This window comes from Pannonibacter carbonis (assembly GCF_003012935.1).
Classification (GTDB): Bacteria; Pseudomonadota; Alphaproteobacteria; order Rhizobiales; family Stappiaceae; genus Pannonibacter; species Pannonibacter carbonis.
In genome coordinates this window covers 1-57,671 of record NZ_PUDR01000016.1, presented here as the reverse complement: position 1 = coordinate 57,671, position 57,671 = coordinate 1, and the positions used below count along the sequence as shown (strand labels likewise).

Below are 57,671 nucleotides of genomic sequence, written 5' to 3'. Positions count from 1 at the left end.
GGAGGGGCCGGGGCCGCATTGGGTCAGGGGGCGGATCCCTTGGTTGGGGTTGTCGGTCAGGGTGCTTTGGCCGGGCTGGCGGAGGGGGCCAATGCCTGCCGGATCTGTGTTGACGCACCGCTGGGCAAAAGCCTGCCGCATGCGCCAAGACCCGTCGCCCGTCTGTCCGATACGGCGCGTCTGCTGATTGCCGGGCAGGCGCCGGGAACGCGGGTTCATGCCTCCGGTCTGCCCTTCACTGATCCCTCCGGCGACCGGTTGCGCGACTGGATGGGGATTGACGCTGCCACTTTTTACGACCCGTCCCGGGTTGCCATCCTGCCGATGGGCCTGTGCTTTCCGGGGCTTGATGCCAAGGGCAGCGACCTGCCGCCGCGACGGGAGTGCCGGATGACCTGGCATGACCGGATCATGGCGGCGATGCCGCAGGTCGAACTTGTGCTGGCGATTGGCCAGTATGCGCAAGTCTATCATCTGGGGCCGTTGCGGCGATCCGGACTGACGCAGACGGTTGCGGACTGGCGGGAGATCGTGGCAGAGACGGCGGCCCGGGGTGGGCCTGCCGTGCTGCCCCTGCCGCATCCCTCCTGGCGCAACAATGCCTGGCTGAAGCGGCATCCCTGGTTCGAGGCCGAGCTGCTGCCGTTCCTCAAGGCGCAGGTGTCCGCCCGGCTGGGCAGCTAGTGCGCAAAGTGGTTCTGTTCGCCGGGGCGTTTATTCGCTGACGCAGAAGGCGTTGGCGTGGATCGGGTCTTGCGGGAAACAGAATTCTAAGGCTTCTGTGGTGTCCTGATTGCAGACCCATCCAAAGCAGACCCGCGAAGAGACCCATCATGATTGACCGTATCGACCGGCGCATCCTGTCCATCCTGCAGGAAGATTGCACCATCCCTGTGGCCGAGATCGGCCGCCGCGTCGGGCTGTCGACGACGCCCTGCTGGCGCCGCATCCAGAAGATGGAAGAGGACGGCGTCATCACCGGACGGGTGGCCTTGCTCGATCCGGTGAAGGTCAATGTCAATGTGACGGCCTTCGTTGCCATCACCACCAATCAGCACACGGAAGACTGGTTGCGGAAATTTGCCGACGTGATCCGCGAATTTCCCGAGGTGGTGGAATTCTACCGCATGGCTGGCCAAGTGGATTATCTGCTGCGCGTTACCGTGCCGGATATTGCCGCCTATGACGCCTTCTACAAGCGGCTGATTGCAAAGATCGACATCACCGACGTGTCGACGACCTTCGCCATGGAGCAGATCAAGTACACGACCGAACTGCCGCTGGGGTATATTCCGGTGGAGAAGCCGCGGGCGGAGTGAGGGTGGAGAATGAGGAGGCAAGTCTGGCCTCCTCGTCGCTCCTGCGCAGGCAGGAGCCCAGTAAACGGGGCGATAGTTGGCTGGGTAGCCTCCGGAGCAACCAAGCAGTTCAGGTGGTTACTAGGCTCCTGCCTCCGCAGGAGCGACGAGGGGCGCTGGGGGCGCCGCCGCCCCCCAACCCTATCCTCAGTCCTTCTTCACGCCGTCGAGCCGCGCGATGAGGCTGGAGGTGTCCCAGCGGTTGCCGCCCATGGCCTGGACGTCGCCGTAGAACTGGTCGACGAGGGCGGTCAGCGGCAGGCGGGCGCCGGTGGACTTGGCGGTGCCGAGCACGATGCCGAGGTCCTTGCGCATCCAGTCGACGGCAAAGCCGAACTCGAACTTGCCCGCTGCCATGGTCTCCCAGCGGTTTTCCATCTGCCAGGACTGGGCCGCACCGCCGCGGATGGCCGAGATGACATTGGGAACATCAAGACCGGCCTGCTTGGCGAAGTGAATGGCTTCGGCCAGCCCCTGGACCACACCGGCGATGCAGATCTGGTTGACCATCTTGGTCAGCTGGCCAGCGCCGACCGGACCCATCAGGCCGACGAACTTGGCAAAGCACTCGATGACCGGCTTCGCACGTTCGAACACGTCCGGTTCACCGCCGCACATGACGGTGAGAATGCCCTTCTCGGCACCCGCTTGTCCGCCCGACACCGGTGCGTCGATGAAATGGCAGCCACGTGCGGCAGCCGCAGCGCCGAGTTCCCTTGCGACTTCGGCCGAGGCCGTGGTGTGGTCGATGAACACCGCGCCGGCCTTCAGGCCGTGGAAGGCGCCATCCGGGCCGGTGGTGACCGCGCGCAGGTCGTCATCATTGCCGACACAGGCGAAAACAAAGTCGCAGCCCTCGGCAGCCTCACGCGGGGTCGCAGCCGCCTTGCCGCCATGGTCAGTGACCCATTTGTCCGCCTTGGCGCGGGTGCGGTTGTAGACCGTTACCTCGTGGCTGCCGCGCGAGGCGAGATAGCCGGCCATGGGATAGCCCATGACGCCCAAGCCGATGAATGCCACCTTGGCCATGTTCAACTCCACATGTCTTGAGAGCCGGGCTCGCGTCCCGGCGATCCGAGGTTATTCGCTGCGCACCAGATGACGGGTCAGCCGCTGTTCCAGCTTTTCCCAGACCTGGCGCAGGGTTTCCACCATCATGAGATAGATCACGGCGGCCCAGATGTAAGCCTGGAAGTCGAAACTGCGCGAATAGGCGCGCCGCGTCTCGCCCATCAGGTCGAAGATGGTGACGATGGCCGCAATCGCGGAGCCCTTCAGCATCAGGATGATCTCGTTGCCATAGGGCCGGAGTGCGGTGATCAGCGCCTGTGGCAGGATGATCTTGAAGAAGATGACATTGCGCGTGAGGCCGAGCGCCTGGCCGCCTTCCCACTGGCCGCGCGCCACATTGAGCACCGCGCCTCGCAGGATCTCGGCCTGGTAGGCGGCGGTGTTGAGGGCGAAGGCCAGCAGCACGCAGTACCAGGCCTCACGGAAGAACCACCAGAGGCCAACCGTTTCAAAGGCTTCGCGGAAGGTGCCGACGCCGTAGTAGAACAGGAAGGTCTGGGCCAGCAGCGGGGTGCCGCGGAAGAAATAGACATAGCCATAGGCAATGCCCGACAGGATCCGGTTCTTCGAATTGCGCGCAAGGGCCACCGGCACCGACAGCAGGGCACCGGCAACGACCGACGTCACCACGAGCTGCAGGGTGATGACCAGCCCGCTGAGGTACTTTGGCGCATAGTTGGCGACGAAATCGCTGCCGATGTTGTTGAACAGATACAAGAGCAGGAAGGCGAAGGAGACGATCCACAGCGCCATCAGCACATGGCCGGTGATGCGGGCTGCCGTCCACGGGCGCGGCGGTACGGGCGGGCGGATCGCGGTCGACAGCTCTGTCATCGCACGGCCTCCCCACGCTTGGACCAGCGTTCGATGCGGGCGATGCCGGAGGAGGAGATCATGGCGAGGACCAGATAAATCAGGCAGGCCAGACCATAGAACAGGAACGGTTCCTTGGTGATGCGTGCGGCAACGCCGGTCTGGCGCACCACATCGGCAAGCCCGATGGTGGAGACCAGCGAGGTTTCCTTCAGGAGAATTAGCCACAGGTTGGCCAATGCGGGGAGCGCCAGCCGGATCAACTGCGGCAGGACCACGTGACGCATGGTCAGGAACTTGTTGAGACCAAGCGCCTGGCTGCCTTCATACTGGCCGCGCGGGATGCCGCGAAACGCCGACAGGAAGGCCTCGCTGGCATAGGATGAGAACACCAGTGTCAGCGCGATCATGCCGGCCACGAAACTGTTGACCTCAATGGTGAAGCCCAGTCCCATCGCTTCAGCGAGACTTTTCACCGCGATCTGCACCCCGAAATAGACCAGGAACAGGGTCAGAAGCTCGGGCAGGCCACGGAAAATGGTGGTGTAGATGCCCGCCGCCAGCCGCAGCGAGGGTTCGCGCGAGTTCTTGGCAAGGGCGAGCAGGAAACCGGCGACGAGCCCGAAGGGCAGGGTCGCAAGGCCGAGGGACACGGTGACGAGAATACCGGATGCGATTTCGTCGCCCCAGCCGTCGGGTCCGAAGGAAAGAAGTGTCAGGACCTCGGTCATTGTATGAGCTGGAAGCCGTGATCTGGCTGGCGGAGCGGATCCGCACAGCGCCGGAACTGCAACAACCGGTCCTGCCCGTGTTCAAACGGGAGAAACGCCGGCGGGTTGCCCCGCCGGCACCGGTCAGGCGTCAGGATTATTCGCCGCCGTAGACGTCGAAGGCGAAGTACTTGTCCTGCACTTCCTTGTACTTGCCATTGGCGCGGATCGCGGCGATGGCCGTGTTGAACATGTCCTTGAGGTCCTGGTCTTCCTTGCGGATGGCGATGCCGGCGCCTTCGCCGTTGATCACCGGATCGGACGTCAGGGTGCCGAGCAGCTTGCAGCAGGAGCCGTCAGCGGTGGCGAGCCAGTCGGACAGGACAACGACGTCATCGATCACGCCGTCGATGCGGCCGTTGGCGACGTCGAGCTTGTACTCGTCCGGGGTCGGATAGAGCTTCAGCTCGGCCGACTTCAGCTTGGCCTCGGCGTAGTTCGAGTGGGTGGTCGAGGACTGCGCGCCAAGGGTCATGCCCTTGAGGGCAGCGTCGGTCGCCTCGGTGATCTTGCTGTCCTTCGGAACGGCAATCGCCGGCGGCGTGTTGTAGTACTTGTTGGTGAAGTCGACCTTCTGCTTGCGCTCTTCGGTGATCGACATGGACGCAATGATGGCGTCGAACTTGCCGGCCTGCAGCGCCGGGATGATGCCATCCCAGTCAGAGGTGACGAATTCGCACTCGACCTTCATCTCTTCGCAAAGGGCCTTGGCGATGTCGATGTCGAAGCCGGTCAGCGAGCCATCGGAGCCAAGCACGTTGAACGGAGGATAGGCGCCTTCGGTGCCGATGCGGACCTTGGACCAGTCCTTGGCTTCAGCACCGCCAAAGGCGGCCAGGGTCATGGCCGCGGCGGCGACCAGAGTGGCGATACGCATGAAGTACTCCCCTCATCAAGGGCAAGGCGGCCGCAGGTTCCTGCTGTCCCTGGCCTTGCCCGGTTCGGTTTCATTTTTCTGGAACGGCGGTTCCGTCATCGGGACCCACCGGAAAGCCGCGCAGACGGGCTGCAGGACTTTCAGGTCAATGCCGGCAGCCCCTGTCGGGACTACAGGCTTGGTGACCATATTCCCAACATATCTTGCCGGATTTCAACCACTCATATGAAGAAACAGCATTGTTTGAAGCAATTATCCGGGTGGATTTTCCTCAGGGGCTGTGCATGTGGAATGCCGGGCTATCCGGATGACTGTATGAAATGGCTCCGACCCTGCGTCATCTGCAGTCCTTGGCAGCTCTGCTGATGGACATGGCAATCAGATCCTTGCGGGCGGCGGCCTCCGGACTGCCACCCGCGAGGATCAGATGTCGGACAAGGTCAGCCGAGCCAGATGCCGTTTTCGATGGCGGCGCCGACGAGGGCCTTGTTTTCCGCGCTTTCGGAGAAGCCGAAGAGAACATCTGGACGTGACCAGGACCCATCGGCGAGGCGTTGCTGCCAGCCGGCAAGGCCGGCAGAATCAGGGCCGCGGCCAAGGACGTTCTGATAAAGGGCGGTGATGAATGTCGTGTTGGTGGTGTTCTGGCCGTAGCGGGCGATGAACTCGGCAGAGCCGATGAAGGCGGCGGACATGTCCTTGATCGTCAGCCCGTTGTCAACGAGGCGGGTGTTGTGGCCAAGGCCGGCGGTGTCTGGCGTTCGGGCAAAGGCGGCCTGGTAGAGGCGATAGGTCTGGCCGGCGTTGCCATCAAGGTCAAAGGCGAGGGTGCCGTTGCTGAATGCGAGGCGCTCGATGTTGGTGAAGGTGTCGGTGCCGAGCCCGGTGCCGGTCACGGTCAGGACAGCGCCGGATTTGGCGATGGTCGCGGTGGCCCGGGTGGCGGCGATGGTCACCGTGTCGAGGCCGGCGAGGCCGTCGAACACGTCATTGCCTGCGGTGGCGGTGAAGGTGTCATTTCCTGCGGTCGCAGCGCTCCCCCCTGCGACGTCTTGCTTGAATCCGTCGACCTTGACGTTCTTTCCGGCGACAGTGACGGTCCTCGTAATTGTGCCGCCGAGACTGCCGCCAGAGAAGGTGACCGAGTAGGTGCCGTCAGCGACTTGGAGGGCATAGGCGCCAGAGTCCCAGCTTGTGGTCGTATAGGTGCGTCCGCCGCCCGTTGCCTTGACGACAATGGAGCTCAGGCCTTCGCCAATATCATAGAAGCGGTCGCCATCCGTGTCGTTGATCACGACCCCGGTGATGAAGGTTCGGCCTCCATCGGCAAAGTTTTGCGTGACCATTGAGGAATGCGTATAGGTCACCCCGTTGCTGACATAGGCACCAAGGCCCTGGGAAATGCCGATTTCCGTAAAGGCATCTTGCAGGATGTTGGTGCGATGGCCTGCGGATTTGAAAAGGCCTTCGTGGTGGCCGTCGATGGTCGGGGAATTTGTCCCGACGGTCGGGCTTGTGCTGCCGCGCCAGGAGATGTTCTCGCCTGTGCGCCAACTGCCGTCAGACGACGTCCAACCAGCCGCGAAGATGCGCTGTGTGGCACTGGAGCCGTCACTTCCCGTGTGCGAAAAATAATTGTCTGCAAGCATCGACGCGGTGTGGCGATCGGCGGATGCGTTCAGGAAAAAGCTGAAGGCGAGTGGCTGCTTGGCGCTGGACGAGATTGTACCCGATGCCAGATTATCGTTCAGGCCAATACCATAGCGGCTGGCTTCACTCAGCGGCTGCGCCCTTGCCCGGTTGATCAGTTCCAGAAAATAGGTTTCAGCGGCAGTCGGTGCACTCATCTGTATATCCCCACGACATCGGCATAATGCAAGGCAATGCATTATAGTCGCCGCGGCTTGCAGCTGAGACAAGCCGCAGCGTTACATTTTCTAGCATTCTTGTCTGCCGAGAGGTCAGATCACGCCGAGGGCGGCGAAGGACAGGAAGGGGACCGGCGTGCCGGGGGCGACGCCGGTGACATCCTCGGCCAGTTCGACAAGGCCATCGGCCGCGCGCAGGCTGGAGATGAGACCTGAGCCGGAGCGGGCATAGAGATCGGCGGTCAGCGTTCCGTCAGGGCCGGCAACCAGCCGGGCCCGGTGGAACTCGCGCCGGCCAGTCTTGCGCGAGGGCAGGGAGAACCCGGCTGCCACCATCAACCGGTGCGGCGGCGTGACCGTCGCCCCGGCCCGGCGCAGCAGCAGCGGCCGGGCATAGAGCAGGAACGAGATCATCGCCGCGACCGGGTTGCCGGGAAGGCCGATGATCTCGCAGGTGCCGATGCGCCCCAGGATCAGCCGGCGGCCGGGCTTGATGGCGAGATCCAGGATCTCGACTTGGCCGAGTGCCGAGAGCACCGAGACAAGATGATCCTCCTCGCCATGGCTGGCCCCGCCCGAGGTCAGGATGATGTTCTGGCCGGTCGCAGCCTCCGCCAGCGCCAGATGCAGGGCTTCTCGCCGGTCGCCGCAGATGCCGAGATCGGTCACGGTGGCCGGACAGGTCTCGAGCAGGCTGGCCAACAGATAGTGGTTGGCGTCAAATAGCGCGCCGGGCCGCATCGGGGCGCCGTCGAGGTTCTCCTTCGGGCGCAGCAACTCATCGCCCGTCGACAGCAGGCCGACGCGGATGCGGCTATGGGCCAACAGCTTGCTGCGGCCAATGGAGGCGAGGGCGGCAATGTCCTGCGGTCTCAGCCGGTCGCCGGGCGCAAGCAGGAGATCGCCTTGTTTCAGGTCCTCTCCGGCCCGGCGGCGGTTGGCGCCGCGTGCGAGCGACAGGGGAACCCGGACGAAGCGCTTGCCGTCTTTTGTTGCCAGTTCGCAATCCTCCTGCATGGCAACGGTGTCGGCGCCATCGGGCATGACGGCTCCGGTAAAAATGCGTGCGGCGGCCCAGGGCGACAGTGGCTGCGTGCCCGGATGGCCGGCGGCGATGCGCGCCTCGAGATGGAAAAACCCGCCCGCTGGATCGAGATCGGTATGGCGAAAGGCGTAGCCGTCGACGGCGGCGGTGTCGGCAAGCGGCACATCGCGCGGCGCAGTCACAGTCTCGGCCAGGATCCGGCCTCGGGCGACCGCAAGGCCGATGTCTTCTGTTCCGGGAGCGGGTAGGGGGCGCCGGATAAGATGCGCAAGGGCATCCTCATGACTGAGCCGCTGCGGCCCGGGGCGAAGGCAGTCGTCCACCCCGGGGCTGAAAAAGCCCTGCGCCGTGGCAAGGTCGGCTGGTGTGTTGATGTTGAAGAACGGGTCCGACGCCGCAGGGGTGACTGGAAAAGCCACCGTGCGGGCATTTTTGCCGGAAAGGAAGGCCCGCACGCGGCGATTGCCGGGATCGGCCAGGAACGTCGCCAGGTCTGGCAGAAGATGCAAGGGCCAGAAAGCCACGGCCGGATGCAGGCTGCCGGCACTTTCCGCCATCACCGGAACCTCGCCACCGTCCGAGGCTGCAAACAGCCGGGCGGCAAGGTCAGTCGGAATGAAGGGGGTATCGGCCGGAACCGTGAGGAGGCCGGGAGCCGCCGGATGCAGGGTGGCGGCATGGGTCAGACCAGCCAGGACACCGGCCAGCGGTCCGGCATATCCCGGCTGCATGTCGGCAAGGACCGGCAGGCCGAGGGAGGCAAAACGGGCCGGATCGCCATTGGCGCTCAGAATGACATGATCGACCTGCGGCACAAGGCGATCCAGGAGATGCGCCACGACCGGGCGTCCTGCAAGATCGGCAAGGCTCTTGTCGCCGCCGCCGAAGCGCGTGCCAAGGCCGCCGGCGAGAATACACCCGATCAGTCCGTTCAAGGTCCTGGTCTCCCCATTGCGCCGTCCAAACGTCTCCGATAACCGCAGACGGCACATGGAAGAGAGAACTATCCTGCTCCGGCGACAGACGCCAGTCGTGTATCCGCTCGGCTTGGCTCAACTCAGCTCAGCTGGCCAGCAAGGCATCCACGTGCCGGTCTTCCTGGGTCAGGACAGCCAGCAGGGTGGTCATCTCGCGCGGATGCAGGTGCTTTGACGGATTGTCAAAAGCGGCGCGGATTTCCTCGATGGCATCGGCGCTGAGCGGCGACGACACGCCGGCGGTCGCAAACATGTCCGAGAAGGCGCGCTCAAGGATCGGCCCTTCGCTAAGGACACGGACATCCGTGTGGCGTGTGTCTCGCGAAATGCGGCCGAATGTCTCAAGGACGTCGACTTCACTGCCTTCAAGGACCTGGAGAAAAACCTCGCCAGTAAAGAGAAGGCAGCCAGTCAGACCAGACTGGGCGTTGTTGCGGCGCGAGTTCTGGATCAGTTGCTCGAGACCAGTTGCGATCCCTTGCGAAAACTCCGAGCGCTGCATCATGCTCATGTAGCAGATATGATAGAGGTCCGACATAGATACAGTCCTCCTGTTACGGTACTCTGCTATCATATCAGATAAAATACATAGCTTCCCTGAAGCTGTTTCCGAAAATTCGACTGAATTCTGCAGGCCTTCAGTAAGGGGGAGTGTTTCACTCTCAGAACTCACGCTCCTCGCCGGTCCAGCGGAAAAAGCGTCCGGTACGGGTCAGGTCCAGGTTTTCGGCCAGGTCAACGATGCCGTTGGCCACTTCGCTGGCGGGCAGGTCAGCACCGTCACCGCCCATGTCCGTGCGCACCCAGCCAGGATCGACGATGCCGACGGCAATGCCTTCCGGTTCCAGGTCGGTCGCCAGGCACTGCATCACCTTGTTGACCGCAGCTTTCGAGGCCCGATAGGCGAGGCGGTCCGACTTGGCATAGCCCATCCAGGCCATCTGGCTGGAGATGGTCAGGATCCGCCCGTTTTCGGCCCGGCGCAGCCGCGGCAGGAAGGCTTGGGCGACGGCGAGGGGGGCCAGCGTGTTGACTTCCAGTGTCTGCCGGAAGCCGGCAAAATCCATCGAAAGCGCGTTCTGATTCTCTGGGTCCGGGCCGATGATACCGGCATTGTTGATCAGGATATCGAGCGGGCCTGTCCGGCTTGCGGCAATCTCGGCGAGCTGGGCGTGATCGGTGACGTCGAAGACATGAGCCTCAAAGCCATGCCCCAGTATCAAGGACACCGCATCAGCCTGGGCCTGGCTGCGGCAGCTTCCCTCGACGGTCCAGCCACGGGCAAGTGCGGCTTCGGCGATGGCAAGGCCAATGCCGCGATTGACACCGGTGATGAGGATTGTGGGCATGAGGATATTCCAATCGGCTGGCCATTCGGCTGGGACGTTCAATGAGATGTATGGCGGTCGGACGCTGCAGCATAGCGGCTAAAACTCCCCTCGGGCGAGATCGAAGTGGCAAAAAGATCGGGAGCCGACCCAGCCTGCGGCAGTTTGCGGCAAGGCGTGGGGCCTTGCATGTTGATGTGGATGACCTGATTGACGGATGGGCGCGGCAGACTAGGTTAGGCGTGTCGACCGGCGGCAAGACCGGGCACCCAACATCAAGGACTGGTAGACGGATGAGTGATGCAATCAAGGCAGCGGTGCTGGAGCGCCTGGGACGCATAGCCGGACCGGAAGGCGGAGGCGACATCGTATCGCTTGGCCTGGTGTCAGATGTCTTTGTCTCCGACGGCCGCGTGGCCTTTTCCATTACGGTTCCGGCGGACCAGGCCCGCGAGATGGAACCGCTGCGTCAGGCTGCCGAGAGCGCAGTCAAGTCCGTTCCCGGTGTCGAGAAGGCGATGGTCGCCCTGACGGCCGAGCGCAAGCCGGGCAGTCCGGCGCCGCAACCCGCGCCCGCAGCCGCTCCACAGCGCCACAGCCACGCCCCGGCTGCGCCGCAAGGCCAGCGTCAGGGTGGTCCGGCCAAGGCGGGCGTGCCGGGTGTCGCGCATATCATCGCGGTTGCCTCGGGCAAGGGCGGCGTCGGCAAGTCGACCACCACGGCCAATATCGCGCTGGGCATGAAGGCCAATGGCCTCCGGGTCGGCGTGCTGGATGCCGACATCTATGGTCCCTCGGTGCCGCGTCTCTTTGGTGTGTCGGGCCGTCCGGAACAGGTCGAAGGCCGCATCCTGAAGCCGCTGGAAGCCCATGGCATCAAGGTCATGTCCATCGGCTTCATGGTCGAGGAAGACACGCCGATGATCTGGCGTGGCCCGATGGTCATGTCGGCGCTGACCCAGATGCTGCGTGAAGTGGCCTGGGGCGAGCTGGATGCACTGGTCGTCGACATGCCTCCGGGCACGGGTGACGCGCAGCTGACCATGGCGCAGCAGGTGCCGCTGTCGGGGGCCGTGATCGTCTCGACGCCGCAGGATCTGGCCCTGATCGACGCCCGCAAGGGCCTCAACATGTTCCGCCGTGTCGACGTGCCGGTGCTCGGCATCGTCGAGAACATGAGCTATTTCGTCGCCCCTGACACGGGCAAGCGCTACGACATCTTCGGTCATGGCGGCGCCAGGGCCGAAGCGGAGCGGCTGGAGATCCCGTTCCTGGGCGAGGTGCCGCTCGACATGGACATCCGCATCAATTCCGACAACGGCACGCCCATCGTCGTGGCTGATCCGGCGGGGCCGCATGCCGCTGTCTACCGCGACATCGCGGCAAAGGTCTGGTCGGAAGTGTCGCGGCCGCTGGGCGAAGTGCGCCGGGCGGCGCCGGCCATCGTGTTCGACTGAGACCGTTCGACTGAAACCGATTGCGGAAAAAGCGCCCGGACCAGCCGGTCCGGGCGCAGAACCCGCCTAAATCCATTGAAGAAACCGCGCCGATCGGGTTCAGCCCGGTTGACGGACGCCGCGAAAACGCGGAAAAGCGAGGGGTTCCTGCCGCCATTTGCCCTGTCCCCAGGCGGCTTTCTCCCTTTTCAGGATCCGACCGTGGACCTCAAGGAAAATGGCAAGGCCATTTTGGCGATGCTGGTGGCGATGGCTGCTTTCATCGGCAACGACGCATTGGTCAAGATCGTCTACGAGACGGTCCAGCTCGGCCAGATCATCGTGGTGCGCGGCCTGATCGCAATCATCATGATCATCATCCTGTCCTATGCGACCGGCGTGCACCGCGAATTCCGCCATTTGGCGAACTGGATGGTGTTCCTGCGCGCGCTGGGCGAGGTGGGGGCAACGCTGTGCTATCTCATCGCGTTGATGCATATGCCCATCGCCAACATTACCGCGATCCTGCAGGTGTTGCCGCTGATGGTGACGGGTGCCGCCGCGATCTTCCTCGGCGCGCCTGTCGGCTGGCGGCGCTGGACCGCCATCGGCGTTGGGTTTGCCGGCGTCCTCATCATCGTGCGCCCCGGTGTCGAAGGCTTTGACCAGTGGTCGATCCTGGCCCTCGTCGGCATCCTCTTCATGGTGCTGCGCGACCTGACGACCCGGATGATGCCTGTTGAAGTGCCGACCTTCGGCGTTACGCTGGTCACCTGTGCCGGCGTGCTGCTGCTCGGTTTTGGTGTGGTCGGCGTCGAGGGCTGGGAGCCGATGACCCTGGTTGATCTGGCCTATCTGGCCGCGGCCGCCGCCTGCCTGCTCGCCGGATATGTCCTGCTGATCGTTGCCATGCGCATCGGTGACATCTCTCTGGTCTCGCCGTTCCGCTATTCGATCATCGTCTGGGCGATCATGATCGGCTACTTTGTCTGGGGTGATGTTCCCGATGCCCTGACGCTGCTGGGCACCGCCATCGTGGTCGCGACCGGCATCTACACGGTGCTGCGCGAACGGCGTGTGGCTCAGCTTGCCCGATCAGAACAACCGCGCTGAGCCGGGCGTGCCGAACAAGGACGGGCGGCCCATGTGGCGCCCCGCAGTCAGGTCATTCGCATGAACCAGCAGATGCAGAAATCCGGAGAGCCTGCTGACCAGCCGCTGCCGCGGCCGTCAATGGCGATCCTGGTCGCCATTTCGACCGTCAATCCGCTGGCGCTGAACATCTATCTGCCGTCGCTGGCAGGGATGATCGCGGCCTTCAACACGACTTCGGCGCAGGTGCAGCTGACCATGTCGCTGTACATGGCCGCCGTGGGCGTCACGCAGATTTTCCTCGGGCCTTTGTCTGACCGTTATGGCCGCCGTCCGGTGGTCATCGGCGGGATGGCCGTGTTCGTGGTCGGGACGCTCATCTGCCTTGCAGCGCCCGACATCAACACCCTGATCGCCGGCCGCATCATCCAGGCCATGGGCGGCTGCGCCGGGCTGGTGCTCGGCAGGGCCATCGTGCGCGATCTGTTTGAACGGGAACGTGCCGCCAGCATGATCGGCTACGTCACCATGGGCATGGCCGTCGGGCCGATGTTTGCCCCCGCCATCGGCGGTGCTCTCGACGGGCACTTCGGCTGGCAGGGCGGGTTCTATCTGATGCTGGCCATTGGCGTGATCATTCTGGTGGCGGCCTGGTTCGACCTGCACGAGACGCACCACAACCGCACGCGCGGGCAGGGCTTTGGCGGGCTCGTCGCCAGCTACCGGGCGCTGGGCTCCGAGCGGCTGTTCTGGGCCTATGCCGCGACCTCGATGTTCACGTCCTCGGTCTATTTCGCCTTCCTGGGCGGCGCTCCCTTCATCGCGGCCTCGGTTCTGGGCATGTCGCCCGTCGTCATGGGGCTCTACTTCATGCTGGTCGCGGCCGGTTACATCGTCGGCAACGGCCTGTCCGGCCGTTACGCGCAGCGCATCGGCGTGATCCGGATGATCACCGCCGGATCGCTGATGCCGCTCATTGCCGTCGTGCTGGTTGCAGCGCTGTTTGGCGCTGGCGTGGTGCATCCGCTGTCGCTGTTCCTGCCCATGCTGCTGGTGGGACTTGGCAACGGGCTGTGCCTGCCGAGCGCGATTGCCGGGGCTGTCAGCGTGCGTCCGGATCTGGCAGGCGCGGCCTCGGGCCTCGTCGGCAGCATGCAGATCGGGCTGGGCGCTGTCTCGTCGGCGCTGGTTGCGTTCCTGCTGTCCGACGGCATGTATCCGGCAACCACCTGGCCGCTTGCAGCGGTCATGGGGGTTTGCGTCGTGATGACGCTGGTGGCCGTGGTGGCGGCCGCGATGCTGGAACGGCGCAGCGACTGATCAGCCGCCGGTGACGCTCATGTGGCGGGCGACGGCCGGTCTTTTTGTCCGCCGGTCGATGATGAAATCATGCCCCTTGGGCTTGCGGCCGATGGCCTCGTCGATGGCCCGTGCGATCAGCTCATCGCCCTCCGAAGCGCGCAAGGCCGCGCGCAGGTCGGCGCTGTCGTCCTGGCCAAGGCACATATAGAGCATGCCGGTGCAGGTGACGCGCACCCGGTTGCAGCTTTCGCAGAAGTTATGCGTCATCGGCGTGATGAAGCCGATGCGGCCGCCGGTTTCTTCGACCTGCATGTAGCGGGCCGGGCCGCTGGTCTTGTACGGGATATCCGTCAGGGTGAAGCGTTCGGCCAGACGGGCCCGAACCAGGCTCAGCGGCAGGTACTGGTCCGTGCGGTCGCCGTCGATGTCGCCCATGGGCATGGTTTCGATCAGCGTGAGATCGTGACCCTCGGCATGGGCCCACTCGAGCATCGGGACGATCTCGTCCTCGTTGACGCCCTTCAGCGCCACCATGTTGAGCTTGACCGCAATACCGGCCTCCTGCGCGGCGCGGATGCCGTCCATGACCTTGCCGAAATCGCCCCAGCGGGTGATGGCGCGGAAGCGGTCTGGATCGAGCGTATCGAGAGAGACGTTGATGCGCCGAACGCCAGCCTCCGCCAGCTCGCCGGCATAGCGGGCGAGCTGCGAGCCGTTGGTGGTCAACGTCAGCTCCTCGAGAGCGCCGGATTTCAGATGCCGCGAGAGGGAACGGATCAGGTCAAGGATGCCCTTGCGCACCAGCGGCTCGCCGCCGGTCAGGCGAAGCTTGCCGACGCCCTTGGCAATAAAGGCAGCGCAGAGCCGGTCCAGTTCCTCAAGCGTCAGGATCTCGCGCTTGGGCAGGAAGGTCATGTCTTCCGCCATGCAGTAGACGCAGCGGAAATCGCAGCGGTCGGTGACCGAAACGCGCAAATAGGACACGGTGCGGCCGAAGGGGTCGATCATCCGGGGACGGACAGCCGGCTGGGGCGTCGCAAAGGACGGCACGGCTCGTGGCAGGATGATCTCCTCCATGCGTCTCTCCCTCATGCCGGGGGCGTCGATCCCGGGGTCACGTCGTTCTATTCCACCAAACATATTGCATTTTTGCCGCCGGGCAAGGGCTGTGCTGGCAGGTGATCCTGAACTGTCGCACAAGCGTATCACGCGCACGTCTAACCGACCTGCAGCAATCAGAGCCCCCCATGACCACCATCGTCTGGTTCCGCCAGGACCTGCGCCTTGCCGACAACCCCGCACTTGCCGAAGCGTTTGCCAATGGCCCGGTGCTGCCTGTCTACATTGTCGAAACGCCGGAGCAGGCCGCAGACAGCCATCCCATGACCGGGGCGAGCCACTGGTGGCTGCACCACAGCCTCAAGGCCCTGGATGCGACCCTTGGTGCCCTCGGCGGACGCCTCGTGGTGATGGAAGGGCCAGCCGAAACGGCGCTGGAACGGGCGGTGGCGCAAAGCGGCGCAACGGCGATCCACTGGAACCGCTGCTACGAGCCGCATGCGATTGCCCGCGACAAGCACCTGAAGACCCGGTTCAGCGCCGATGGCCTCAGCGCGCGCAGCTTCAACGCCAGCCTGTTGCATGAACCCTGGGACGTGGAAACCAAGACCGGCGGCCCGTTCAAGGTCTATTCGCCCTTCTGGCGGGCGGCCCTGACCCGGCCAGTCGCGGCGCCCCTGCCGCGCCCCAGTGGCCGTCTTGTCAGCCCGGACGGGCTGGGCCGGCCCCTGGACAGCTTTGGCCTGACGCCGAGCAAGCCCGATTGGGCGGCTGGATGGCTGGACCTGTGGCAGCCGGGCGAGGCCGGGGCCAGTGCGCTGCTTGGCACGTTCCTCGAGGAGGGGCTGAAAGGCTATGGCGAGCTCCGCAATCGCCCGGACCTTCCCAATGTCTCTCGCCTGTCACCGCATCTGCATTTCGGCGAGATCTCGCCGCGCCAGGTCTGGGCCGCAACCCGGCTCTACACCGACATGCATCCCGCGCTTGCCAAGGACGGCGAGAAATTCCTGTCCGAGATCGGCTGGCGCGAGTTTGCCTATCACTTGCTCTATCACTTCCCGACCTTGCCTGCGAAGAACTGGAAGCCTGCCTTCGATGCCTATCCCTGGCGCGAAAGCGAGGCCGACCTGAAGGCCTGGCAGCGCGGCATGACCGGCTATCCCATGGTGGATGCGGGCATGCGGGAACTCTGGGCCACCGGCTACATGCACAACCGGGTGCGCATGCTGGTCGCCTCCTTCCTGATCAAGCATCTCAGGCTCGACTGGCGGCACGGCGAGGCCTGGTTCCGCGACACGCTGCTGGATGCGGACCTTGCCAACAATTCGGCCAGCTGGCAGTGGGTGGCCGGCAGCGGCGCTGATGCCGCGCCTTACTTCCGCATCTTTGCACCCGTCGGGCAGGGGCAGAAGTTCGATCCGGACGGGGTCTATGTCCGGCGCTGGTGCCCGGAACTGGCGCGGCTGCCGAACGAGTTCCTGCACGCCCCTTTCGAGGCACCGGACCGGGTGCTGAAGGCGGCTGGTGTCGTGCTGGGCAAGACCTATCCCCGCCCGATCGTCGATCACGCCGCCGCCCGCGCGGCAGCGCTCGCCGGCTATGAAGCCGTTAAAGAGGCAGGTGGCGTCGCGGCCGAATAGACTTACCCGCGCGTAGCCACCGGATGGGTCTATTCCGCCGCCTGTGTGCGGGCGATGTCCGCCGGAATGCGGAAATCCAGCAGCGCGGCGAGGTCCCGCGCCTCCTGGCCGATGACGTCGAATTCGGCCGAGGTGGCGAAAGTGCGCGCAAGGCTCCAGAAGTCGGGCTGGGCAAAATGCGGTTGCATCGCTGCAAGGCTCTCGGGTTCGCGCCCGAGCACAAGCCGGTAGGCCGCGCGGATCTCCGCTTCGCTGCGTGGTGCCCCCGCCGGTGCCGACCCTTCCGGCAGCTGGCCGGTCAGCACCATCTGCGCCAGCGTGGCAAGGCCAGTGGCGCGGGCGGCCAGGCGCGACAGGGCCACGCTGGCACCACCGCCGTACCAGATGAAATCGTCGAACACATTGGCACCAAGGCCAAACCGGTCGGCCAGCTCGCGGCGGGTCTGATGCAGGTAGAAGCGGTTGAGCCCGTCAAACTGCATCGCTGTGTAGCCAAGATCCTGCAGCTGCCGGTCCACCTCGTTTTCGGCGACAGACCCCTCGCTGTGGACGGTTGTCTCGATGGCCACGACCCACGGGCGCACGGGCGAGGTGCCCCAGCTCGCCAGCACGTCCTGTTCCATGCCCTCCACGTCGATCTTCAGCCAGTGCACCTCGCCGGGGGCGGCATTCAGCACCTCGGCCAGGGACAGCGCCGGAACGGTCAGCGCAACCGCACTGTGACCGGCTGCGGCATGCGCTGCGGCGACATCCGCCCGGCCTGTCGAGAGCCCGCTGGTGCCATCAATGCGGTGGAAGGTGACGCTGCCCGGGCTGGTGGACAGGGCCACTTCGAACACCCGGTCACCGGGACGCGCGGCGCGGAGCGCTGCGGCCATTTCCGGCAGCGGCTCGACATGGAAGCCGCGCCAGCCCTTGCGATAGAAGCCGAGGGAAACGGAATCCTGCACCGGATGGGAAGCCCCCACGTCAATGTAAAAACCGGCCTCGACATCGCGCAGCACGCGCCAGAGAAGGACATCCTCAAGGTTCTGGGAAAAAGATTCAAAGCGCATCTGGCAGGTCCGAGCATAAATCTGGTGCGCAACTAATGATATCGCGTCGCATGTCTGGCAAGCGATATCGCGGCTGTGCTTGACCTGTGCACGCAAGACATTAGGTTCTGAGACGATTTTGCATCGCTGCACTCCCGCCCCTTGCCTCCGGATTTTCTCCATGATCACGCCCTGGCCCATCGAACTTCGCCTCTCCAAGGACAAGAAGACCCTGACGGTCGCCTTTGATACCGGCGAGAAGCATGACTACAGCGCGGAATATCTCAGGGTCTGCTCGCCTTCGGCCGAGGTGCAGGGGCATAATCCGTCGCAGAAGATCACGGTTCCGGGCAAGCGCGACGTGATGATCCTGAGCGTCGAGCCCGTGGGCAATTACGCCGTCCGCCTGCATTTCGACGACCTGCACCAGACGGGCATCTACACTTGGCCCTATTTCCTCGACCTCGCCCGCAATCCGGACAAGCACTGGGGCGTCTATCTGACGGAACTCGAGGCCAAGGGCCTGTCGCGGGATCGGTGAGGCCGGGAAATTTTACCCGTTGCTCCTGCGCAGGCAGGAGCCTAGTAATCGGGGCAGGGATTGTTTGGCCCCGGCATCAAAAAATAGTCAATTCAGCGGGTTACTAGGCTCCTGCCTGCGCAGGAGCGACGAAGTGCGGATCCGGTTTGATGCGTCAATGGCCCCGGCTCTGGCGATGCACAGCCGGGGCCAGTCAAGGGAGGCAGGGGCTCTAGCCCCTGGAAGCCATCAGCGCTTGACGACCACCTTCGCGCCGATGCCGACGTTGTCGTACAGATGCTCGACGTCCTCGTTGGCAAGGCGGATGCAGCCGGAGGAGACCGCCGATCCGATGGTCCAGGGCTGGTTTGTGCCGTGGATGCGGTAGATCGTCGAGCCGATGTAGAGCGCGCGGGCGCCGAGTGGATTGTTGATGCCGCCGACCATATGCGCGGGCAGGATCCGGCCTTGCTTGCGCTCGCGGGCGCGCATGGCCGGCGGCGGGGTCCAGCCCGGCCACTCGGCCTTGCGCGTTACCTGGTGCACGCCCGACCACTGCATGCCTTCCTTGCCGACGCCAACGCCGTATTTCATTGCCCGGCCGCCCTCGCGCACGTGGTAGAGACGGCGCTCCTTGGTGTCGACGACGATGGTGCCCGGTGCATGGGGACCGGAATAGTTCACCATCTCGCGCGCGATCGGCGAGCGGCCAGAGCCTGTGCCCGGTCCAAAACTCTCCCACTGCCGGGTCACCGGATCATAGAAGCGGCCCGCCTGGGCGCTGGCGGCCGCTGTGCCGGCCAGAAGAATACAGGTGGCCAGAAGGCCGATCATCTTGCGCATCAGAAAGTGCTCCCCACACATAGCGCCACCCGGCGCGTCTCTCCAAATCCTGCCGCAGACTAGAGCATGCGTCTTTCTGCCAACTTAACGCAAGGGGATTGGGTTTTACGTTGGGTTTGACCGGCCTTGCTCGTGCTCTGAACTTTTTGCGGGTCAGCCTGCCGGGCGGAGCTGGAGCGTCGCCGATGGATTTGCAAAACGACGAAGGGCCTCGGCGGGGCCCTTGGTGTTGATCGTCAACCTCGGCCCTACCTGCGTCATCCCGGCCAAGCGAAGCGCCGAGCCGGGACCGGAGAGCCGAGGTGTCTATAGTTCAAGGAGTTACACTGGCGAGGCTCAGGCTCTCCGGTCCCGGGTCTTCGCTGCGCTCAGCCCGGGACGACGATGGCGAGGTTGTTGGAAGTGGCGAAGGGCCCCGGCGGGGCCCTTCGATATCAGCTGATCAGTTCAGGACAACACCTCACCCCAGGTTTAGTTCCTTGAAGAAGTCGTTGCCCTTGTCGTCGACGACGATGAAGGCCGGGAAGTCTTCGACTTCGATCTTCCAGATCGCTTCCATGCCGAGTTCCGGATAGGCGACGACCTCCACCTTCTTGATGCAGTCCTGGGCAAGACGGGCGGCCGGGCCGCCAATGGAGCCGAGGTAGAAGCCGCCATGGGCCTGACAGGCGCGGCGGACGGCCGGGGAACGGTTGCCCTTGGCCAGCATCACCATGGAGCCGCCGGCGGCCTGGAACTGGTCGACATAGGCATCCATGCGCCCGGCCGTGGTCGGACCGAAGGAGCCGGAGGGCATGCCTTCCGGGGTCTTGGCGGGGCCGGCGTAATAGATCGGGTGGTTCTTGAAGTAGTCCGGCAGCGGCTCGCCGGCCTCCAGCCGCTCGCGGAGTTTCGCGTGGGCCAGATCGCGGGCGACGATCAGCGGGCCGGTCAGCGACAGGCGGGTCTTGATCGGGTGGCGCGACAGTTCGGCGAGAATTTCCGGCATCGGCCGGGTCAGGTCGATCTTGACGACGGCGTCAGAGAGATGGTCGTCGGTGATCTCCGGCATGTATTTCTCCGGATGCATCTCCAGCTGCTCGAGGTAGATGCCATCCTTGGTGATCTTGCCGAGGGCCTGACGGTCCGCCGAGCAGGAGACGCCGATGCCGATCGGCAGCGACGCGCCGTGGCGCGGCAGGCGGATGACGCGCACGTCGTGGCAGAAATACTTGCCGCCGAACTGCGCGCCGACGCCGGTCGCCTGGGTCAGCTTGTGGATCTCGGCTTCCATTTCCAGATCGCGGAAGGCGTGGCCAAGTTCCGAGCCCTGCGTCGGCAGGGTGTCGAGATAGCGGGCGGAGGCGAGCTTCACCGCCTTCAGGCACATTTCGGCAGAGGTGCCGCCGATGACGATAGCAAGGTGATACGGCGGGCAGGCGGCCGTGCCGAGCGTCAGGATCTTTTCCTTCAGGAAATCGATCATGCGGTCGTGGGTCAGCAGCGACGGCGTGCCCTGGAACAGGAAGGTCTTGTTGGCCGAGCCGCCGCCCTTGGCCATGAACAGGAACTTGTAGGCGTTCTCGCCCTCGGAATAGAGCTCGATCTGCGCCGGCATGTTGTTGGAGGTGTTCTTCTCCTCGAACATGGAAATCGGTGCCAGCTGCGAGTAGCGCAGGTTGCGCTTGAAATAGGCATCGCGCGCGCCTTCGCCGAGCGCTTCCTCGTCGCTGCCCTCGGTCCAGACGCAGCGGCCCTTCTTGCCCATGACGATGGCGGTGCCGGTGTCCTGGCACATGGGCAGGACGCCGCCGGCCGAGATGCTGGCGTTCTTCAGGAGGTCGAAGGCCACGAACTTGTCGTTGTCGGTCGCCTCCGGGTCATCGAGGATGGCCTTGAGCTGGGCGAGATGCCCGGGGCGCAGGTAGTGGTTGATGTCGATGAAGGCCTGCTCGGCCAGAAGCCGCAGCCCCTCGCGCTCGACGACCAGCATTTCCTTGCCGTTGAAGGTGGCCGTCGAGACGTGGTCGGACGTGAGCTTGCGATAGGTCGTCTTGTCCTCGCCAAGCGGGAACATGGCGCTGTGACGATAGTCCGGAGCGGTGACAGGAGCGTTCATCGGGGTCTCTTTCCTGGCGGCCGTGCTTCGTGATTGGAACGGCTCAAAACGGGATGGCCTTCTTTACGGCAAAAAGGCCGGTCCCGCCAAGCGGGTCCGGCCTCGGGCTGCTGACAAACCTTGTTTCTTGCCGGCAGCTTGCTCCGTGTCACCCCGGCCGAGCATCGCGAGAGCCGGGGCCAACTCGCTTCCAGAGCGATGCGATACTTGCAGCAGCGCTGCGGCAGGCATTGCGCGCCCTCTCCGCAGCCTGTGGTGCGACCCTGCCAGTCTCTGCTGCTCTGCGAACGAGTGGGCCCCGAGTCTCCGCTGCGCTCCGCCCGGGGTGACATCGGCGGGCGCATAAACGAAGCGACGGCCGGTCCGCCAAACGGGTCCGGCCTTCGCAATTCGTCGCGGGGAAACGGCGTGTTGTCAGCGGCTGGCTGTCAGGTCCAGCTTGATGGTGACATCGTCGCCAACGGTGGCCGGCGGGAAGCTGGCGCCGACGCCAAAGGCGGAGCGCTTGGCAGTGGCTGTGCCAACCGCGCGGGCGCTGTCGCCGGTAATGTCGAGGGTGAAGTCGAGCGTCACCGGCTGGGACTGGCCGCGCAGGGTGAGCGTGCCGTCCATCTGGTACGCATTGCCGCCCTTCGAGGTGACAGCACCCGAGGTGAAGGTCGCGGTCGGGAAGCTGGCCGCAGCAAGCCAGTCGGCCCCCGGGATCATCTCGACGAACTGCGGGTTGGCCGTGGCAATGCCGCCGGTCTCGATGGTGGCCTCGATCTTGGCATCGGCCGGATTGGCCGGATCAAAGCGGATGGCCGCCGTCCAGGTCTTGAAGGTTGCCTCGACGGGCTGGCCTCCCTGGTCGACGGCGAAGCCCAGGGTGCTCTTGGCGGGATCAACTTTCCAGTCGGAGGCGAGGGCCGGCGTGGCGGCGAGCGATGCGGCAATTGCGGTCAGTTGCAGGAACTTGCGCATGGAATGGTCCTTTCGGAAAGAGGCGGTCAGCCAGCAGTGCGGCCGGGACGCAGCATCCGGAGGAGGACGCCGTCGCGCGCCAGGAAATGATGCTTCAGGGCAGCCCCGATATGGGCGACCAGCAGCAGGATCAGCAGCCAGGCAAACAGCTCGTGCAGATCCTTGAACAGGGTCTCGGCCTCCGCCTTCGTGCCGAGCGCCTCGGGGATGGTCAGATGCGGCATGTGCACGGCGCCGAAGAGAATGGTCGGAATGTTCCAGGGGGACGCCGAAACCATCAGCCAGCCAGTCAGCGGAATGGCAAAGAGCAGGCCATAGAGCCCGAGATGGCCCAGATGCGCCGCTGCCTTTTCCCAGGCCGGCATTGCCGCCGGCAGGGCCGGGCTCGGGTTGGCAAGGCGCCAGACGAGGCGCAGCACGGTCAAGGCAAGCACCACGAAGCCGATCGACTTGTGCAACTGGAACAGGGCAAAGGTCGCCGGATCGGTGAGGGGCAGCCTGTGCATGTACATTCCAAGACCGATCATCCCGATGATCATCAGGGCCATGGACCAGTGAAAGGCAATGGCGATCCAGCCGTAACCATTGGAACTGTTGCGCAGCATGCAGGCTCTCCTGATAGGTGGGCCGGACGTGATGGGGACCGTCCGGCCCGGACCGCGCTGACCTTACTTGGCCGCGGCGAGGGTTTCAGCATGCAAGGTGATGGTGACCTCGTCGCTGACATAAGGGACGAACATGTTCATGCCGTAGTCGGACCGCTTGATCGTGGTGGTGCCGGCAAAACCGACCGCCGGCATCTTGGCCATCGGATGTTCGCCCATGGCTGTTACCTTGACGGCGAGGGTGGCCGGCTTGGTGACGCCCTTGATCGTGAGGTCGCCAACGATCTCCAGTTCCTTGTCACCAGTCTTGGTCACCTTGGTGCTCTTGAATGTCGCCTGCGGGAACTGTGCGACGTCAAAGAAGTCGGCGCTCTTCAGGTGCGTGTCGCGATCGGCGAAGAAGGTGTCGAGCGACGTAGTGTCGATGGTGAACTCGATCGACGAGGCTTCCGGCTTGTCGGCATCAATGAGGAGCGTCGCATCCCAGTTGCCGAAGCGGCCATCGGTGGTCGAGTAGCCGAGGTGGTCATAGGTGAAGGAGAGATTCGAGTGGCTCTTGTCGAAGGAATAGGCCACCGGCTCGGCGAGCGCCGGAGTGGCGAACAGGGCGAGGGCGAGGGCAGAAGCTGCAAAGCGGGTCATGCGACGTCTCCGGAAGGGATAAACAGAAAGGCATCAGTGATGCCGGCGCTGTTACATGTAGCTGATTTTGCGCAAGGCACAATTTGACGCGCCGTTCACTAGGAGTGAACGATGACCAAGAGTTACCCGGTGAACTGACCACGAATAAAGACTGATCTCTGCGGAAAACTGCGGAGAAATACGCAGTCTTCGGGTCTTGCGGCTCCATGCGGCAAGGCCTGATCACGGGCTTTTGCCGCAGATGTGAGCGAAGGTGGTGGTGCAATGCACAATGGAATGTCGGGGGGCAAGGGCCGTTTTGTCATCAATCCATCAACGGACTGGTGCAGGAAGGAAGCAGTCAAGTCCGCATCCATAACAAGATTTTTCCATCTGCTGCAATCATTGGTGGTGGAAGCCGAAGGGATTCGTTGTGAAGAAAGCCGTGCTCATCTGCCATCGTGGCCTGTCGCGCAAGGCGCCGGAGAACACGCTGGCAGCGCTGGAGGCAGCGATTGCCGCAGGAGCCGATGTAGTTGAGTTCGACATCCACACAAGCCGCGACGGCGTGCTTTATGTCATCCACGACGAGACCGTGGACCGTACAAGTAACGGACACGGCCGCGTGGCGGACATGACCTCGGCCGAACTGGATCGACTGGATGCCGGCAGCTGGTTCTCGCCAGCCTTTGCGGGCCAGCGGCTTCCGCGTCTGTCGGTGTTCCTGGATGCCTGCAAGGGGCGCGTCGGCACCTATGCCGAGATCAAGGCGGCGGACCCGGCGCGGGTGCGCGACATGCTGGCCGCGCGCGGCATGCTGGGTCGGGCCTGGTCCTTCTCCTTTGACCAGGACATCCGGGCGCAGATGCGCGCAAGGGTGCCGGACCTGCGCCGTATGGTGCTGTTCCAGCATATGGGCTCGGTCGAACGGGCCGTTGCGGCCGAGGCGCATATTCTCGAATTCCACGAGGGCAATGTCACGCCCGAGCGCGTCGCCCAGGCGCGGGACGCCGGGCTGGTGACGCAGATGTTCTACGCCGGGTCTGATGTGGGTGTGTTCGAACGGGCGATCCGCTGCGGCATTGAACAGATGAATATCGACGAGGCGGAATTGTTTCGAGCTGTGGAGGCCAGGATGCTGGCAGAGACGATCTGATATATTGATGCGTCTGGCGTTGATATTGCAATAAAACTGCCAAAACCCAGGTGTTTCAGGGGGCTGATTCAGCGGAAGTTAAGGCTAGTGTGTTTCGTTTGGTCCGATCTGATACAGGGACGGACAGGACACGATGCAAATGCGGACACCGCGGGCCGGCCTTCTCGGGCACAGATCAATTGGTCATCCGGCAACACGCCTGGCTCCGACCAGACGGGGATCTGCTGCTGCGGCGGCGGCGTCTCTTGCGGGCACGATCCTTGCCTTGTTCTTGCTGTCCTCGCCGGTTCTGGCTGCCGACTGGGTGATCCAGCGCAGCAGCGGCAAGGTATACCTGCTTTCACCGGGCGTTGAGCCCGTCGCCGCGCGAAGCGGCATGGTCCTGCCGAAAGGCGTAACCCTTGCAACGAGAAGCGGGGCGAAGGCGCTGCTGGTTCGTGGCCGGGAGACCATTCTGGTCTCGCCGAATTCGACGGTCGCTATCTCGCGCCTGAAAAGCACGGGCGAGACCACGACCCTCCTGCAGCGCGACGGCCAGGTGACGGTGGATGTGCAGAAGCGTGCCCGGCCGCATTTTGTTGTCGAGACCCCGTTCCTGGCCGCCGTGGTCAAGGGCACGCGCTTTGGTGTCCAGATCCGCAAAGGGCAGGCAAAGGTCGAGGTTGAGCGCGGCCTGGTCCAGGTGATCGATCTCGATACCGGCGAGCGGTCTGATATCGGGGCCGGGCAACAAGCCAGCACGCAGGACGGTGTCGGCCTAAGCGTAACCGGATCCGGCACCCTTCCCTCCGTCGAGAGTGGACTGGCTCCTGCCTCGTCCACCTTCACAGCGCCGCTGTCTCCTGCGGCAAGCCTGGCAACTGACGCAAGCCCGGCCGGCAGTACCCGTAGTACCGGCACAGTGGTGAATGACAGCTCTCCGCATGACAGCGGTCCCGCCGGCAACGCCGGCGGCAATGGCAACAGCAACGCTGGCGGCAATGGCAACGGCAATGCTGGCGGCAACGGCAACGGCAATGCTGGCGGCAACGGCAACGGCAATGCTGGCGGCAATGGCAACGGCAACGCTGGCGGCAATGGCAATGGCAACGCCGGCGGTAACGGCAATGGCAACGCTGGCGGCGATGGCAACGGCAACGCTGGCGGCAATGGCAACGGCAATGCTGGCGGTAACGGCAATGGCAATGCTGGCGGCAATGGCAACGGCAATGCTGGCGGCAATGGCAATGGCAATGCCGGCGGTAACGGCAATGGCAACGCTGGCGGCAATGGCAATGGCAACGCTGGCGGCAACGGCAATGGCAACGCTGGCGGCAATGGCAATGGCAATGCTGGCGGCAACGGCAATGGCAATGCTGGCGGCAACGGCAATGGACGCCAGTGATGGCATTCGGTCCAACTGACAGGTCGCCAAGATGATGCGTGGAGGTCGCTTGCAGTCGCTGGCTCAACTGGCCCGTCAGTTGGTTCGACTGGCTTCGGTCAGCTGCGCTCTGGCGGCCGTGATTGCCGCGTTGCTAGCCGTCGGCCTGCACACGAAGGGCTGGCTGCAGCCGATTTAACGGGCCATCCAGGAGGTCAGGTATTCGCTGCTGGAGCGCCAGGCGTCAGGCGAGATTGTATTCGTTGATATTGACGCAAGCAGCCTTCGCAAGGTCGGAGTATGGCCCTGGGCCCGCGGATTGCACGGCGAACTTGTTGACCGCCTCCGGGCAGCCGGTGCCGCAGAAATCTATTTCGATATCGACTTCAGCGCCTACTCTGGTCCAGTCGAAGACAGCAAATTTGCGGCGGCGCTGCAACGGGCAGAGGGCTCGGTTTACCTTGCAGTCTTTCGGCAACCGTCTGACCCGGCGCTCCCTGCAGAAAAACGCCTCACGAACATTCCGATTTCGCCCCTTCTGGACCATGCCTGGCCAGTGACAGTCAGCCTGCCGGTTGACAGCGACGGAAGGATCCGGTCGTCGCTTTTTGCCGACAGCATTCATGGCGAAGCTGTGCTGTCTCTGTCTGCCATGGCAGCAGGAGCGGATGGCGGCATATTGCAGACGTTTGGTATCGATTTCAGTATTGATCCGGGCAGTATCCCGCGCATCTCAGCGGGGGATGTTCTGGCAGGCAGGGTTGATTCCGGCGCGCTTGAGGGGCGCAAGGTCGTGATCGGAGCCAGTGCACAGGAGCTGCGGGATTACTTCAATGTCCCGGTGCATGGCATTCTGCCCGGAGCGCTGCTGCAGATCCTGGCAGCCGAAAGCCTGCTGGCCGACAGGGCGATGAGCAGCGGTTTCGGCTACCCGTTGCTGGCACTTGTGCTCGCGATCGGGGCCATTGCAACGCTTTCGGGCATGACGACCTGGCGGCCGCGGCTCGTCCTGTTCTTTATCCTTTCTGTCGGGCTGGAGATCGTCGCGCTCGCTGTACAGGCCATCGCACCGCTGAGCCTCGACACGGTGCCTGCCCAGATCGCCCTGATCGTCTTGGCCCTTGCGGCCCTGCTACGGGAAATCGGGGTTCGCCAGCTGCAGATCCGCGCGATCCACCGGGAGCAGGAAAACGACCGCCGGATCCTCGATCAGGTGTTCAAGGATAACTTCGATGGCGTGATCGTTGTCGACAGCAAGGGCATCGTCCGCGCTGCCAGCGGCAGCGCGGAAGCAATCTGGCGTGCCCCCATTCGCAGTGGGACCTGTGCTCCAGACGTGCTGCCGTCCGAAGTCGTGGTGACGCTTCAGAACGCAATTACAGATCCGGAATCGCAGGATGAAGGTGTCAGACTGCACGAAATTGCAATCAAGCTTGGCGACCAGCCGGACAATGCCCGATTGATCGAATACGCGGTTACAGCCTCCGTGCTTGCCGGGATCGAGGGAGATCGGCCGGATGTGGTGACCTGCCTGACCTGTCGTGACATCACCGACAAGCGGCGTGCGGAAGATGCCTTTGCCTATCTTGCCCGTCACGACCCGATAACCGACCTGCTGGACCGGCGCGCCTTCGAAGAAGCTTTGCAGATCCGCCTACAGGACGGGGCGCGGCGCGCGGGTGACTATCACCTGCTCGTCGCCGGCCTTGAGCGCATCGATATCATCGCCGCGTCCCTCGGGCTTAGCTGGGCTGACAAGGTTCGTGCGGCGATCGCCCACGAATTGCGACAGCTCGGATGCGAGTTTGTCGCCAGTGTCGGTGACCGGCAGCTTGCGTTGGCCGGATTTCCGGACGGCGTTGTGCCTGAAGAATTTTGTCAGGAGGTGTTGCAGCGAATATCGCGGGAACTCGTTCTTGGTGGCCACCGTCTGCACATCAGCGCCTGCTTTGGTCTGGCGACGCTTGCTCCTGAGGATGTACCTGACGCCGCGGCCATGCTGCGCCAGGCCGGCACGGCTCTGTCGTGGGCCCGGAAGTCAGGTCCACGTACGATACGCCGGTTCGACCAGGCCATGCTGCATGCCGTGACCCGTCGCCGGCTCCTCGAGATTGATCTTGAGGAGGGCATCCAGAAGGGCCAGTTCCACGTCGTCTACCAGCCTCAGGTCGAGCTGCAGGGTGGCAAGATGATCGGCGTCGAGGCACTGCTGCGCTGGCAGCATCCTGAGCTCGGCAATGTGTCGCCCGTCGAGTTCATTCCCATTGCAGAGGAGAGTGGTCTGATCGAGCCGCTCGGAGCCTTTGTTCTGCGTGAGGCTTGTCAAACCGTGCAGGGATGGAACCTGCCATTGCGCCTTGCGGTCAATGTCTCCCCGATCCAGGTCGAGCGCGGGTCGGTCACCACAGCCGTCGAAGCGGCGCTCGCATCGTCGGGGCTGTCGCCGTCTCAACTGGATCTGGAACTCGTCGAATCCCTGTTCCTCGGGCAGGCTGATCAGGTTGCCGCCAGCATCTCGCGTCTGCGGAGCCTCGGCTGTGGCCTCGCCCTCGATGACTTCGGGTCTGGCTACTCATCGCTCGGTTACATTCCGCGCTTCCCATTCTCGAAGATCAAGATCGATCGGTCGTTTGTGGAACGGGTCGCCGTCGACAAGGGCAGCGTTGCCATCGTCCGCAGCGTTGTCGAACTGGCGCGCGGCTTCGATATCACGGTCATCGCGGAGGGCATTGAAACGCGGGCCCAGGAAGACGTGTTGCGCCGGCTCGGTTGTCACATCGGGCAGGGCTATCTTTACGGCCGTCCGATGAGTGCCGAGGACCTCCTTGCCTTGCAGCACGCCGCAGCCTGAGCTGCGGCGCGCCATGGAATGGCTCAGAGCCCCAGACCGCCGATGCAGGCGTATTTGATGCTGAGGTAGTCGTCGACGCCGTATTTCGAGCCTTCGCGGCCCATGCCGCTGTCCTTGACGCCGCCGAAGGGGGCGACTTCCGTGGTGATCAGGCCTTCGTTGATGCCGACAAGGCCGTATTCCAGCGCTTCCATGACCCGGAACACCCGGCCAAGGTTCTGGGCATAGAAGTAGCAGGCCAGGCCATACTCGGTGTCATTGGCAAGCCGAATGACTTCCTCTTCGGTCTCGAAGTGGAACAGCGGGGCAAGCGGGCCGAAGGTCTCCTCGCGCGCCACCTTCATCTCGGCGGTGGCTCCCGCAACGATGGTCGGCTGGAAGAAGCTGCCCTCGTTGCCGATGCGTGCGCCGCCGGTCAGGATAGTGCCTCCCTTGGCGACCGCGTCGGCGATGTGTTCCTCGACCTTGGCAATGGCACCGGTGTCGATCAGCGGACCCTGGGTGATGCCGTCCTTGCGCCCGTCGCCGACCTTTAGCTGTGCCTCGACGGCCGCCTTCAGCTTGGCAGCAAAGGCGTCATAGACGCCGGCCTGGACATAGAGCCGGTTGGCGCAGACGCAGGTCTGGCCGGAGTTGCGGAACTTGGAAATCATTGCGCCGGCGACAGCCGCATCGAGATCTGCATCGTCGAAGACGATGAAGGGTGCGTTGCCGCCCAGTTCCATCGAAATCTTCTTCATGTGCTTGCCTGCCTCGCTGGCAAGCAGCTTGCCGACTTCGGTCGAGCCGGTGAAGGTGATCTTGCGCAGGAGGGGATGCTCGCACATCTCCGCCGCGATTTCGGCTGCCGAACCGGTGACCACGTTGATGACGCCGGCCGGAATGCCCGCTGCCTCCGCCATCGCGCCGAAAGCGAGGGCAGAGTAGGGCGTCTGGCTGGCCGGCTTGATGACGATGGTGCAGCCGGCCCCGAGCGCGGCGCCGAGCTTGCGCGCGATCATGGAGTTCGGGAAGTTCCAGGGCGTGATGGCCCCGACGACGCCGACCGGCTCCTTGGTGACAAGGATGCGCTTGCCGGCCCAGGGGGCGGGAATGACGTCGCCGTAGATGCGCTTGCCCTCTTCGGCGAAGAAGCGGATGTACTTCACGCCAAGCGCAATTTCGCCCTTGGCCTCGGCCAGCGGCTTGCCCATTTCGGTGGTGAGCAACTCGGCCAGCGCATCATGGTTCGCCATGATCGCATCGCACAGCTTGTGCATGCGGCCCGCGCGATCCTCTGCCGTCAGGGCCTTCCAGCCGGCCAGCGCCTTGTGCGCGGCCTCGATGGCGCGGCGCGTTTCGGCGCGCCCGGCTTTCGGAACGGTGCCGATGGTCTCAAGCGTTGCCGGATTGTCGACGCGGATGGTCTGGCCGCTGTCCGCCGGAACCCAGGCTCCATCGATGTACAGCTGCTGCTTCACCAGATTTGCATCAAGGCCCATGTCGGTCTCCCCCGATTTGTCTTGCCCGTCGTGTCGGACGTGTGTGGCATGTATCAGGCGAGACGTCACGTCAGCGCCTATTATTTAACATGTTAAACAGTTTCGAGGCGCGCGGTAAAGGGCCTTTGCACATCGTGTGCAGGCAGGGGTGCGACCTGCACGCTGAGGCAGATCAATATTCCTTTTCGAAATAGATGCCGGCCTTCGACGACCCGGTCGCCCCCACTTCGCCACGGGCTTTCAGATTGCGCGACAGGTCGATGTCGACCTTGACCTTGGAGGAGTCGCGGCCGGTGCCCTGTTCGACGCCCAGATAGATGTTGTCATTGATGTACTTGCCCACCGACAGGGACGGTCCGCCTGGACCTGCGACATTGAGATCGACCGCGTCCAGCCCGAGCGACTTGCGCAGCTGGGCAAGGGGACCCTGGTCGCTGCCACCGGTCAGCGTTGCCACGGCGGCGGCCAACTGGGCGATCTGCGTCGGCGACAGGCTGGTCATGCTGCGGTCGAACAGCAGCTGGGCGAGGATTTCGTCCTGAGGCAGCGAGGGCGACGACGACAGGGCGATCACCGGATCCGCGGCGCTGCCGCTGATGGTCACATTGATGGTGGTCGAACTGGCGGTGGTGGTGGCCACGAAATTCAGCGTCGGCGTCAGCGAGCCCGTGAAGGTGACCGAGCCTTGCGAGAAGGCAAGCCGCCGGGTGAGCACATCCAGCTGGCCACGGCGCAGCGTGATGCCGCCAATGGCTTGCGGCTGAGCCGTCGTGCCAACGATGCGCAGCGAACCGCCCAGCTCCGCATCAAGACCACGGCCGCGCACGAAGATGCGGGCCGGCGCGTTGACGGTGACGTCGAGCGACAGTCCGCCGCTGCCCGAGCCGCCGCCTGTCTCGCCCATGTCCTGCTTCAACTCTGCCACCTGCTCGCGCACGGGCTTGGGCGCATTGACGTGTCGCACCGCCAGCGGCGACAGGCTGCCGGGCAGGGACTGGGGAATGGCGATGTTGGCATCTTGCACATTCACCGTGCCGGACAAAACGCCGCCGCCTGCCAGCGGGCCGCTGACCTTGAGGGCAGCACCAATATCGGCCGAGACGATGCGGCCATCGCTGTAGCGGCCATTGTCGACCGTGATGGACAGATCCGCCGGCATGCCTTGCGACAGCCCGACCGAGCCGCTGGCCTTCACGGTGCCTCCGGCAGCAATGGCAGCGGTGATGCCGTTGACAACGATCCGGTCGCGGGTGACGTCGATGGTGCCGGTCACATCGCGCAGGGTGAAGCCGGAGGAAAGCTCGGTGAAGCTGACGCCTTGCGGACGCGCCGTCAGGGCGTAATCGGGCGCGGCGAACGTTCCGCCGATCCGCCCGGACACGGCCAGCGCGCCTTCGCCCCGGAACCCGGACCGCGTCAGGGCAGGGCGGGCGAGCGCCAGCGGCACGCTGCCGGAGATTTCAAGCGCCAGCGATCCGGCACCGGCGATGTTCACCGGGCCAGTTGCGGTGAGCGACAGGCCTCCGTCGCCGATCACCTTGCTGGTCTGCTCGATGCGCTGGCCCTGGAAGCTGCCACGGCTGTCGAGGCCAAGCGGGGCGATGCCGTTGCTGGCGAGGGCCGCCGCCGAAAGACCCGCGCCCGTCAGCTGCCAGCTGGCAACCGGCGCGCTGGCCGCGCCACTGACCTTGACCGAGCCACTGAGCGTGCCGGCAAGCCCGAGCCCCGGACTGAAGGCGTTGGCGAGGGCCACCGGCACGGATTTCAGCGTGCCATTGAGGTTCAGCGTCTCGCCGGCGGTGCCCTGGATCACAAGGGAGCCGCTGCCGAGGGCGAGGGCAACCTCGTCAAGCCGGGCAATGGCATTGGCGTAGGACAGCCGCGCCGGGCGCACCAGCGATGTCTTGAGGCCGCTGTAGGTGCCGTCCAGTCGGGCGAGCGTCAGGTCAAAGCCAGCCGCGACCGCCGTCATGCTGCCGGCCGCAGCGACGCCGTCCTTGGCGGTGCCCGGCAGGCGCGCATCCAGCGTGAAATCCGTGCGGGTGCCGTCGCTCTTGGCCGTGGCCGCAAGGCTGGAAAGCCGCGTGCCGCCGGCCAGGAGGCCGGATGCCGACACCGTGCCGGAGGCTTGCGGGACGGCGGTCAGATCAAACAGGTCCGCGTCGACCTTGAAGCTGTCGACGGCTGCTTGCGGCAGGCCCACGCCTGCGCCCTCTGCCGTAAGGCGGACGCGCGGGCCCTTGGCGTCAGCGCTGATCGCAGCCTGCGCCGTCAGGCGGCCGGAGAGGGCGGTGAGGGCAAGGGGGGAGAGTTCCGAAAGGTCGGGGGCGTTCAGGGCCAGCGTGCCGCTGACGCTCTCGAGCGCGCGGGTCAGGTCCGCGACTGTCAGCTCGCCGCTGAGCCGGTTGCCGCCGACGGCAGCCTCGAAGCCCGTCAGCTCGGCGCGGCCATCGGTGCTCGACACTTCACCCCGTGCCACCAGCGGCGCGCCGTTCAGTCTGGCCGACAGGTTCAGTTCCCCGCGCGGCGCATCCGGATCGGCTTGACCGGAGAGGGCCAGCGACAGGTCGCTGAGCGGCGTGCCTGACAGCAGGATCTGGTTCGAGGTCGCGGTCAGCTCAAGCCCGGGACGTGCCAGCGCACCGGACAGGTCAGCCTCGGCCGTCAGGCTTCCGCCAAGCCGCGGATCAAGGCGCGACAGATCGGGCAGGGTCAGGGTGAGGTCGCCATCGAGACCGTCATCATCGTCCTGCTTCAGTTCGGCGTTGCCGGAGAGGGTTGCGCCGGGGGCAGTAAGGGCAAGGTTACGCAGGCCCACCGTGCCGTCCCCGGCAAGCGTTAAATTGGCAGTCGCCTGGGTCTTGCCGGCCAGAAGGCTATCAAGCGGAGCGATGCCGGCGGCCAGATCGGTGCCGGCAAGTGATAGGGCAACAGTGCCGGACGGGTCATTGAGGTTCAGGTCGGTGCGGAAGCCGGCCCCCAGGCTGCCGGACAGCGGCAGGCCGGCGAGCGGAGCGAGACTGGCAAGATCCGGCAGGCGCAGGTCTCCCGTCAGCCGTGTCTGTGCGAGGCTGATCTCGCTTTCGCCCAGTTGTAGCGACAGTACCGGCAGGTTAGCGCTGCCCCGCGCCAGGCGCAGCACGGGCATGCCGCCTTTGACTGTAAAGCGACCGGCTATCTCGGCCGTGCTTGCCCCGGCGAAGGGAGCAAATCGCGGGTCCTGCGGTGACAGACCGGCGAAGCGCAAGGTGGCAGTAAGGGGCACCGACACGGCGCCTGGCCGAACACTTGCGCCGACGCCTGTCGCGTCCAGCCGGGCGGAGGCAAGCTGCCCGGCCGGCGTGGCAAGCGTATCGGTTTCGATGCTGGCATGCCAGGTTGCTCGATCGAGAGAGCCGTCGAGCTTGGCCGAGGCGGTCAGACGTTTCAAGGTGGTGAGGCCAGAGCTGGAGCCAGTGCCAGTCTCGATGCCGATCAGGGCATCGCCGCCAGCTGCCAGCATCACGTCCGCCAGCCCGGTGAGGGCCTGCGTCGCCGGATCGAGACTGCCGGAGGCTGAGACCTGCAGCGTCCCGGTGCGGATGGTCAGCGTTGCGCCCAGCGGCTGGAACGTCCCGGAGAGGTCTGCCGAACCGGCCAGTCGTGTCGTCCCCTGGAACAGGGCACCGGCAATCGGCGGGACCAAAGGCCCGAGATCGCCGTCGAGCTCGACTGTCAGGCTGCGCTTCGCATCGGCTGCTGCGGTCAGGCGCGCTGTGCCGATGACCGTCGGGCGGTCATCAAGGGCAAGCGCCAGCCTGGCGCCCCAGTCTGCGAGGGGCCCGGAGCCGGCAAGGTCAAGATCCAGTGCCGGAAGCTCGTCAATGCCAGCGAGCCGGGCAATGATGCCGCCACGCGGTTCATTGGCCTTGAGGCTGAAGTCGAGCGTGCCGGCACCCGGTGCGAAGCTGACATCGGCGGCAACCGTTCCGGGTGTGCCGTCGATCCGGGTGATGCCGAGCCGGGCGGAAATGGTTTCTGGCACTGCCTGAGCCGACCCTTCGGCCTTGGCTGCCAGGGTCACCGGAACGCCGGCCACCGGCGCGTCAAGCTGGATCCGTGGCAGGTCAAGCTTGTCGATCCGGACCTCGGCTATGGGAAGGAACGGGCCATCTTTCGCCGGGCTGGCCTGTTGGGCCTGTGCCGGCGTCGGCCGGCGCTGCAGGTCAAACAGATCGGCGGCCAGGGCGGTGATGTGCATCTGTCCGGTGAACAGCGCCAGTGGCCGCCAGTCGAGGGCGATCCCCGACACGGTGGCATAGGTCCCCTGGCTGTCCGTCAGGGTCAGCGAGGCGAGCGAGGCGTTGCCGGACCAGGAAATCGAGAGGCCTTCCAGCCGGGCGCCGCCCTCGGGCAAGTCCAGCGCGTCATTGGCCAGCTGCTGGATTAGGCTTTCCCCGAGCGGTGTCGGCACGAGCGCAAGCGCGAGCCCGGCAAGTGCCGTGCTGCCAAGGGCGGTGTAGAGCAAGGCTTTCAGAATACGCCGCACGTGCTTTGTCCGGTTCAGAAGGCCTGACTGAGGCCGAGGTAGATCGCGAAATCAGGATCACCCTTTTCCGGCGAAAGTGGGACCGCAACATCAAGGCGCAGCGGGCCGATCGGCGTGAAGTAGCGGATGCCCGCGCCGATACCGATCTTGAAGGGGCGCGAGAAGTCGGGCACCGAGGCATTATAGACATTGCCGGCGTCGACAAAGGCGACCGCGCCGAACGTCTCGGTCAGGCGGACGCGCACTTCCCCCGACATCTCGATGAGGCTGCGTCCACCGGTGACCTCGCCATTGCGGCGCGGACCGACGTTTCGGTAGGCGTAGCCACGGATCGAGCCACCGCCGCCGGCAAAGAAGCGCCGGCCGGCCGGAATGTCATCCACCTGCGGCCCGACAATGCTGCCCGCCGTGAGGCGCCCGGCCAGGATGAAGCGCTTGGCCTCGTCCAGCGCCACGTAGCTCGACACCGACCCCTTCATGAACATCATCATGTTGCGGTTGCGGATGTCATAGGCCGGTTCGGCAAAAGCAGTCGCCAGCAAACCCTTGGAGGGATTGAGCTTGTCGTCCCGCGTGTCATAGGTGAGGTCAGCAGGCAGGCCGGTCAGCAGATAGGTCTTCTTGCCATAGGCGTCTTTCTCGTCGAGGAAGGCGACCTCGAAACCAGCCCGGCCAGTGAACTGGTCGGTGAACTGACGCTTCAGATAGGCATCATAGGCGACCGAGCGGCTTGTATAGGCGTTGGGCGCTTCCTGCTTGGCCGACAGGGAGGTGCTGAAACTGGTCAGCGGGCCAAACACGCCCGGCTTCTCGAAGGCGATCTTCGCGGCATATTCCATGTCCTTGAACGAGGAATTGCCGAGCCGGCCGACCGAGCCTTCGACGGAAAGAAGCTCGCCCTGTCCGAACAGGTTGCGCCGGCGCCAGTAGGCCTCGAAGCCGCCGCCTTCCGTTGACGACCAGGTCGCGCCAGCGCCAAGCACGTGCCGCTTGCGCTCGGAGACCTCGATGGTGACTGGCAGCGCGCCGTCCGGTCCGATCGTGTCGGCCTCGACCATGTTGACGCTGGCAAAGATGCCCAGGTCATTCAGGCGTTTCTGGGCAGCAGCCAGAATCTCGGGATCATAGATGGACCCTTCCGGGATCATCGCCTGTGCCACGACAAAATTCGGATCGGTCACCTTGGTTCCTGTGACCGTGACCGCGCCGAAACGTGCCTGCTCTCCGGCGTTGGCGACGAGCGTCACGTCCAGATGGTCATTGGCGTGGTCGGCGGTGATGTCACGGGTGACGATGCGCGCCTTCGGGAAGCCGCGCGCGCGCAATGTGTTCAGGATCTGCCGTTCGGCAACGAGGACCTTGGACGAATCCGCCGTTGTGCCAGGCGCAAGGCCCCAGAATCCGGGATCGGTCGACAGCTGGCTGGCCGCAGCCCCTTCCGCGCCAATGCGCACGTCGCCAAAGGTGAACAGCGGACCGGCCGAAATGGCGATGGTCACAGGGACCGGACGCGGACCCGGCAGGCTGCCGCGCTGCAGCGCGCTTTGCAGCGGCAGCCCGGCGATCTTGATGTCGACCGTGCCGCCATAGCGACCCTCGACATAGAGCTGGGCGATCAGCCGGTCGAAATCATTGAGTGCACGGGCAATCAGACCCGCCTCGCCAGAGGGAGCCTTTTCGGCCTCGCTCATCAGAACGGAGGCAGCAGTCAGCCGTTCCTTGAGCGGGTCATCACCGCCTGAAAGGGTCAGCGTCGGAACATAGGGAAAGGCATCCGGCGTGTTGGCGTCGTCGCTCGCCGAGCCCCACAGGCGGTACCCGAAAAGTTCGAAGGCCCCGGCCGGCAGCGGCATCAGGACCGAGGCAGAGGCAAGCAGGAAACCGGCGCAAAACAACCCTGTCCGCCAGGCCGTCCGGTTGGGAGCGGGGCGGGGCAGGGGACCATCCGCGCGGTCAACAACCGCAGCGGGGCCTGACTGTTTGGACGGAACTCGCATCAACTCGCAGCCGTCTGGTGGCCCAAAGGGGCACGGCGGATCCGTGACCCATGGGTTTGTATCGCATGGTCAGGCCGCTGTTGCGAGCCCTGCTCCGTGCGCGGGACAAGAGATCCATAGCCGGTTGCAAACGAGCAACCGGATTAGGATAAAGCCCCAAGCTATCATAGTAACGGAAGAGTTAAGGCTTTCCTGTGCCTTTGAAGGGGCCGCGTGCCCTGTCCTGAGAAGCGGTCGCTGGCGGGAAAGACGCGCGCCAGACCCACGGCCTTATCGCGTGGCAGCCCGTGTTTGCTGCGTCTTTTCCCTGGCTTCGATGGCTGCACCCAGCTCATCGAGGCCGGTCAGGACATGGACGCTTGCAGCATCCATGCGCCGCAGGGCAGCAGTGATTCCGGAGGCATCGGAGCGAAAGGCCGCATCGAGCGCGGCCTTCGCCGATGCGTGGACCTCTTCGTGGGGGGACAACAGGGCCTTGAAGGCCGGCATGCAGGTGATCTGCGGGTCTTTCAGGCCATCGTACCATTTGCCGAGCCGGCAGTTGTGGTGATCCGGCACATCGCTGCTTTTCCAGCTGTCCTTGCCCATGCACGTATCAATGACCCGCTTCTTGAAGGCGACATGGTCGATCTTGGCCATATGGCAGAGACAGACATCGGAATCGGCAACAAACAGTTCCTTGGCCCGGTTGATCGAATGCGTGACCGCGCGATTGACGCCGTTGGCGATGTCCTCGACCATCTGCTTGCTGTCGTCGGCCATGCCGGCAATGCTGTTGATGTGTTGCGCGACATCCTCGCTGGCTCGCTTCTGCTGCTCCAGGATGCCGGCGATCTCCGTCATGCGCGAGACGACCCCGCCGATCTTGCCGGCGAAATCCTCGATCTGGCTTGTGCTGATATCGATGGCTTTCTCGCCCTCCATCACGGCGGATGTCGAGCCACGCATGTTGCCTTCGATCATCGACATGCCGGCGCTCAGGTCGTTGATCCGGCGGGTAATCTCCTCCGTTGACTGGCCCGTCATCTCGGCAAGCTGCTTCACTTCGGAGGCCACGACGGCAAAACCACGCCCTGAGTCGCCCGCCCGAACGGCCTCGATGGTTGCGTTGAGCGCCAGGAGGTTTGTCTGCTTGGCAATGCGCTCGATGACGGAAAGTGTCTTGGCGATCTCATCCGTGATACTGCCGAGTGTGTCCACACTCTGCGACGTTCCACCGATTGCCATCGATATGTCGCGCACGGATCCGGCCAGTTGATGGATGGCCTTCCGGTTTTCCTCGATCGAGGAGAAGCTCGTTTGGGCGTCGCTGGCTACCTGCGAGCCGGTTCCCGCTATTTCCTCAACGGACGCGACCAACTGGGTGGCCGCCGCCGAAATGGTCTGGCTGTTGCTGGCAACAAGGTTTGAGTTCTTCTGCAGATAGGCGAGGTCAAGCAGGACCTGGTTTGTCTCGGCAACGGTCTGGGCGATCGACTTCACAGATCCAACACGGCCGGCATTGCTTTCCTTGGCCTTGCGCATTTCCTCTTCGGCAAGAAAGCCGGTCATGTAGGCTTGAAGATCCCGCTCCAGCAGATCCAGAAGGCGGGTAATTCCGCGCGACGAGGAGCCAAACCCGAGCTTGCGGCCCATCAGGTCTTTCAGAAGACGCGTCTGCACCCGCGCGCGGAAATGCAACTCGGCAGCGATTCGTTGCCCTGCTGCTGCATCCGCACGGCCTGCGGCCTCGGCGCGTGTCCTCAGAGCTACGTCCGATGCAGACAAGGCATCGACCCAGCGGTCTGTGCCGGTCTGGGCGGACGGTCGGCGCAATCCTTGCGTGTCGTCTTTCTCCACCCAGCGAACCGCTTCGTGGATTGCAGAGCCAAGAGATTTTTCGAGCGACGGGGGAAACAACGGGGTGCCGGACTGCTGACGCAAGGGCTGGCTCATGCCGATATCCTTTGATCTGGTATCGGCAACAACGATTGTATGTTCATGGTTAACGAAATTATAAGTCGCAAGGACCTTGCGAATAAAAACGCGGGCGCCGCTGTTGAATGTCGGCGTCCCGGCTTTCTGTATCAGTATTTGTGACAGTAAGATCTGCGCGCCTAAAACAGATCCGGTTCAGCCGGTACATTCAGCAACCTGCGGGCGGCGGTCAGCGTGTTTGCCATCAGCATGGCAATGGTCATCGGGCCGACGCCGCCGGGAACCGGCGTGATGGCTCCGGCGTGGACAGCAGCTTCGGCAAAGGCGACATCGCCGACCAGCCTGGTGGCATCCGCGCCGCGCGAGGGATCCGGTACCCGGTTGATGCCGACGTCGATGACCGTGGCGCCCGGCTTGATCCAGTCGCCACGAACCATTTCCGGCCGTCCGACTGCCGCCACGACGATATCCGCCCGGCGCACCACCTCGACGAGGTCCTTCGTGCGGCTGTGGGCGACTGTGACCGTGCAGCTTTCCGACAGCAGCAACTGGGCCATCGGCTTGCCGACGATGTTGGAGCGGCCGATGACAACGGCATCGAGACCGGCGAGCGAAGGCCCCAGCGTGCGCTTCAGCAGCACAAGGCTTCCGGCCGGGGTGCAGGGAACCAGAGCGCTCTCACGGTCGCCAATGGACAGCAGCCCGACATTGACCGGGTGGAACCCGTCGACATCCTTCTCGGGCCGGATCAGGCGCAAGACCTTGCTTTCGTCGATGTGACGGGGCAGGGGAAGCTGCACCAGGATGCCGTGGATGGTGTCATCGGCATTCAGCGTTTCGACAAGGGCGAGAAGGTCCGTCTCGGACGTGTCGGCCGGCAGGCTGTGCTTGACCGAATGAAAACCGCAGGCAGCAGCCGCCTTGTCCTTGTTGCGGACATAGACCTGGCTGGCCGGATCCTCACCAACCAGGACCACGGCCAGACCAGGCTGGCGTCCCGTCTCGGCCAGAAGGCAGGCGGCGCGGGCAGTGATTTCGGCGCGGACGGAGGCGGCAATCGCCTTGCCGTCGATCAGGGTTGCCTGGCTCATGGTGGGCCTTTCCGGGCTGGCGCGGTCACGGGCAGGACCGGCCGGGTGCTGAAACTGCGCGCACATTATGAATCGTCCGCCCGGCTGAAAAGTGGGGCGGACGACATTTTCCTCCCCAAAAGCGTCCCACGTCGGCATTTCTTTTCACCGAGTCGCGACGCTAAGCGGCCTGTCGGTGCTGATTCCCCCTGTTTCGCCGGGACTGCCACGTGTCGGTGATGCTGGCCTCGGGACGGTGCCGGCAAGAGCTCATTCAAACATCTCCCTGCGAAACCAGAACCTTAACGCTTTCCTTTCATTTGGTGTTGTAATTGAAGCACAGCGTATCGTCCCTGCACAGACGCAACTGCAGCCCGGCTTGGACTTTGCCCGCGCCGGGTGCTAGGAGAAATGCTGGGACAGGATGGTGTGAGCGGGGAACCGATGCGGTCGTTGTGGCTATTGTCTTTAGTATTGCTTGCAGCTGGCTGTGCCGCGCTTCCGTCCGAGGGGCCTACTGCAATTGGCATCACGTCCGACCAGATTACCGCTGATCAGTCCGCCGTCCCCTCCGGCATGGAAAACTACGCCGTCATCGATATTGCACCGGGCAACATCGAGTACCTGAAGAACTACCGTCCGCTCGCTTTCATGAATCAGTTCAAGGGCGTGGGCGGCGGCGGCTCCGGTGCACGCCTTGGCGTTGGCGACAATCTGCAGATCAAGATCTGGGAAGCCTCGCGCGAGGGCCTGTTTTCGAATGGCAGCGACAGCACGCTGATTCCGGCGACCATCGACGAGAGCGGCTTTATCTTTGTTCCCTACGCGGGCCGGATCCAGGCTGCGGGCCAGTCGGTCGAGGGACTGCGCCAGACCATCGAAAGCAAGCTGGCCGGCAAAGCGGTGGAGCCGCAGGTCCTGATTGTCGTCTCCGGCAAGATGAGCGCGACCGCCGTTGTGGTCGGTGATGCGGCCAAGCCGGGCGTCTACCCGCTGCAGGTTCGCGACACGCGTCTGCTTGAACTTGTTGCCCAGGCCGGCGGTGCCCGTGCGGCAACCTACGAGACAGTCGTGACGTTGAAGCGCGGAACGCGCTCCGGCACGACCCGTCTCGAACACCTCATCGACTTCCCCGAGAACAACGTGCTCGTGGCACCGGGCGACAACATCCTCCTGTCACACCGCCCGCGCACCTTCTCGGCCTTTGGTGCGACGAAGGCGAACCAATTGGTGCCGTTCCGCACCAAGTCCGTCTCCATGGCCGAGGCTCTGGCAACGGTCGGCGGCCTGAATGATTATCGCGCCGATGCGGGTGGCATTTTCCTGTTCCGTTACGAGGAGGCCGATCTGGTGCGTCAGTTGCGGCCGGACCTAGCGCAGAGGCTTGCCGGGCAGGTCGAGGTGCCGGTGGTCTATCGCCTCAGCCTGCAGGATCCGCGCGGGTTCTTCCTGGCCCGCTTCTTCGAGATGCGTGACAAGGACATCCTGTATGTGGCGAACCACCCGACTGCGGAGTTCGGCAAGTTCCTGCAGATCATCGCGCCTCTGACCAACAATGCCATCGGCGTTGCCGCGATCATGAACAAGTAATTCCTTCTTGTTCGAAGGGTGAACAAGGACGGGGCCATGGCGGAAAAGCCGCAAGGGCAGGGCGCAGGTGGGTCAGAACCTGCCAGTGAAGGCAAGAGGACATTTGTCTTCCTGCAAGGCCCACCATCGGTATTCTGCCGCCGTGTCGCCGACGAACTTGAGTTGCTCGGGCACCGAACCCTTCGCATCAACCTGTGTCCAGGCGATTGGCTCGCCTGGCATGACGGGCGAGCGGTCAGTTACCGAGGCACTCTTGCCGGGTTCATGGACTGGTTCCGCGACTTCGCGCGCAGAACCGGTGTGACCGACGTGGTCTATTACGCCGACCGAGTGCCCTATCACGTTGCTGCCGCCGAAGTGGCAGCCGAGCTTGGCTTGTCCGCCAGCGCCTATGAGTTCGGCTACCTACGCCCGGACTGGATCACGCTGGAGCGCGACGGCATGTCGGCGCATTCGCGGTTTCCGCTCGATCCGGAGCGGATCCGGACATTGGCCCGCGATTTGCCGCCAATAGACCGGCGTCCGCTTTACACGCATCCGTTCTGGCTCGAAGCCTATCACGAGGTCGTCTATAACCTCTCCAACGTCTTCTGCTCCTGGTTTTCCTTCCCGCGCTACACCCGTGATCGCTTCTATCATCCGCTGGCGGAATATCTGCGGTTCATTCCGCGGCTGGTGCAGTCGAGCTGGCGCAACAGCGTGGCCGAGCACCTGATCGACGACGTCATCGGCAGCGGCATCCCCTATTACGTGTTCCCGCTGCAGATCCAGAGCGACTACCAGTTGCGCTACAATTCGCCCTTCAGCCATATCGGCGAGGCGGCGGAAGAGGTGATCCGGTCCTTTGCCAAGTCCGCGCCGGTGTCGGCCCGGCTGGTGTTCAAGATCCACCCGCTCGACAATGGCATCGAGCCCTGGCCCAAGCTGCTGAAACAGATTGCCCGGCGCTATGGCGTGCGCAAGCGCGTCTATGTGATCGACGGTGGCAACCTGAACCGTCTGCTGGAACACGCCAAGGGCGCGCTGATGATCAACAGCACCACCGGCATTCACGCCCTGCGCGTGGGCTGCCCGACCAAGGTCCTGGGCATTGCGCTCTATGACATTGCCGGCCTGACCAGCCAGGTGCCGCTCGACCAGTTCTGGGCTGACCGCACGCCACCTGACGCTGACCTGCTCGACCATCTCGAACGTCTTCTGGCCGCCACGATCCAGGTGAAGGGCAACTTCTACGTCGAGAAAGGTCGCCGCGCCGGGGCCTATGCCATGGCCCGGCGGCTAGCCGAGGGGACGGTGAACGGGCTGGGAACGAACGAACCGGTTCCGCCGCGTCTCGCTCAAGCCCGAGCCGCGGGGATTGCAACCACGTTCGACGAGCAGGTCAATGACGGTACGCAGACCGAAAGGTGGTTCCATGCCTGGCGCGGCTGAGACGGGCGCACGGTCGGGCCACCCCGTGCTGCTGGACATCACCCGGCTGATGGGCCGTGGGCTGCGGGCCTCGCCGACCGGCATCGACCGGGTTGAATACGCTTACCTAGATCATCTGTTGGCTCGCATGGACATTGATCTCGGTTTTGTCGAGGCCGGCGATTTCGGTTTGCGCTTGTTGCCACGCTCTGCGGGCCTCGACTTGCGGGATCGCACTGCCGCCAACTGGGGCGTTACCGAAACCGGAGCCAGCGCCGCCTATGGCCGGACCTTGCGGTTCCTGGGACTGGACGCGCCGGCGGCAACCCAGGTGGGGGGACGGCGCGATACGGTGACAGGCGCTGCGGCCTGGGTGAAGCGGGCGGCCGGACAGGTGGCGGGGACATTGTCCAACAATCCGGACCGGATCAACGGCGGCGTATACATCAACGTCGCCCATTCCAATCTGACCGCCCCCGCACTGCCACGCTGGCTGGAGCGCTCGGGCGTCCGGCCGGTGTTCCTGATCCATGACCTGATTCCGATCACCCACCCTGAATACTGCCGGCCGGGCCATGACGACCTGCATCGCCGCCGCATGGCGACTGTGGCCGCCCATGCCGACCTTGTGATCACCAACTCGGCCTACACGCGCGATGTCTTCCTTGCGCATGTGGCCGAGGCCGCGCTGCGAAGCCCGCGCACAGAGGTGGCGCTGCTGGGGATCGAGGACCAGTTCCAGTCTCCCGAGGGCGCGCTCACCGAACCGCAGCCGGAGAGACCGTATTTCGTGGTCCTTGGCACCATCGAACCGCGCAAGAACCACTTGCTGCTGTTGCCACTCTGGCGGGACATGGTGGAACGTCTCGGCGATGCAGCACCGCGCCTGGTGCTGATTGGACGGCGGGGCTGGGAAAACGAGAATATCGTCGATTATCTTGACCGCTGCCCGGCGCTGGCGGCCCATGTGCACGAGGCAGGTGGCTTGACCGACGCGGAAGTGGCGGCCCTGATGAAGGGCGCTGCCGCCGTGCTGGTGCCGTCCTATGTCGAGGGCTTCAGCCTGCCGCTTGTCGAGGCCGAGGCATTGGGGGCCCCGGTCATCGCCTCCGACATTGCCGTGCACCGTGAGGTCGCGGGCCCGGCGGCCCGTCTCCTGTCCCCGCTCGATGGCCTCGGCTGGTTGCGCGCCATCGAGGGCCTGGCGCGCGGCGACCGTGGCGCCCGGCTCGACATCGAACCGGGCGTGCCGGAGGCCATGACCTGGCCGGCCCATTTCCGTGTGCTGAACCGATATCTGGCTCAGGCTTTCACCTGACTCAACCGACCCGCCAGTCACGTCAGCCAGATGCCGTTGGCGATGTGGACGCCGACGAGGTTCTGATTTTCCGGGCTTTCGGAGAAGCCGAGCAGAACGTCCTGGCGGTCCCAGGTGCCGCTGGAGAGACGGTCGAGCCAGCCGTTGAGGCCAACCTGATCCGGCCCGCGACCGAGCACGTTCTGATACAACGCTGTCAGATAGGTCGTATTGGAGGTTCCCGAGCCATAGCGCTGGATAAACTCGGCAGAGCCGATGAAGGCGCCGGCCATCTGCTTCAGGCTCATGCCCTGGTCAACGAGATTGACGTTGTGCGACAGACCGGCACTGTCCGGGGTCCGGGCGAAAGCCGCCTGGTACAGGCGATAGGTCTGCCCGGCGTTGCCGTTCAGGTCAAAGGCCAGCGTGCCATTGTCGAACGACAGACGCTCGATATCATAGAGCGTGTCGCGTCCCTCGGCGCCGGTCTTGTCGGTCACGACAATCGTGTTTCCGTTTCGGGTGAAGGTGAAATCACTTCCTGGCCCCTGATACTTGACTGTATCGCGACCGGCCCCACCGTAGATGGTGTCATTGCCAACGCTGGTGTAGCGGCCCTTGCCCGCGAACAGACCAAAGACATCATTGCCGGATGTGCCGGTGACCGTATGTCCGGCATAGCCTTCGATGAAGCGGTCGTTGTCTTTCATGCTCTCCTTGAGCCAGCTCCAGTGGCCGCCGATATCCGTGAAATAGGACTTGGTAGAAACAAGCCCGACGGCATAGGGACCATTGGCGCCTTCATAGAAGATCGGACCGCCGGAATTGCCGGAGTTGATCTCGAGATTGCCTTCGTTGATGTAGACCTGATCGACTGCATCGGCATAGACCGAGCCTTCGTCGCGGACCGAGTAATTGTCATAGGCTCCGGGATGGCCGATCACCGATACCCTGCCGCCATTGTTGAAATCCGGGTCGATACCGAACCAGCCATAGGTGTCGCCAAGCGGCTTGGAGAGGGACAGGAAGGCAAGGTCAACCTCGGCGTGACCCATTGTGCGGAAATTCTTGTCGCCAGCAGAGATCAGGCCGTCACGGTCCGGGTCAAATGCACCCGGATTGGAGTTGCTGTAGAAATCAATGGCTGCATAGGAGTAGAAATTCTGGTTGATCTTGTCCGGGTTGTAAACTGGATAGATCTTGATCGTGTCGGCGATGCGCCCGAGCTTCGGATCATAAACAACGTGGGCAGCGGTCAAAAGGTCGTTACGGCCGACCAGGAACCCTGTACCGGTGAAGGTCGTGTTGCCCCAGGTCGCCTTGATAAACACGACAGACTTGGCAGGATAGCTGGTCTCATTCACATAATAGGTCATTCAAATCTCCTGATGGCACCCTGCGCTTGCCCGTCCGCGAGCTTTGACCGGCTCCTTGGCAGAAATACGGCAAGGTGCCGTCATGCCGTTGAAATCTGCCTTGTTGAAAAGCGGTAGCCGGACGGGTATGTCACCCCGTTCGTATCCGGATTGGAGATATGCCGTGGACCCGTTTCGCCGATTGCTGAGCCGTGGCGCTGGGAAGAAAGCGGGGCCGATATTGCGCGAGGCTGACCTTGCCCGTGACGCCGGCAAATGGGGCGAGGCTGCAGAGCTTTACGCCGCTTTTCTCGATCTGAAGCCGGAAGCGGACGGCATCTGGATCCAGCGCGGCAACATGCTGAAGGAGGCAGGCCGCCACAACGAGGCGCTGGCGGCTTACGCCCGCGCCATCGCGCTCAAGCCCGACAACGCCGATGCCTTCCTGATGAAAGGGCATCTGCACAAGGTGATGGGCGATCTGGAAGCCTGCGAAGTCGCCTATCGGCAGGCGTTTGTCCTCAACAGCGAAGACCGCGCGGCCTTCCGCGAGCTCAGGGCGCTGGGTGCAAGCCTTGACGCCGATACCTTTGCCGCTGCCGCCGGCAACCTGGTCGCGCGCGGCGAACAGGTGCTGATGGACCTGTCGGATATCTTCAAGTTCCTCAAGGATCACGCGACGGTGTCCGGCATCCAGCGTGTGCAGTTGCACCTGTCGGAAAGCATCATCCGGGCTGGCGGCAATACGTTCCGCCTGTCGTATCTGGATGAGGTGACGCGCGCCTATTACACCATCGCGGCCGAGACGGTGCTTGATCTGTCGGCCGCGCTGCGGCGCCAGCCGGTCGATCACGGCGAGATCCGCGGCATCATTGCCCGGGCAGAGCAGGGCGCCGAGGTCTATGTGCCGCGCGCCGGTGACGTGGTCTTTGTCGCCGGCGCCTTCTGGATGCTGCCGGACAGCGCCAATGTCTACCAGTCGCTGAAGCGCGCCGGGGTGCGGATCGCGGTCTATATCTATGACATCATCCCGATCACCCATCCGGAGTTTTGCGCGCCGGAGCTGGTGGCCCGGTTCTCCCGCTGCCTGTTTCATTTCATTCGCCTTGCCGATGTCATCTTCACGATCTCGGAGTTTTCCGCTGTTGAACTGAAGCGCTATTGCGCTGAACGCGGCATACCGCTGGCGCCCGTGCGTCCGGTGAAGCTGGCGCATCAGCTCGACAGCGGCGAATGCGCCGCCGGCCGCGCAAGCTCTGCGGTGAAAAGGCTGCTCGACAAGCCCTTCGTGCTGTTCGTCTCCACCATCGAGGCGCGCAAGAACCACAACTACCTGTTCCAGATCTGGCAGAAACTGTTGGAGAAATACCCCTCTGATCATGTGCCGGAACTGGTCTTTGTTGGGCGCCCTGGCTGGCGGGTGAAGGATCTGATGGGGAGCTTTGCGTCCCGTAATCATCTGGACGGCAAGCTGCACATCCTTAGCAACGTGTCCGACGCCGACCTGTCGTTGCTCTACCGGGCGGCGCAGTTCTCGGCTTTCCCGAGCTTTGTGGAAGGCTGGGGTCTGCCGATCGGCGAGAGCCTGGCCTTTGGGACGCCCTGCATTGCATCAACTACATCGTCCATGCCGGAGGTCGGCGGCGATCTCGTCGACTATGTTGACCCCTACAATGTGACGGGCGGTCTGGCGCTGGTGGAGGAACTGCTGTTCACGCCCGGTGCGCTGGAGGCCCGCCGCGCACGGATCGCTTCCGAGTTCCGGCCCGTCATCTGGCCGCAGGTGGCTGACGAGATGCGTGCCCGCTTTGCCGAGGTCCTGACCCGCACGGCGCCCTATGATGGTGCCGACGAGCGTCCGGAGGAGCTCATTGCGCAATTGCGGGAAGGGGCACAGATTTCCTTCGCGGAGTCTGCCCTTGAACCGCGCATCGACCGGATGCGTGAATTGGCCGAGGCCGATTTCGTCTTTGACGACAAGTGGGTATGGGACGAGGTCCAGGTCAAGTGGCTGACCGGGAACAGTGCGGACCTTGCCTTTCGGCTCGAAGGTCCGGCGCCGGCACCTGGCCTTGTGCTGCCCGTCTCGTTGGAGCTGCAGTTTCGGACACCTGGCAAGGAAGGCAACCGGCTGGTGTTCCGCTCGGGCGCAACCGAACTGGGACGTCTTGAGGTTCGGGCTGGTGCGTTCCAGGTGGTCTGCGGCGTGCCGGCTGATGCTGATGGGGTCATCCGGTTGAGCCTCGCCGTCGAGGGGCTCATGCCGCGCGATGACCGGTTGCAGCCAATCCTGCTGGCCGTCCGGGCGCTGGGCGTTGCCAGCCCGGTCGAAGCCCAGCCGCTGATTGCAATGGAACAGCGTATCCGCCTGGTTCGCCCGAAGCTGGACAAATAAGGTCCGCGCCGGCGTGCAGGGTCAGGCCGGCGGCAAGAGAGTGCTGGTGTCGAGGTCGCCCGCGTCGTGGTGCGCCTTGCGGCGGAACTCGGCATAGCCGATGGCCATGCGGCCGTCGAAGATCGCCTTTTCGGTCAGAAGCCGGACCTGCAGCGGCATCAACGGATCGGTGATTTCGAAGGACAGGGAAATTTCCATCCGCCCGCGCGACGACACGGCCATGTGGGCCCGCGTCAGTTCGTGATAGACTGGGCCTTCCGACACACCGACGTCGATGATGCAGGGCGTGCCCATGGCCTCGGCCGAGAAACCGACGACATAGCGCAGGGCCCACGCTCCTGCGGGAATATGCATATAGGGCCCGAAGGCGATGAAGCGGGCGCGGCCGGTCATGTCCAGCGGATGTGTGACATGGTCATGCGGCGGGTCACCGGCGAGAAAGAACTCCTTGGTGATGATCAGCGGTGCATCGCGATCGCCTTTCAGGAGTTGCTCGAAGCCCCCGAGGACATAGTCGGCAGCAGCGCCAAGCGCCTCGCCGAAGCTCTCGACCAGCCCGGCCTTCGGGTCTGCGCCGCCATTGTCCTGGCCCGTGGTATCGGCCAGCTGGGTTACTGTCCGCTCCAGCACGCGCCGGGCCTGCAAAACATCCGCGCGCACGCCAAAAGCTGCCCCGATCCTCTGGATGGCGCTGAGCGGATCGGAAAGTGCATCTTCCAGATGCAGGCGGGTGACGTGGTCGGTGTCATTGAACCCGACGAGGCACGAGCAATCACCGGAAATCAGGCGCACGCTGGTGCGTTCATCCGCCTTGCCGCTTCGGAAGAGGTGGAGGGCGCCCTGGCGCGGATCCGACAGGGCGAGCAGGATCGGACGGCGAAACTCCTTCAGCCGTCCTGTCAGTGCCACGTCCGGGCGCCCGGCGGAAAACACCAGATGTTCTTCGTCCCGGCGCATCAGCTCGGTTGCGATATCGGCCAGGCTCCCGGCGATATGCGTGTCCGAGGCTCGTTCACCGCGTTCTGCGATCAGTTCGCACAGCACGGCGCGGCACCAGTTGGTGAAAGGACCCGGCAAACCGAGAACCGTATAGATCATCTGGCGCAGTCCTGTTCCGGACGGATGTCAGCCCTTGTGGCGGGCAAGATCCGCCTCGACCATTTCGGTGATCATGTCCTCGAGACTGGTCGTCGCCGTCCAGCCAAGCTTTTCGCGGGCCTTGCCGGCATCGCCCAGCAGTACATCCACTTCAGCTGGCCGCAGGAAAGCCGGGTTGATGCGGATGTAATCGTCCGGATTGAGGCCGACATGGGCGAAGGCGATGTTGATCATGTCGCGCACCGTGGTGGTGCGGCCGGTGGCCACGACATAGTCATCCGGCGTGTCCTGCTGCAGCATCAGCCACATGGCTTCAACATAATCGCGCGCGTGACCCCAGTCGCGCTTGGCGTCCAGGTTGCCCATCTCCAGCACGTCGAGCTTGCCGAGCTTGATGCGGGCGACTGCATCCGTGACCTTGCGGGTCACGAACTCCAGACCGCGCAGCGGCGATTCGTGATTGAACAGGATGCCCGAGGTGGTGTGCATCCCGAAGCTCTCGCGGTAATTCACCGTCATCCAGTGGGCGTAGAGCTTCGCGGCGGCATAGGGCGAGCGCGGATAGAACGGGGTCGTCTCTGACTGCAGCGGCTCCTGGATGAGGCCGTACATCTCGGACGAGGAGGCCTGGTAGAAGCGAGCCTGAGGCGCTTCGATGCGCACGGCTTCAAGCACGTTTACGGCACCGATACCGGTGACATTTCCGGTCAGGATGGGCTGTTCCCAGGAGGATTTGACGAAAGACTGGGCCGCGAGATTGTAGACCTCGTCCGGCTTCGTCTCGCGCACGGCGCGAATGAGACAGGAAAGGTCGGTCAGGTTGCCGTCGATATACTCCACCTCGCGCTCGATGCCGAGCCAGCGCAGCCGGTGGTCATTGACGCCGAAATGGCTGGAGCGCCTGACAAGGCCGTAAACCTTGTATCCCTTCTCCAGCAAAAGCCTGGAGAGATAGGCGCCGTCCTGGCCGGTCACCCCCGTGATCAGAGCCGTCTTCGCCATCAAACAGCCACCCTTCGCATCTAACGCCTTGCCGTGAGGGGTCCGTAAAACCAAACCCGAGCCTCGGCGGATTAAACCTTCATCAGGCAAGCGTCAACAGACGCGGCACTGCTCAGGGCCTTGCTGTGCTTGAACGAGGAACGGCAAACCGATACATCAAGGCGGGCGAGAGCCCGCGCGTGATCCGAAAGCCGCGCGCATGGCGGATCGTGGCGCCGGGCTTGACAGCCCGGGGAACCTGGCTGGCAGACCCGGTGGAAACGCCGTGAGCGGTCGGCAGGATGCGAAAGGCACCCAGCCCAACGGGCCGGGCAACAGGCAGATAACGGGCAGGAAAGGCCGCGGCGGCCAGGCGGCGTTGTGGTAAATTGCCCAGAGAAACGCGATGACAGACCAGCAGCTCAAGGAACCGTCCATGGTGAAGCCGGAGGCCCCCTCGGGATTCAAGACGCTCAGCCCGGCCAGCATCGCCAAGCCGTTGCAACGCCTGTCGCGGGCGCCTGCCGGGGCGTTCGACCATGTACGCAAGGACTGGAAGTCGCAGCTGCGAATCGGCGGCTGGGGAGCATTCATTGCGCTGGTCATGGTGCCGACGTTCTTTGCTTTTATCTATTACGGCTTCATCGCGTCCGATCAGTATGAATCCGAGGCCCGTTTCATCGTCCGCTCCTCGGACAAGCCGCAAGTCGGTGGCCTGGGAGCCCTGCTGCAGACCACTGGCCTTGGCCCGGCGCAGGAGCAAACCTATTCCGTCCTCGATTACATGGCCTCCCGTGATGCGCTGCGCGATGTCCAGTCCAGTATCGACTACAAGACCTTGATGGGCCGCGACTTCATCGACTTCCTTTCGGCCTATCCGAACCTGATCGACGGATCGACTTTCGAAGGCATGTACGACCACTTCAGCCGGCACGTAACACCCAAGCATGATACGGCCTCCGGCATTTCGACAGTGACTGTGCGTGCCTTTACGCCGGAAGATGCAAAAAGCATCGCCGAAGCGCTTCTGACCAACGCCGAACAACTCATCAACCGGATGAACACGCGGTCACGGGAGGACAGCCTGACGCTGGCGCGAACCGAAGTGCGCAACGCCGAACAACGTGTTCTGGACAATCAGCTGAAGATGAAGGCCTTCCGGGTCAAGGAGGGCATTGTCGATCCTGAACTTGCGTCCAAGGCGGCGCTGGAATTGATTGGCGAGATGGCCGGCGAGCAGGCCAAGCTGGAAACCCAGCTGCGCCTGATTACCGAGCAGACGCCCAACAGCGTCCAGATTCAGGTGCTGCAGAAGCGTCTGGATGCGGTCGTAGCTCAGCTCGAGCAGGAGAAGGCCAAGCTGGTCAGCCAGACCGGGTCGCTTGTTGGCACCTATGCCGAATATGAGCAACTGGTTCTCGAACAGGAGTTCGCGGCCAAGGCTTTGTTGACGGCCCAGGCGAACTTGTCGTCTGCCCGCATCGAGGCCGCGCGCAAGCAGCTTTACCTTGAGCGGATCATCGAGCCGAATGCGCCTGACTATGCCCGTTTCCCGCAGCGTATCCTGCGCATACTCACGGTCTTCATGACGTTCTTCCTTGGCTATGCCATCATCTGGCTGCTGTATGTGAATGCCCGGGAGCACAAGCATTGAGCCGACAGCCGGGTCAGGAGCGCAGGCAGCCGGGCTGGCTGAGCAATGCCAGGGCGATGGCCTCGACCCAGACCCGTGTGATTGGCGCGCTGGTGATGCGCGAAATCCACACCCGGTTCGGCCGCGACAATATCGGCTTTGCCTGGATCATCATCGAGCCGGTGCTGTTCTGCCTCGGCGTGATCGGCATGTGGTCGCTAGCCAAGTCGAGCAGTCATGTTGAGACGCCGATCGTACCGTTTCTCTTGTCCGGCTACATGCCACTGCTGATGTACCGCCACTGCGTCATGCGCGCGCTGCGCTGTATGCAGGCCAACCTGGAACTGATGTATCATCGCCAGGTTACAATCTTTGCCATGTACATGGCCCGCATGGGGGTCGAGGTGATCGGAACGCTGGCGGCGTTTTTCATCACCTGGATCATCTTCTACATCTGGGGCTTCGTGGAGATGCCCGATGACCTCGGTCCGATCCTGTTCGGCTGGGGGCTTTATGCCTGGTATTCGGTCGCTGTCGCTATTCTGATCGGTGCCCTGTCCGAGCGTTCGGAAATCGTCGAAAAGATCTGGAACCCACTGTCCTACATCATGATTCCGCTGTCAGGGACTTTCTATATGGTCAGCTGGCTGCCCGAACCCTTGCGCGAATACATCATACTTATTCCGCAGGTCAGTGCCGTGGAGTATATTCGCCATGGCATCTTCGGGCCGACGGTTGCGACCTACTATAATCTCCCCGTGGCAATCTACGTCTCGGCGGTGATCACGGTGCTTGGCCTATACTTCCTGAAGGACGCCCGGTCCTATGTCGATCTGCAGTGAGCGCGTGCCTTGATTCGTGTCGTTGATCTCGTCAAGGAATACCGGCATGGCCACAGCACCAAGCGGGTGCTGGATGGGGTGAATTTCGAGGTGCGCAAGGGCGAGCGGCTGGCAGTGCTCGGGCGCAATGGCGCCGGCAAGTCGACGCTGGTCCGTCTTCTCGGCGGGCTTGAGTACCCGACCTCCGGCAAGATCCACTGCGATATGACCCTGTCCTGGCCGCTCGGCCTGAATGGCGGCTTCCAGGGCAGCCTGACCGGCATCGACAACATGAAGTTCATCGCACGCCTGTATGATCGCGAGTACCGAGAGGTCTTCGATTACGTGGAATATTTTTCCGAGCTTGGTGCTTATCTCGCCCAGCCGGTGAAAACCTATTCCTCCGGCATGCGGGCGCGGCTTGCCTTTGGCCTGTCGCTCGCCATCGACTTTGATTGCTATCTCATCGACGAGGTTATTTTCGTCGGTGACCAGCGCTTCCACCGCAAGTGCAAGGAAGAGATCTTCGAGAAGCGGGCGGACCGCGCCTTGCTGCTGGTCTCCCATGATGCCGCCATTCTCAATGACTATTGCAATGGCGCTCTTGTGCTGCATCAGGGCCGGTCCAAGTTTTTCCAGGACATTCCCCTCGCCCTCGACATCTACAACAATCTCTGAACCCCCGGCTTTGACGTGTCGCGCCTGCACCCTTATACGGATGACATGGCTACGTCGGTCCGGTGGACTGCACGCCTGAAACGAAAAGAAAGACGAGACAGATGAGCGCTTCGGACAATACCGTCACCATCGATGGCAAGGTCTACAAGCTTTCCGACCTCAGTTCGGAAGCCCAGAACCAGCTGCGCAACCTGCAGGAAGTCGATCGCAAGATCGCCATGGCGCAGAACGAGATCGAGACCATGACGACCTGGCGGACGATCCACAGCCATGCGCTGAAGGCCGAACTGGACAAGATGGCCTGACACGGAACCTCCCGTCCCTTGCCGCGTTGTGAGGGACGGGCCGGCCGACGCCTCTGATCCGGCCGTGGCCGCTGCAGGCGGGGAAGGAACAAGCGGGATGCTCGGGGCTACCGACCTGGAACTAGCCGACCCGCCGGCAGGCGCTGCCGGACCGGGGGCTGCCTCTCGGCATATCCTGTTCCTGCAGGGGCCGCTCTGTCCGCTCTACGCCCGCATGGGCGCGTTGATGCGGCAGGAGAGGCATCATGTGTCCCGGATCAATTTCTGCCCCGGCGACTGGCTGCACTGGCGCGGCCCGGATACGCTGTCCTATCGCGGGCAGCCGGAAGCGTTCCGGCATTTCATCGACGATTATCTGCGCCAGAACGCTGTCACCGATCTGGTGCTGCACGGCGACCAGCGGATCTATCACAAGGCGGCGATCGCGGCAGCGGCCCCGCTCGGCATCCAGATCGCGGTGACCGAACTTGGATATCTGCGCCCCGGCTATCTGACCCTCGAGCGCGACGGCCTCTCCACCTTGAGCCGCTTCCCCGACGATCCGGATGCGATCCGGGCGCTGGCGGCCGAGGCCCCGGAGGCTGACCTTGAGCCGATCTATCCCGGCTCCTTCGCCCTCGAGGCGATCCCGGACATGATCTACAATCTTTTCAATGTGTTCGCTGGCTTTACCTATCCGCATTATCAGCGTCACACGATCTATCATCCGCTTGTCGAATATCCCGCCCATGGGCTGCGTCTTCTCGGCAAGGGCCGCCGCAACACGGCTGTCGCCAGTGAGCAGGCGCTGCTGTTTGCGGGCAACGCGCCCTTTTTCGTGCTGCCGCTGCAGCTGGAGGGGGACTTCCAGCTGCGCGCCCATTCCCCCTACGCGAGCTTTGCCGAGGTCATCGAGACCGTCATTGCCTCCTTCGCCGCCCATGCACCGCAGGCGAGTCGCCTTGTTCTCAAGAGCCATCCGCTCGATGCCGGGTTCGAGCGCTGGCCAGAGCGGACAGCGGCGATTGCCGACCGGCACGACGTGCGCGACAGAGTGCTGTTCTTCGACGGCGGCACGCTGGGTCCTCTGTTCCAGCGCGCCGCCGGCGTGGTGACCCTGAACAGCACGGCCGGGCTGGAAGCCATGCAGGCCGGCTGTCCGGTCAAGACGCTGGTGCCGGCCCATTTCGACATTCGCGGGCTGACCCATGCCGGTCCGCTCGATGGCTTCTGGACAGCGCCGCAGCGCCCGGACCCGGAGCTGCTCGACGACTACATCCGGGCAATCGCCGCCCATATTCAGGTTCGCGGATCGATCCACAACCGCGAGGGCCTGGAGGCGGCGGCCGGGAACATGACGCGCCGTATCCTCGATCGCGGTCTCAATCAGGGGGCTGCCCATGTGACGCCGCCCCAGCGTCTGGCGCGGGCGCGGGCGCTCGGGGTGCCGCTGTGAGGAGACGCTCACCACGCCTGGCGGTGACCGATCCGGCGCTGGAGCCCTTGCATGCGGATCTGATTGCGCTGTCGCGCAGCCGGACCGGACCGCTGGCTGCCTGCAGCATGGCCAATGGCCGCCGGCGCATCATCGCCACCGGGTTCGATGCATCGGCCTATGCACGGGCCCGCAACGAGGCGCTGGTAACGGGGGCCTGCCTTGCCCTCGTGTTTCCTGGGCCCTTCGGCACGGAGCCGGTGAGCCGTTTTCCGCATGTGGTCGGGCTCGTTGTCGTGCCATCACGGGTGCTGCTGCTGTCGGAACAGCCGCAGACGGCGTTCTTGTCTTCCTTGCGCGCGCTAGCACCGGCCGACCATGGCGCAGCGCTTGGCTGTTGGCGCGCGGACTGGCCAGATCCCTGGTATCGCCACGCGCCGCTGGACCTGCCGCAGACAACGAACTTCCCGCTCGAGCTGCGTCACCTGCAGGCCGACCGGCCGCCGGATGACGGCGAGTTTCGCCTCGTCGCCAGTGGCAACGGGGCTTTCGCGCCTTGCAGCGACACCAGCGCCCGCCTGCTGCGCGCCGCGCCGAGCCCCGGCAATCCGCGCCCATGGCTGGCTGCCGCAAGCCAGCTGGAGACCGACAGCGCGTCGCTGGCGCTCTACGCGGTCCTCAGCGGCATCACGCTGGCCGAGGCCCCCGCTGGTTCGCCGGCAGCGCTGATTGCGGCGGCACCGGATCGTGATGAGCTGACCGCCGTTCTGGCTGCCGAGGGGCTGGCCTGGATCGAACCCTATCAGCGTCAGGCCGTCAGCCTTGCCGAAGGCCTCGACATTGGGGCGGCGCTGGCAGATGCCTACAGCCGCAATGCCCAGAGCACCTATTGCGTTGGCGCGCAGAGCTGGAACCATCCGGCGATCCGCGCGACCTTTGCCGGTGCTGGCGGCGTCACCTTCTGCAGTGCCCCGGCAGCGGCGCTGGAGGGCGCGCGCAAGACCGGCGGGCGGATCCTGTCCTGGGCCAGCAAGACGACGCCGGACCTGGAGGCCGCGGCCGAAGCAATCGGCGTGCCCTTGCTGCGCATCGAGGATGGCTTCCTGCGCTCGGTCGGGCTCGGCGCCGGTCTTGCCCGCGGGGCCTCGCTCGCCGTTGATGATCTCGGCATCTATTACGATCCCTCGCGCCCCAGCGCCCTCGAGCGTCTGCTGATGGAGGCGGACGTCAGTGCGCAGCAGAAGGCGCGCGGTGCCGCCCTGCGCCGGGCCATCGTGGCGGCGCGGATCACCAAGTACAACTTCGGCGAACGGCGCAGCTATGCCTTCCCGACAGACCGGCACGTGGTTCTGGTGCCCGGCCAGGTCGCCGACGATGCGGCCGTGCGCCGGTCGAAGTCCGCGACCATCGACTGCGCCAGCACCCCCAACGTCAATCTGGACCTGTTGCGGCTCGCCCGGCAGCGCAATCCGGACGCCTATCTGGTGTTCAAGCCGCATCCGGACGTGGAAACCGGCCTGCGCAAGGGCAAGATCGACGACTCGGACCTCGTCGGTCTTGCGGATTTCGTCGCCCGCGATGCCGATATCGTGGATCTGATCGAGGCGGCGGACAAGATCGAGACCTTCTCCTCCCTGTCCGGCTTCGAGGCGATGCTGCGCGGCAAGGCGGTGACGACGCACGGTTTGCCGTTCTATGCCGGCTGGGGCCTGAGCGAGGACCTGACCGCCAGTGAGCGGCGCGGGCGGGCGCGGGAGCTTGACGAGCTGGTCTATCTGGCGCTGGTGGTCTACACCCGCTGCATCGACCCCGTGACGCTGCTGCCCTGCCGGCCGGAAGACGTCATCGCCCGGCTTGTGGCACAGCGCCAGAGCCGGCGTCACCGGCTCGTTGCCGACTTCTGGCGGCATCTTTCCTGGCTCGGCCGACGCCTGGGCCTTTAACCTCCCGAGGACTGCATGGCCCGTTTCTCCCCCACCTCGATTGTCCTGACCGGCGCCAGCGGGGGCATCGGCACGGCGCTGGCGCTTGAGTATGCCGCGCCCGGCCGCGTGCTGCTGCTGGTGGCCCGTGATGCGGACAAGCTCAAGGCGCTGGCCCGTGATGTCGAGGCGCGCGGGGCAACGGCAGAATGGGCGGCCATCGACGTGCGTGACAGGGCCGCGCTCAGGGCCGCGCTCGCCGAGTTCGACGGCCGCCATCCGGTGGATCTGGTGATCGCCAATGCCGGCGTCACCGGCGGGCTTGGACCGGCCCGCTCGCGCGAGCCGGATGCAGCGTCCGACCGGCAGTTCGACATCAACCTTGGCGGGGTCATCAATACGGTGACGGCGCTGGTGGAGCCGATGCGCCTCAGGGGCCAGGGCCGGATCGCGCTCGTTGCCTCGCTGGCTGGCCTGCGTGCCCTGCCGGACATGCCGTCCTACAGCGCCTCCAAGGCCGCCGTGGTCGCCTATGGCCATTCCCTGCGCGGCTGGTTGAAGCCCTTCGGCGTGTCGGTGACGATCCTGTGCCCGGGCTTTGTCACCTCGCCCATGTCGGCCCGGCACAAGGGTGCCAAACCCTTCGAGATCTCAGCCGAGGACGCCGCCCGCCGCATGCGCCGTGCCATCGAGCGCCGCGCCGCGATCCATGCCTTCCCGCTGCTGCTCGCCACCGGCATCTACCTTCAGGGCCTGCTGCCCCCCAAGCTCGCCGACCTGTTCATGAAGGGATTGGAAGCCGAGATCGACCCGGATCCGCGGTTCGAGCGGGAGTAGGGGGATCGGAGCAGACGTGTCGCTTGCCGCAGCCTCCCTCTCCCCCCTTGAGGGCAAGGTTATCGCATATGAAATCTGGCACATGCTCGATGCGAAGGACTGTGCCTAGAGAGTTTAACCTTGTCGGAGCCTCTCCGCTCCCCTCCCCCTCGTGGGGAGGGGTCTGGGGGTGGGGGGAGCGGGCTTAAATCCAGGGCAATTACCTTCCTGACTAGGCTTCCCTCGGACGTTTTGTGACTCTACGTCTGGCCG

Annotated in this window: 45 protein-coding genes; 22 read left to right on the top strand and 23 right to left on the bottom strand. The window is 64.1% G+C overall.

The window, feature by feature from the left end:
* The first annotated feature begins 39 nt into the window (after positions 1 to 39).
* Both C8348_RS18845 and C8348_RS18840 read left to right on the top strand, forming a co-directional pair.
* Positions 40 to 684, top strand: coding sequence for a uracil-DNA glycosylase family protein (locus tag C8348_RS18845; RefSeq protein WP_244294056.1), 645 nt, complete (start codon positions 40 to 42; stop codon positions 682 to 684).
* A 152-nt stretch (positions 685 to 836) separates the two neighbouring features.
* Positions 837 to 1,319 (top strand): Lrp/AsnC family transcriptional regulator, encoded by a 483-nt coding sequence (locus C8348_RS18840; protein ID WP_208983821.1) that lies wholly within the window; start codon positions 837 to 839, stop codon positions 1,317 to 1,319.
* Between the two features lie 186 nt (positions 1,320 to 1,505).
* On the opposite strand, the gene C8348_RS18835 is transcribed toward C8348_RS18840, so the two are convergent.
* The 8 genes from C8348_RS18835 to C8348_RS18800 all read right to left on the bottom strand — a co-directional run bounded on the left by C8348_RS18835 (position 1,506) and on the right by C8348_RS18800 (position 10,128).
* Positions 1,506 to 2,387 carry an NAD(P)-dependent oxidoreductase gene (locus tag C8348_RS18835; RefSeq protein ID WP_106754851.1) on the bottom strand — a complete coding sequence of 294 codons (882 nt, stop codon included), beginning with the start codon at positions 2,385 to 2,387 and terminating at the stop codon, positions 1,506 to 1,508.
* A 51-nt stretch (positions 2,388 to 2,438) separates the two neighbouring features.
* Positions 2,439 to 3,263, bottom strand: coding sequence for an ABC transporter permease (locus C8348_RS18830; RefSeq protein WP_106754850.1), 825 nt, complete (start codon positions 3,261 to 3,263; stop codon positions 2,439 to 2,441).
* Complete coding sequence (locus C8348_RS18825) at positions 3,260 to 3,973, bottom strand: ABC transporter permease (RefSeq protein ID WP_106754849.1); 714 nt, start codon at positions 3,971 to 3,973, stop codon at positions 3,260 to 3,262. The genes C8348_RS18830 and C8348_RS18825 overlap by 4 nt, the downstream gene beginning before the upstream one ends.
* A gap of 136 nt (positions 3,974 to 4,109) precedes the next feature.
* Positions 4,110 to 4,889: an ABC transporter substrate-binding protein gene (locus tag C8348_RS18820; protein ID WP_106754848.1), complete on the bottom strand. Its 780-nt coding sequence runs from the start codon at positions 4,887 to 4,889 to the stop codon at positions 4,110 to 4,112.
* Between the two features lie 440 nt (positions 4,890 to 5,329).
* Positions 5,330 to 6,736 (bottom strand): DUF4214 domain-containing protein, encoded by a 1,407-nt coding sequence (locus tag C8348_RS18815; protein WP_198647137.1) that lies wholly within the window; start codon positions 6,734 to 6,736, stop codon positions 5,330 to 5,332.
* A gap of 114 nt (positions 6,737 to 6,850) precedes the next feature.
* On the bottom strand, positions 6,851 to 8,737 hold the full coding sequence (gene mobA / locus C8348_RS18810; protein WP_198647136.1) for a molybdenum cofactor guanylyltransferase MobA: 1,887 nt from the start codon (positions 8,735 to 8,737) through the stop codon (positions 6,851 to 6,853).
* A 127-nt stretch (positions 8,738 to 8,864) separates the two neighbouring features.
* Positions 8,865 to 9,317 carry a BLUF domain-containing protein gene (locus C8348_RS18805; protein ID WP_157950471.1) on the bottom strand — a complete coding sequence of 151 codons (453 nt, stop codon included), beginning with the start codon at positions 9,315 to 9,317 and terminating at the stop codon, positions 8,865 to 8,867.
* 124 nt (positions 9,318 to 9,441) lie between these two features.
* Positions 9,442 to 10,128, bottom strand: coding sequence for an SDR family oxidoreductase (locus tag C8348_RS18800; RefSeq protein WP_106754844.1), 687 nt, complete (start codon positions 10,126 to 10,128; stop codon positions 9,442 to 9,444).
* A 272-nt stretch (positions 10,129 to 10,400) separates the two neighbouring features.
* Here C8348_RS18800 and C8348_RS18795 point away from each other — a divergent pair, with 272 nt between their 5' ends.
* From C8348_RS18795 to C8348_RS18785, 3 genes are all read left to right on the top strand, one after another.
* Positions 10,401 to 11,564, top strand: coding sequence for an Mrp/NBP35 family ATP-binding protein (locus tag C8348_RS18795; RefSeq protein WP_106754843.1), 1,164 nt, complete (start codon positions 10,401 to 10,403; stop codon positions 11,562 to 11,564).
* A 201-nt stretch (positions 11,565 to 11,765) separates the two neighbouring features.
* The gene (locus C8348_RS18790; RefSeq protein WP_106754842.1) at positions 11,766 to 12,656 is read left to right on the top strand and encodes a DMT family transporter; all 891 of its coding nucleotides are present in this window, start codon (positions 11,766 to 11,768) and stop codon (positions 12,654 to 12,656) included.
* Between the two features lie 60 nt (positions 12,657 to 12,716).
* A complete protein-coding gene (locus C8348_RS18785) occupies positions 12,717 to 13,955 on the top strand; it encodes a multidrug effflux MFS transporter (protein ID WP_106754878.1) in 1,239 nt (412 codons plus the stop codon).
* Here C8348_RS18785 and moaA read toward each other — a convergent pair whose 3' ends face one another.
* Positions 13,956 to 14,945: a GTP 3',8-cyclase MoaA gene (gene moaA / locus C8348_RS18780; RefSeq protein WP_244294060.1), complete on the bottom strand. Its 990-nt coding sequence runs from the start codon at positions 14,943 to 14,945 to the stop codon at positions 13,956 to 13,958.
* A 239-nt stretch (positions 14,946 to 15,184) separates the two neighbouring features.
* On the opposite strand from moaA, the gene C8348_RS18775 reads away from it, so the two are divergent.
* The gene (locus C8348_RS18775) at positions 15,185 to 16,636 is read left to right on the top strand and encodes a cryptochrome/photolyase family protein (RefSeq protein WP_106754840.1); all 1,452 of its coding nucleotides are present in this window, start codon (positions 15,185 to 15,187) and stop codon (positions 16,634 to 16,636) included.
* A 29-nt stretch (positions 16,637 to 16,665) separates the two neighbouring features.
* Here C8348_RS18775 and C8348_RS18770 read toward each other — a convergent pair whose 3' ends face one another.
* Complete coding sequence (locus tag C8348_RS18770; protein WP_157950470.1) at positions 16,666 to 17,691, bottom strand: FkbM family methyltransferase; 1,026 nt, start codon at positions 17,689 to 17,691, stop codon at positions 16,666 to 16,668.
* Between the two features lie 160 nt (positions 17,692 to 17,851).
* Here C8348_RS18770 and C8348_RS18765 point away from each other — a divergent pair, with 160 nt between their 5' ends.
* Entirely contained in the window at positions 17,852 to 18,211 is a 360-nt protein-coding gene (locus C8348_RS18765; protein WP_106754877.1) for a gamma-butyrobetaine hydroxylase family protein, read from the top strand.
* Positions 18,212 to 18,439: 228 nt separating this feature from the next.
* Here the strand turns inward: C8348_RS18765 and C8348_RS18760 are convergent, their stop codons facing one another.
* The 5 genes from C8348_RS18760 to C8348_RS18740 form a co-directional block, all read right to left on the bottom strand.
* Entirely contained in the window at positions 18,440 to 19,033 is a 594-nt protein-coding gene (locus C8348_RS18760) for a L,D-transpeptidase (protein ID WP_106754838.1), read from the bottom strand.
* Positions 19,034 to 19,493: 460 nt separating this feature from the next.
* The gene (locus tag C8348_RS18755) at positions 19,494 to 21,131 is read right to left on the bottom strand and encodes a fumarate hydratase (protein ID WP_106754837.1); all 1,638 of its coding nucleotides are present in this window, start codon (positions 21,129 to 21,131) and stop codon (positions 19,494 to 19,496) included.
* A gap of 414 nt (positions 21,132 to 21,545) precedes the next feature.
* Positions 21,546 to 22,094, bottom strand: a complete 549-nt coding sequence (locus C8348_RS18750; RefSeq protein ID WP_106754836.1) for a YceI family protein — start codon at positions 22,092 to 22,094, stop codon at positions 21,546 to 21,548.
* Between the two features lie 26 nt (positions 22,095 to 22,120).
* Positions 22,121 to 22,699 (bottom strand): cytochrome b, encoded by a 579-nt coding sequence (locus tag C8348_RS18745; RefSeq protein WP_106754835.1) that lies wholly within the window; start codon positions 22,697 to 22,699, stop codon positions 22,121 to 22,123.
* Between the two features lie 63 nt (positions 22,700 to 22,762).
* Positions 22,763 to 23,341 carry a YceI family protein gene (locus C8348_RS18740; protein ID WP_106754834.1) on the bottom strand — a complete coding sequence of 193 codons (579 nt, stop codon included), beginning with the start codon at positions 23,339 to 23,341 and terminating at the stop codon, positions 22,763 to 22,765.
* Positions 23,342 to 23,753: 412 nt separating this feature from the next.
* On the opposite strand from C8348_RS18740, the gene C8348_RS18735 reads away from it, so the two are divergent.
* From C8348_RS18735 to C8348_RS18725, 4 genes are all read left to right on the top strand, one after another.
* Positions 23,754 to 24,476: a glycerophosphodiester phosphodiesterase gene (locus C8348_RS18735; RefSeq protein ID WP_106754833.1), complete on the top strand. Its 723-nt coding sequence runs from the start codon at positions 23,754 to 23,756 to the stop codon at positions 24,474 to 24,476.
* 265 nt (positions 24,477 to 24,741) lie between these two features.
* Entirely contained in the window at positions 24,742 to 25,860 is a 1,119-nt protein-coding gene (locus tag C8348_RS18730) for a FecR domain-containing protein (RefSeq protein WP_208983816.1), read from the top strand.
* Positions 25,861 to 25,891: 31 nt separating this feature from the next.
* Positions 25,892 to 26,038 (top strand): hypothetical protein, encoded by a 147-nt coding sequence (locus C8348_RS22045; protein WP_157950468.1) that lies wholly within the window; start codon positions 25,892 to 25,894, stop codon positions 26,036 to 26,038.
* 6 nt (positions 26,039 to 26,044) lie between these two features.
* On the top strand, positions 26,045 to 28,690 hold the full coding sequence (locus C8348_RS18725) for an EAL domain-containing protein (RefSeq protein ID WP_341871596.1): 2,646 nt from the start codon (positions 26,045 to 26,047) through the stop codon (positions 28,688 to 28,690).
* 23 nt (positions 28,691 to 28,713) lie between these two features.
* Here C8348_RS18725 and C8348_RS18720 read toward each other — a convergent pair whose 3' ends face one another.
* The 5 genes from C8348_RS18720 to folD all read right to left on the bottom strand — a co-directional run bounded on the left by C8348_RS18720 (position 28,714) and on the right by folD (position 39,704).
* Positions 28,714 to 30,171: an NAD-dependent succinate-semialdehyde dehydrogenase gene (locus C8348_RS18720; RefSeq protein WP_106754830.1), complete on the bottom strand. Its 1,458-nt coding sequence runs from the start codon at positions 30,169 to 30,171 to the stop codon at positions 28,714 to 28,716.
* 172 nt (positions 30,172 to 30,343) lie between these two features.
* Positions 30,344 to 34,699, bottom strand: a complete 4,356-nt coding sequence (locus C8348_RS18715) for a translocation/assembly module TamB domain-containing protein (protein ID WP_106754829.1) — start codon at positions 34,697 to 34,699, stop codon at positions 30,344 to 30,346.
* 14 nt (positions 34,700 to 34,713) lie between these two features.
* Positions 34,714 to 36,594 carry an autotransporter assembly complex protein TamA gene (locus C8348_RS18710; RefSeq protein ID WP_208983815.1) on the bottom strand — a complete coding sequence of 627 codons (1,881 nt, stop codon included), beginning with the start codon at positions 36,592 to 36,594 and terminating at the stop codon, positions 34,714 to 34,716.
* 372 nt (positions 36,595 to 36,966) lie between these two features.
* The gene (locus tag C8348_RS18705) at positions 36,967 to 38,631 is read right to left on the bottom strand and encodes a methyl-accepting chemotaxis protein (RefSeq protein WP_106754827.1); all 1,665 of its coding nucleotides are present in this window, start codon (positions 38,629 to 38,631) and stop codon (positions 36,967 to 36,969) included.
* A gap of 161 nt (positions 38,632 to 38,792) precedes the next feature.
* The gene (gene folD, locus C8348_RS18700; RefSeq protein WP_106754826.1) at positions 38,793 to 39,704 is read right to left on the bottom strand and encodes a bifunctional methylenetetrahydrofolate dehydrogenase/methenyltetrahydrofolate cyclohydrolase FolD; all 912 of its coding nucleotides are present in this window, start codon (positions 39,702 to 39,704) and stop codon (positions 38,793 to 38,795) included.
* 555 nt (positions 39,705 to 40,259) lie between these two features.
* Here folD and C8348_RS18695 point away from each other — a divergent pair.
* From C8348_RS18695 to C8348_RS18685, 3 genes are read left to right on the top strand one after another with little or no spacing between them, the layout of a single operon-like run.
* Positions 40,260 to 41,273 carry a polysaccharide biosynthesis/export family protein gene (locus tag C8348_RS18695; protein WP_208983814.1) on the top strand — a complete coding sequence of 338 codons (1,014 nt, stop codon included), beginning with the start codon at positions 40,260 to 40,262 and terminating at the stop codon, positions 41,271 to 41,273.
* 36 nt (positions 41,274 to 41,309) lie between these two features.
* Entirely contained in the window at positions 41,310 to 42,704 is a 1,395-nt protein-coding gene (locus tag C8348_RS18690; RefSeq protein ID WP_106754825.1) for a capsule biosynthesis protein, read from the top strand.
* Positions 42,688 to 44,001, top strand: coding sequence for a glycosyltransferase family 4 protein (locus tag C8348_RS18685; protein ID WP_106754824.1), 1,314 nt, complete (start codon positions 42,688 to 42,690; stop codon positions 43,999 to 44,001). Before C8348_RS18690 ends, C8348_RS18685 begins: the two co-directional genes overlap by 17 nt.
* Positions 44,002 to 44,018: 17 nt before the next feature.
* On the opposite strand, the gene C8348_RS18680 is transcribed toward C8348_RS18685, so the two are convergent.
* On the bottom strand, positions 44,019 to 45,356 hold the full coding sequence (locus C8348_RS18680; protein ID WP_106754823.1) for a DUF4214 domain-containing protein: 1,338 nt from the start codon (positions 45,354 to 45,356) through the stop codon (positions 44,019 to 44,021).
* Positions 45,357 to 45,576: 220 nt separating this feature from the next.
* Between C8348_RS18680 and C8348_RS18675 the strand changes: the two genes are divergently transcribed.
* The gene (locus tag C8348_RS18675; protein ID WP_198647135.1) at positions 45,577 to 47,730 is read left to right on the top strand and encodes a glycosyltransferase family 4 protein; all 2,154 of its coding nucleotides are present in this window, start codon (positions 45,577 to 45,579) and stop codon (positions 47,728 to 47,730) included.
* Positions 47,731 to 47,751: 21 nt separating this feature from the next.
* Here C8348_RS18675 and C8348_RS18670 read toward each other — a convergent pair whose 3' ends face one another.
* Entirely contained in the window at positions 47,752 to 48,828 is a 1,077-nt protein-coding gene (locus C8348_RS18670; RefSeq protein WP_106754821.1) for a hypothetical protein, read from the bottom strand.
* Between the two features lie 27 nt (positions 48,829 to 48,855).
* Positions 48,856 to 49,830: a GDP-mannose 4,6-dehydratase gene (gene gmd / locus C8348_RS18665; protein ID WP_106754820.1), complete on the bottom strand. Its 975-nt coding sequence runs from the start codon at positions 49,828 to 49,830 to the stop codon at positions 48,856 to 48,858.
* A gap of 385 nt (positions 49,831 to 50,215) precedes the next feature.
* Here gmd and C8348_RS18660 point away from each other — a divergent pair, with 385 nt between their 5' ends.
* The 7 genes from C8348_RS18660 (at position 50,216) to C8348_RS18630 (ending at position 57,419) form a co-directional block, all read left to right on the top strand.
* Positions 50,216 to 51,463 carry a KpsE/RkpR family capsule polysaccharide export protein gene (locus C8348_RS18660; RefSeq protein ID WP_106754819.1) on the top strand — a complete coding sequence of 416 codons (1,248 nt, stop codon included), beginning with the start codon at positions 50,216 to 50,218 and terminating at the stop codon, positions 51,461 to 51,463.
* On the top strand, positions 51,460 to 52,284 hold the full coding sequence (locus tag C8348_RS18655; protein ID WP_157950465.1) for an ABC transporter permease: 825 nt from the start codon (positions 51,460 to 51,462) through the stop codon (positions 52,282 to 52,284). Before C8348_RS18660 ends, C8348_RS18655 begins: the two co-directional genes overlap by 4 nt.
* Before the next feature lie 9 nt (positions 52,285 to 52,293).
* Positions 52,294 to 52,941 (top strand): ABC transporter ATP-binding protein, encoded by a 648-nt coding sequence (locus C8348_RS18650; protein ID WP_106754817.1) that lies wholly within the window; start codon positions 52,294 to 52,296, stop codon positions 52,939 to 52,941.
* A 101-nt stretch (positions 52,942 to 53,042) separates the two neighbouring features.
* On the top strand, positions 53,043 to 53,246 hold the full coding sequence (locus C8348_RS18645; RefSeq protein ID WP_106754816.1) for a DUF6447 family protein: 204 nt from the start codon (positions 53,043 to 53,045) through the stop codon (positions 53,244 to 53,246).
* 97 nt (positions 53,247 to 53,343) lie between these two features.
* The gene (locus C8348_RS18640; protein ID WP_106754815.1) at positions 53,344 to 54,681 is read left to right on the top strand and encodes a capsule biosynthesis protein; all 1,338 of its coding nucleotides are present in this window, start codon (positions 53,344 to 53,346) and stop codon (positions 54,679 to 54,681) included.
* Positions 54,678 to 56,603 carry a capsular polysaccharide export protein, LipB/KpsS family gene (locus C8348_RS18635; protein ID WP_157950464.1) on the top strand — a complete coding sequence of 642 codons (1,926 nt, stop codon included), beginning with the start codon at positions 54,678 to 54,680 and terminating at the stop codon, positions 56,601 to 56,603. Before C8348_RS18640 ends, C8348_RS18635 begins: the two co-directional genes overlap by 4 nt.
* Before the next feature lie 15 nt (positions 56,604 to 56,618).
* Positions 56,619 to 57,419 (top strand): SDR family NAD(P)-dependent oxidoreductase, encoded by an 801-nt coding sequence (locus C8348_RS18630; RefSeq protein WP_106754813.1) that lies wholly within the window; start codon positions 56,619 to 56,621, stop codon positions 57,417 to 57,419.
* The last annotated feature ends 252 nt before the right edge of the window (positions 57,420 to 57,671 follow it).

What these genes read in the sequence shown, in the direction of transcription:
- folD (WP_106754826.1), bottom strand. Translation starts at nt 39,704, where the DNA reads ATGAGCCAGGCAACCCTGATCGACGGCAAGGCGATTGCCGCCTCCGTC.
- C8348_RS18695 (WP_208983814.1), top strand. Translation starts at nt 40,260, where the DNA reads ATGGAAAACTACGCCGTCATCGATATTGCACCGGGCAACATCGAGTAC.
- C8348_RS18825 (WP_106754849.1), bottom strand. Translation starts at nt 3,973, where the DNA reads ATGACCGAGGTCCTGACACTTCTTTCCTTCGGACCCGACGGCTGGGGC.
- C8348_RS18660 (WP_106754819.1), top strand. Translation starts at nt 50,216, where the DNA reads ATGACAGACCAGCAGCTCAAGGAACCGTCCATGGTGAAGCCGGAGGCC.
- C8348_RS18795 (WP_106754843.1), top strand. Translation starts at nt 10,401, where the DNA reads ATGAGTGATGCAATCAAGGCAGCGGTGCTGGAGCGCCTGGGACGCATA.
- moaA (WP_244294060.1), bottom strand. Translation starts at nt 14,945, where the DNA reads ATGATCGACCCCTTCGGCCGCACCGTGTCCTATTTGCGCGTTTCGGTC.
- C8348_RS18815 (WP_198647137.1), bottom strand. Translation starts at nt 6,736, where the DNA reads ATGAGTGCACCGACTGCCGCTGAAACCTATTTTCTGGAACTGATCAAC.
- C8348_RS18745 (WP_106754835.1), bottom strand. Translation starts at nt 22,699, where the DNA reads ATGCTGCGCAACAGTTCCAATGGTTACGGCTGGATCGCCATTGCCTTT.
- C8348_RS18805 (WP_157950471.1), bottom strand. Translation starts at nt 9,317, where the DNA reads ATGTCGGACCTCTATCATATCTGCTACATGAGCATGATGCAGCGCTCG.
- C8348_RS18645 (WP_106754816.1), top strand. Translation starts at nt 53,043, where the DNA reads ATGAGCGCTTCGGACAATACCGTCACCATCGATGGCAAGGTCTACAAG.
- C8348_RS18750 (WP_106754836.1), bottom strand. Translation starts at nt 22,094, where the DNA reads ATGCGCAAGTTCCTGCAACTGACCGCAATTGCCGCATCGCTCGCCGCC.
- C8348_RS18770 (WP_157950470.1), bottom strand. Translation starts at nt 17,691, where the DNA reads ATGCGCTTTGAATCTTTTTCCCAGAACCTTGAGGATGTCCTTCTCTGG.
- C8348_RS18765 (WP_106754877.1), top strand. Translation starts at nt 17,852, where the DNA reads ATGATCACGCCCTGGCCCATCGAACTTCGCCTCTCCAAGGACAAGAAG.
- C8348_RS22045 (WP_157950468.1), top strand. Translation starts at nt 25,892, where the DNA reads ATGATGCGTGGAGGTCGCTTGCAGTCGCTGGCTCAACTGGCCCGTCAG.
- C8348_RS18690 (WP_106754825.1), top strand. Translation starts at nt 41,310, where the DNA reads ATGGCGGAAAAGCCGCAAGGGCAGGGCGCAGGTGGGTCAGAACCTGCC.
- C8348_RS18785 (WP_106754878.1), top strand. Translation starts at nt 12,717, where the DNA reads ATGAACCAGCAGATGCAGAAATCCGGAGAGCCTGCTGACCAGCCGCTG.
- C8348_RS18640 (WP_106754815.1), top strand. Translation starts at nt 53,344, where the DNA reads ATGCTCGGGGCTACCGACCTGGAACTAGCCGACCCGCCGGCAGGCGCT.
- C8348_RS18740 (WP_106754834.1), bottom strand. Translation starts at nt 23,341, where the DNA reads ATGACCCGCTTTGCAGCTTCTGCCCTCGCCCTCGCCCTGTTCGCCACT.
- gmd (WP_106754820.1), bottom strand. Translation starts at nt 49,830, where the DNA reads ATGGCGAAGACGGCTCTGATCACGGGGGTGACCGGCCAGGACGGCGCC.
- C8348_RS18720 (WP_106754830.1), bottom strand. Translation starts at nt 30,171, where the DNA reads ATGGGCCTTGATGCAAATCTGGTGAAGCAGCAGCTGTACATCGATGGA.
- C8348_RS18835 (WP_106754851.1), bottom strand. Translation starts at nt 2,387, where the DNA reads ATGGCCAAGGTGGCATTCATCGGCTTGGGCGTCATGGGCTATCCCATG.
- C8348_RS18680 (WP_106754823.1), bottom strand. Translation starts at nt 45,356, where the DNA reads ATGACCTATTATGTGAATGAGACCAGCTATCCTGCCAAGTCTGTCGTG.
- C8348_RS18820 (WP_106754848.1), bottom strand. Translation starts at nt 4,889, where the DNA reads ATGCGTATCGCCACTCTGGTCGCCGCCGCGGCCATGACCCTGGCCGCC.
- C8348_RS18800 (WP_106754844.1), bottom strand. Translation starts at nt 10,128, where the DNA reads ATGCCCACAATCCTCATCACCGGTGTCAATCGCGGCATTGGCCTTGCC.
- C8348_RS18670 (WP_106754821.1), bottom strand. Translation starts at nt 48,828, where the DNA reads ATGATCTATACGGTTCTCGGTTTGCCGGGTCCTTTCACCAACTGGTGC.
- C8348_RS18685 (WP_106754824.1), top strand. Translation starts at nt 42,688, where the DNA reads ATGCCTGGCGCGGCTGAGACGGGCGCACGGTCGGGCCACCCCGTGCTG.
- C8348_RS18775 (WP_106754840.1), top strand. Translation starts at nt 15,185, where the DNA reads ATGACCACCATCGTCTGGTTCCGCCAGGACCTGCGCCTTGCCGACAAC.
- C8348_RS18755 (WP_106754837.1), bottom strand. Translation starts at nt 21,131, where the DNA reads ATGAACGCTCCTGTCACCGCTCCGGACTATCGTCACAGCGCCATGTTC.
- C8348_RS18760 (WP_106754838.1), bottom strand. Translation starts at nt 19,033, where the DNA reads ATGCGCAAGATGATCGGCCTTCTGGCCACCTGTATTCTTCTGGCCGGC.
- C8348_RS18830 (WP_106754850.1), bottom strand. Translation starts at nt 3,263, where the DNA reads ATGACAGAGCTGTCGACCGCGATCCGCCCGCCCGTACCGCCGCGCCCG.
- C8348_RS18705 (WP_106754827.1), bottom strand. Translation starts at nt 38,631, where the DNA reads ATGAGCCAGCCCTTGCGTCAGCAGTCCGGCACCCCGTTGTTTCCCCCG.
- C8348_RS18630 (WP_106754813.1), top strand. Translation starts at nt 56,619, where the DNA reads ATGGCCCGTTTCTCCCCCACCTCGATTGTCCTGACCGGCGCCAGCGGG.